Origin of the sequence: Yoonia sp., assembly GCF_017854565.1 — a bacterium.
Classification (GTDB): domain Bacteria; phylum Pseudomonadota; class Alphaproteobacteria; order Rhodobacterales; family Rhodobacteraceae; genus Yoonia.
In genome coordinates, this window is the sequence record NZ_JAFMHJ010000001.1 from 56,638 (window position 1) to 112,928 (window position 56,291).

The 56,291-nt window shown below is 60.0% G+C and carries 60 protein-coding genes and 1 pseudogene (2 of these 61 only partly in view); 21 read left to right on the forward strand and 40 right to left on the reverse strand.

Annotated elements, in window-relative coordinates; genetic code table 11:
- A protein-coding gene (locus tag QZ196_RS00295) for a transcriptional regulator (protein WP_296422671.1) crosses the window boundary here: on the forward strand, positions 1-93 show its 3' end. It extends 216 nt beyond the left edge of the window; only the last 93 of its 309 coding nucleotides appear in the window; the start codon falls outside the window, past its left edge; it ends in the stop codon at positions 91-93.
- Here QZ196_RS00295 and zapE read toward each other — a convergent pair.
- On the reverse strand, positions 90-1,145 hold the full coding sequence (zapE, locus tag QZ196_RS00300; protein WP_296422673.1) for a cell division protein ZapE: 1,056 nt from the start codon (positions 1,143-1,145) through the stop codon (positions 90-92). The genes QZ196_RS00295 and zapE overlap by 4 nt on opposite strands.
- A 93-nt stretch (positions 1,146-1,238) precedes the next feature.
- On the opposite strand from zapE, the gene QZ196_RS00305 reads away from it, so the two are divergent.
- Positions 1,239-2,477, forward strand: a complete 1,239-nt coding sequence (locus QZ196_RS00305; RefSeq protein ID WP_296422675.1) for an MFS transporter — start codon at positions 1,239-1,241, stop codon at positions 2,475-2,477.
- 169 nt (positions 2,478-2,646) lie between these two features.
- On the opposite strand, the gene QZ196_RS00310 is transcribed toward QZ196_RS00305, so the two are convergent.
- From QZ196_RS00310 to greA, 9 genes are read right to left on the reverse strand one after another with little or no spacing between them, the layout of a single operon-like run.
- Positions 2,647-3,573 carry an alpha/beta fold hydrolase gene (locus QZ196_RS00310; protein ID WP_296422677.1) on the reverse strand — a complete coding sequence of 309 codons (927 nt, stop codon included), beginning with the start codon at positions 3,571-3,573 and terminating at the stop codon, positions 2,647-2,649.
- Positions 3,574-3,627: 54 nt separating this feature from the next.
- Positions 3,628-4,539, reverse strand: a complete 912-nt coding sequence (locus tag QZ196_RS00315) for an ornithine cyclodeaminase (protein WP_296422680.1) — start codon at positions 4,537-4,539, stop codon at positions 3,628-3,630.
- A complete protein-coding gene (locus QZ196_RS00320; RefSeq protein ID WP_296422682.1) occupies positions 4,536-5,159 on the reverse strand; it encodes an HAD family phosphatase in 624 nt (207 codons plus the stop codon). Before QZ196_RS00320 ends, QZ196_RS00315 begins: the two co-directional genes overlap by 4 nt.
- 30 nt (positions 5,160-5,189) lie before the next feature.
- A complete protein-coding gene (locus QZ196_RS00325) occupies positions 5,190-6,152 on the reverse strand; it encodes a DMT family transporter (RefSeq protein ID WP_296422684.1) in 963 nt (320 codons plus the stop codon).
- Between the two features lie 33 nt (positions 6,153-6,185).
- Positions 6,186-6,638 (reverse strand): YaiI/YqxD family protein, encoded by a 453-nt coding sequence (locus QZ196_RS00330; protein ID WP_296422686.1) that lies wholly within the window; start codon positions 6,636-6,638, stop codon positions 6,186-6,188.
- The gene (gene fghA / locus QZ196_RS00335) at positions 6,635-7,465 is read right to left on the reverse strand and encodes an S-formylglutathione hydrolase (RefSeq protein ID WP_296422688.1); all 831 of its coding nucleotides are present in this window, start codon (positions 7,463-7,465) and stop codon (positions 6,635-6,637) included. Before fghA ends, QZ196_RS00330 begins: the two co-directional genes overlap by 4 nt.
- Positions 7,466-7,502: 37 nt before the next feature.
- Entirely contained in the window at positions 7,503-8,432 is a 930-nt protein-coding gene (locus QZ196_RS00340) for an AEC family transporter (protein WP_296422690.1), read from the reverse strand.
- Positions 8,433-8,435: 3 nt separating this feature from the next.
- On the reverse strand, positions 8,436-9,392 hold the full coding sequence (locus QZ196_RS00345) for a hypothetical protein (RefSeq protein WP_296422692.1): 957 nt from the start codon (positions 9,390-9,392) through the stop codon (positions 8,436-8,438).
- 14 nt (positions 9,393-9,406) lie between these two features.
- Positions 9,407-9,877 (reverse strand): transcription elongation factor GreA, encoded by a 471-nt coding sequence (gene greA / locus QZ196_RS00350; RefSeq protein ID WP_296422695.1) that lies wholly within the window; start codon positions 9,875-9,877, stop codon positions 9,407-9,409.
- Between the two features lie 203 nt (positions 9,878-10,080).
- Between greA and QZ196_RS00355 the strand changes: the two genes are divergently transcribed.
- The gene (locus tag QZ196_RS00355) at positions 10,081-11,730 is read left to right on the forward strand and encodes an electron transfer flavoprotein-ubiquinone oxidoreductase (RefSeq protein ID WP_296422697.1); all 1,650 of its coding nucleotides are present in this window, start codon (positions 10,081-10,083) and stop codon (positions 11,728-11,730) included.
- 58 nt (positions 11,731-11,788) lie between these two features.
- Here QZ196_RS00355 and QZ196_RS00360 read toward each other — a convergent pair whose 3' ends face one another.
- From QZ196_RS00360 to QZ196_RS00385, 6 genes and pseudogenes are all read right to left on the reverse strand, one after another.
- Positions 11,789-12,262, reverse strand: coding sequence for a hypothetical protein (locus tag QZ196_RS00360; protein WP_296422699.1), 474 nt, complete (start codon positions 12,260-12,262; stop codon positions 11,789-11,791).
- 110 nt (positions 12,263-12,372) lie between these two features.
- Positions 12,373-14,031 carry a DUF4139 domain-containing protein gene (locus tag QZ196_RS00365; protein WP_296422701.1) on the reverse strand — a complete coding sequence of 553 codons (1,659 nt, stop codon included), beginning with the start codon at positions 14,029-14,031 and terminating at the stop codon, positions 12,373-12,375.
- 476 nt (positions 14,032-14,507) lie between these two features.
- A pseudogene (locus QZ196_RS00370) lies at positions 14,508-16,041 on the reverse strand (IS66 family transposase); the annotation flags it as partial.
- A 64-nt stretch (positions 16,042-16,105) separates the two neighbouring features.
- A complete protein-coding gene (gene tnpB / locus QZ196_RS00375; RefSeq protein ID WP_296422703.1) occupies positions 16,106-16,411 on the reverse strand; it encodes an IS66 family insertion sequence element accessory protein TnpB in 306 nt (101 codons plus the stop codon).
- Positions 16,375-16,806 carry a transposase gene (locus QZ196_RS00380; protein ID WP_296422705.1) on the reverse strand — a complete coding sequence of 144 codons (432 nt, stop codon included), beginning with the start codon at positions 16,804-16,806 and terminating at the stop codon, positions 16,375-16,377. The genes tnpB and QZ196_RS00380 overlap by 37 nt, the downstream gene beginning before the upstream one ends.
- A 53-nt stretch (positions 16,807-16,859) precedes the next feature.
- Positions 16,860-17,882, reverse strand: coding sequence for an aspartate-semialdehyde dehydrogenase (locus QZ196_RS00385; RefSeq protein ID WP_296422707.1), 1,023 nt, complete (start codon positions 17,880-17,882; stop codon positions 16,860-16,862).
- A gap of 137 nt (positions 17,883-18,019) precedes the next feature.
- On the opposite strand from QZ196_RS00385, the gene QZ196_RS00390 reads away from it, so the two are divergent.
- A complete protein-coding gene (locus tag QZ196_RS00390; protein WP_296422709.1) occupies positions 18,020-19,243 on the forward strand; it encodes a Coenzyme F420 hydrogenase/dehydrogenase, beta subunit C-terminal domain in 1,224 nt (407 codons plus the stop codon).
- 42 nt (positions 19,244-19,285) lie between these two features.
- Here QZ196_RS00390 and QZ196_RS00395 read toward each other — a convergent pair whose 3' ends face one another.
- Positions 19,286-19,756, reverse strand: a complete 471-nt coding sequence (locus QZ196_RS00395; protein WP_296422711.1) for an Lrp/AsnC family transcriptional regulator — start codon at positions 19,754-19,756, stop codon at positions 19,286-19,288.
- A 142-nt stretch (positions 19,757-19,898) separates the two neighbouring features.
- Between QZ196_RS00395 and ald the strand changes: the two genes are divergently transcribed.
- A complete protein-coding gene (ald, locus tag QZ196_RS00400) occupies positions 19,899-21,017 on the forward strand; it encodes an alanine dehydrogenase (protein WP_296422713.1) in 1,119 nt (372 codons plus the stop codon).
- A gap of 51 nt (positions 21,018-21,068) precedes the next feature.
- Here ald and mscL read toward each other — a convergent pair whose 3' ends face one another.
- On the reverse strand, positions 21,069-21,440 hold the full coding sequence (mscL, locus tag QZ196_RS00405) for a large conductance mechanosensitive channel protein MscL (protein WP_296422715.1): 372 nt from the start codon (positions 21,438-21,440) through the stop codon (positions 21,069-21,071).
- Positions 21,441-21,598: 158 nt separating this feature from the next.
- On the opposite strand from mscL, the gene QZ196_RS00410 reads away from it, so the two are divergent.
- Positions 21,599-22,294, forward strand: coding sequence for a glutathione S-transferase N-terminal domain-containing protein (locus QZ196_RS00410; protein WP_296422717.1), 696 nt, complete (start codon positions 21,599-21,601; stop codon positions 22,292-22,294).
- Positions 22,295-22,302: 8 nt separating this feature from the next.
- Here QZ196_RS00410 and QZ196_RS00415 read toward each other — a convergent pair whose 3' ends face one another.
- The 9 genes from QZ196_RS00415 to pyk form a co-directional block, all read right to left on the reverse strand.
- Positions 22,303-22,758, reverse strand: a complete 456-nt coding sequence (locus tag QZ196_RS00415) for a YtoQ family protein (protein WP_296422718.1) — start codon at positions 22,756-22,758, stop codon at positions 22,303-22,305.
- 266 nt (positions 22,759-23,024) lie between these two features.
- On the reverse strand, positions 23,025-25,421 hold the full coding sequence (gene pheT, locus QZ196_RS00420; RefSeq protein ID WP_296422719.1) for a phenylalanine--tRNA ligase subunit beta: 2,397 nt from the start codon (positions 25,419-25,421) through the stop codon (positions 23,025-23,027).
- Between the two features lie 77 nt (positions 25,422-25,498).
- Complete coding sequence (locus QZ196_RS00425; RefSeq protein ID WP_296422720.1) at positions 25,499-25,927, reverse strand: ASCH domain-containing protein; 429 nt, start codon at positions 25,925-25,927, stop codon at positions 25,499-25,501.
- A 104-nt stretch (positions 25,928-26,031) separates the two neighbouring features.
- Positions 26,032-26,460: a hypothetical protein gene (locus QZ196_RS00430; RefSeq protein ID WP_296422722.1), complete on the reverse strand. Its 429-nt coding sequence runs from the start codon at positions 26,458-26,460 to the stop codon at positions 26,032-26,034.
- 23 nt (positions 26,461-26,483) lie between these two features.
- Positions 26,484-27,557: a phenylalanine--tRNA ligase subunit alpha gene (gene pheS, locus QZ196_RS00435; RefSeq protein ID WP_296422724.1), complete on the reverse strand. Its 1,074-nt coding sequence runs from the start codon at positions 27,555-27,557 to the stop codon at positions 26,484-26,486.
- A gap of 189 nt (positions 27,558-27,746) precedes the next feature.
- On the reverse strand, positions 27,747-28,106 hold the full coding sequence (gene rplT / locus QZ196_RS00440) for a 50S ribosomal protein L20 (protein ID WP_296422725.1): 360 nt from the start codon (positions 28,104-28,106) through the stop codon (positions 27,747-27,749).
- Positions 28,107-28,123: 17 nt separating this feature from the next.
- Positions 28,124-28,324 carry a 50S ribosomal protein L35 gene (gene rpmI, locus QZ196_RS00445; RefSeq protein ID WP_296422728.1) on the reverse strand — a complete coding sequence of 67 codons (201 nt, stop codon included), beginning with the start codon at positions 28,322-28,324 and terminating at the stop codon, positions 28,124-28,126.
- A 137-nt stretch (positions 28,325-28,461) separates the two neighbouring features.
- Positions 28,462-28,689: a hypothetical protein gene (locus tag QZ196_RS00450; protein ID WP_296422730.1), complete on the reverse strand. Its 228-nt coding sequence runs from the start codon at positions 28,687-28,689 to the stop codon at positions 28,462-28,464.
- A 28-nt stretch (positions 28,690-28,717) separates the two neighbouring features.
- Positions 28,718-30,163: a pyruvate kinase gene (pyk, locus tag QZ196_RS00455; protein ID WP_296422732.1), complete on the reverse strand. Its 1,446-nt coding sequence runs from the start codon at positions 30,161-30,163 to the stop codon at positions 28,718-28,720.
- Between the two features lie 121 nt (positions 30,164-30,284).
- Between pyk and QZ196_RS00460 the strand changes: the two genes are divergently transcribed.
- The 4 genes from QZ196_RS00460 to QZ196_RS00475 all read left to right on the forward strand — a co-directional run bounded on the left by QZ196_RS00460 (position 30,285) and on the right by QZ196_RS00475 (position 32,580).
- Positions 30,285-31,022 (forward strand): N-formylglutamate amidohydrolase, encoded by a 738-nt coding sequence (locus tag QZ196_RS00460; protein ID WP_296422734.1) that lies wholly within the window; start codon positions 30,285-30,287, stop codon positions 31,020-31,022.
- A gap of 12 nt (positions 31,023-31,034) precedes the next feature.
- Positions 31,035-31,328 (forward strand): DUF1244 domain-containing protein, encoded by a 294-nt coding sequence (locus QZ196_RS00465; protein ID WP_296422735.1) that lies wholly within the window; start codon positions 31,035-31,037, stop codon positions 31,326-31,328.
- Positions 31,329-31,332: 4 nt separating this feature from the next.
- Positions 31,333-32,241 (forward strand): dihydrodipicolinate synthase family protein, encoded by a 909-nt coding sequence (locus tag QZ196_RS00470; protein WP_296422737.1) that lies wholly within the window; start codon positions 31,333-31,335, stop codon positions 32,239-32,241.
- A gap of 171 nt (positions 32,242-32,412) precedes the next feature.
- On the forward strand, positions 32,413-32,580 hold the full coding sequence (locus QZ196_RS00475; RefSeq protein ID WP_296422739.1) for a hypothetical protein: 168 nt from the start codon (positions 32,413-32,415) through the stop codon (positions 32,578-32,580).
- Between the two features lie 5 nt (positions 32,581-32,585).
- Here the strand turns inward: QZ196_RS00475 and QZ196_RS00480 are convergent, their stop codons facing one another.
- The 4 genes from QZ196_RS00480 to QZ196_RS00495 form a co-directional block, all read right to left on the reverse strand.
- Positions 32,586-33,446 carry a D-amino-acid transaminase gene (locus QZ196_RS00480; RefSeq protein ID WP_296422742.1) on the reverse strand — a complete coding sequence of 287 codons (861 nt, stop codon included), beginning with the start codon at positions 33,444-33,446 and terminating at the stop codon, positions 32,586-32,588.
- Between the two features lie 2 nt (positions 33,447-33,448).
- Entirely contained in the window at positions 33,449-34,432 is a 984-nt protein-coding gene (gene dgcA, locus QZ196_RS00485; protein WP_296422744.1) for an N-acetyl-D-Glu racemase DgcA, read from the reverse strand.
- 213 nt (positions 34,433-34,645) lie between these two features.
- Positions 34,646-35,971, reverse strand: coding sequence for an ammonium transporter (locus QZ196_RS00490; protein ID WP_296422746.1), 1,326 nt, complete (start codon positions 35,969-35,971; stop codon positions 34,646-34,648).
- A gap of 25 nt (positions 35,972-35,996) precedes the next feature.
- Positions 35,997-36,335: a P-II family nitrogen regulator gene (locus QZ196_RS00495; RefSeq protein WP_296422747.1), complete on the reverse strand. Its 339-nt coding sequence runs from the start codon at positions 36,333-36,335 to the stop codon at positions 35,997-35,999.
- A 317-nt stretch (positions 36,336-36,652) separates the two neighbouring features.
- Between QZ196_RS00495 and QZ196_RS00500 the strand changes: the two genes are divergently transcribed.
- On the forward strand, positions 36,653-38,812 hold the full coding sequence (locus QZ196_RS00500) for a PBP1A family penicillin-binding protein (protein WP_296422749.1): 2,160 nt from the start codon (positions 36,653-36,655) through the stop codon (positions 38,810-38,812).
- 14 nt (positions 38,813-38,826) lie between these two features.
- Here the strand turns inward: QZ196_RS00500 and QZ196_RS00505 are convergent, their stop codons facing one another.
- The gene (locus QZ196_RS00505; protein WP_296422751.1) at positions 38,827-39,195 is read right to left on the reverse strand and encodes a hypothetical protein; all 369 of its coding nucleotides are present in this window, start codon (positions 39,193-39,195) and stop codon (positions 38,827-38,829) included.
- A gap of 145 nt (positions 39,196-39,340) precedes the next feature.
- Between QZ196_RS00505 and QZ196_RS00510 the strand changes: the two genes are divergently transcribed.
- The 7 genes from QZ196_RS00510 to QZ196_RS00540 are packed head-to-tail and all read left to right on the forward strand — an operon-like array spanning position 39,341 to position 45,993.
- The gene (locus QZ196_RS00510; protein WP_296422753.1) at positions 39,341-41,080 is read left to right on the forward strand and encodes a type I secretion system permease/ATPase; all 1,740 of its coding nucleotides are present in this window, start codon (positions 39,341-39,343) and stop codon (positions 41,078-41,080) included.
- Entirely contained in the window at positions 41,077-42,372 is a 1,296-nt protein-coding gene (locus tag QZ196_RS00515) for an HlyD family type I secretion periplasmic adaptor subunit (RefSeq protein ID WP_296422755.1), read from the forward strand. Before QZ196_RS00510 ends, QZ196_RS00515 begins: the two co-directional genes overlap by 4 nt.
- Positions 42,373-42,423: 51 nt before the next feature.
- Complete coding sequence (locus tag QZ196_RS00520; RefSeq protein WP_296422757.1) at positions 42,424-42,885, forward strand: RidA family protein; 462 nt, start codon at positions 42,424-42,426, stop codon at positions 42,883-42,885.
- Positions 42,882-43,634 carry a glycerophosphodiester phosphodiesterase family protein gene (locus QZ196_RS00525; RefSeq protein WP_296422760.1) on the forward strand — a complete coding sequence of 251 codons (753 nt, stop codon included), beginning with the start codon at positions 42,882-42,884 and terminating at the stop codon, positions 43,632-43,634. Before QZ196_RS00520 ends, QZ196_RS00525 begins: the two co-directional genes overlap by 4 nt.
- Positions 43,635-43,665: 31 nt before the next feature.
- The gene (locus QZ196_RS00530) at positions 43,666-44,850 is read left to right on the forward strand and encodes a GNAT family N-acetyltransferase (protein ID WP_296422764.1); all 1,185 of its coding nucleotides are present in this window, start codon (positions 43,666-43,668) and stop codon (positions 44,848-44,850) included.
- A complete protein-coding gene (locus QZ196_RS00535) occupies positions 44,847-45,146 on the forward strand; it encodes a 4a-hydroxytetrahydrobiopterin dehydratase (RefSeq protein ID WP_296422766.1) in 300 nt (99 codons plus the stop codon). The genes QZ196_RS00530 and QZ196_RS00535 overlap by 4 nt, the downstream gene beginning before the upstream one ends.
- A 1-nt stretch (position 45,147) precedes the next feature.
- Complete coding sequence (locus QZ196_RS00540) at positions 45,148-45,993, forward strand: mechanosensitive ion channel domain-containing protein (protein WP_296422768.1); 846 nt, start codon at positions 45,148-45,150, stop codon at positions 45,991-45,993.
- Positions 45,994-46,028: 35 nt separating this feature from the next.
- On the opposite strand, the gene QZ196_RS00545 is transcribed toward QZ196_RS00540, so the two are convergent.
- Positions 46,029-46,520, reverse strand: a complete 492-nt coding sequence (locus QZ196_RS00545) for a peroxiredoxin (protein WP_296422770.1) — start codon at positions 46,518-46,520, stop codon at positions 46,029-46,031.
- A 91-nt stretch (positions 46,521-46,611) separates the two neighbouring features.
- On the opposite strand from QZ196_RS00545, the gene QZ196_RS00550 reads away from it, so the two are divergent.
- Positions 46,612-47,826, forward strand: coding sequence for an FAD-dependent oxidoreductase (locus QZ196_RS00550; RefSeq protein WP_296422772.1), 1,215 nt, complete (start codon positions 46,612-46,614; stop codon positions 47,824-47,826).
- Positions 47,823-48,407, forward strand: coding sequence for a 16S rRNA (guanine(966)-N(2))-methyltransferase RsmD (rsmD, locus tag QZ196_RS00555; protein WP_296422773.1), 585 nt, complete (start codon positions 47,823-47,825; stop codon positions 48,405-48,407). Before QZ196_RS00550 ends, rsmD begins: the two co-directional genes overlap by 4 nt.
- Here rsmD and QZ196_RS00560 read toward each other — a convergent pair.
- The 6 genes from QZ196_RS00560 to ilvD are packed head-to-tail and all read right to left on the reverse strand — an operon-like array spanning position 48,404 to position 54,917.
- Positions 48,404-49,261, reverse strand: a complete 858-nt coding sequence (locus QZ196_RS00560) for a 4-(cytidine 5'-diphospho)-2-C-methyl-D-erythritol kinase (protein ID WP_296422775.1) — start codon at positions 49,259-49,261, stop codon at positions 48,404-48,406. The genes rsmD and QZ196_RS00560 overlap by 4 nt on opposite strands.
- Positions 49,248-51,332, reverse strand: coding sequence for a tetratricopeptide repeat protein (locus tag QZ196_RS00565; protein WP_296422776.1), 2,085 nt, complete (start codon positions 51,330-51,332; stop codon positions 49,248-49,250). The genes QZ196_RS00560 and QZ196_RS00565 overlap by 14 nt, the downstream gene beginning before the upstream one ends.
- A 22-nt stretch (positions 51,333-51,354) precedes the next feature.
- Entirely contained in the window at positions 51,355-51,726 is a 372-nt protein-coding gene (locus QZ196_RS00570; RefSeq protein ID WP_296422778.1) for a hypothetical protein, read from the reverse strand.
- A gap of 19 nt (positions 51,727-51,745) precedes the next feature.
- Entirely contained in the window at positions 51,746-52,519 is a 774-nt protein-coding gene (locus tag QZ196_RS00575; protein WP_296422779.1) for a DUF6478 family protein, read from the reverse strand.
- Positions 52,520-52,576: 57 nt separating this feature from the next.
- A complete protein-coding gene (locus QZ196_RS00580; RefSeq protein ID WP_296422781.1) occupies positions 52,577-53,179 on the reverse strand; it encodes a dihydroxy-acid dehydratase in 603 nt (200 codons plus the stop codon).
- 4 nt (positions 53,180-53,183) lie between these two features.
- A complete protein-coding gene (gene ilvD, locus QZ196_RS00585) occupies positions 53,184-54,917 on the reverse strand; it encodes a dihydroxy-acid dehydratase (protein ID WP_296422783.1) in 1,734 nt (577 codons plus the stop codon).
- 106 nt (positions 54,918-55,023) lie between these two features.
- Between ilvD and QZ196_RS00590 the strand changes: the two genes are divergently transcribed.
- On the forward strand, positions 55,024-55,938 hold the full coding sequence (locus QZ196_RS00590; protein ID WP_296422786.1) for a type II CAAX endopeptidase family protein: 915 nt from the start codon (positions 55,024-55,026) through the stop codon (positions 55,936-55,938).
- 26 nt (positions 55,939-55,964) lie between these two features.
- Here the strand turns inward: QZ196_RS00590 and QZ196_RS00595 are convergent, their stop codons facing one another.
- A protein-coding gene (locus QZ196_RS00595; protein ID WP_296422788.1) for a hypothetical protein crosses the window boundary here: on the reverse strand, positions 55,965-56,291 show its 3' portion. Its footprint extends 378 nt past the window's final position; only the last 327 of its 705 coding nucleotides appear in the window; the start codon falls outside the window, past its right edge; the stop codon is at positions 55,965-55,967.

Consider the following 56,291-nt stretch of genomic DNA (forward strand, 5'->3'; position numbering starts at 1 on the left):
GGTCTGTTGGATGCCGCATTTACGGTTGTCGAAAAACATATCGGCGTGGTCAGCATCAGCGATGCGCAGGTGTTGCGCGCCGAACGGTTCTAGCCACCCCAACCATCCGACTGCATCTCGCGCAAGCGGCTGGCCGTGCGTTCAAATTCAAACGTGCCTTCACCCTCAAGATACAACATTTCAGGTGTCGCAGCTGCCGTACAAATCAGTTGCACCCTGGCCTCGTACAGCGCGTCGATCAATGTAACGAACCGCTTGGCCTCGTTGAAATTGTTGCGCGACAGGGCCGGCACATCCTCGAGTATCAAAACACGCACAGCGTCGGCCAGCGCCAGATAGTCGGCAGCGCCCAACGGCATACCGCAAAGATCAAAGAATTTGGCGCGCGCCACACCATTATGATAGTCTGGCAGCGTAACCTGCCGCCCCTTCACATGCAAAATCAAAGGCGCCGAATGCCCACCGCTCAGGTCATGCCAGATTTGCGCAATCGCGGTGCGGGCTGCGGCATCAATTGGGGTAAAATAGGTCGGTGTGCCAGCCAGGCGGTCCTGGCGATAATCGGTGTCACTGGTCAGTTCATGCACGACCATATGGTGCTTGAGCAGTGCGATGAACGGCGTGAAAAGCTGGCGATTCAACCCATTCTTATACAGATCATCGGGCAGCCTGTTGGACGTGGTCACCACAACGACACCCGCCGCAAACAGCGCCTCGAACAACCGCCCCACGATCATCGCATCGGTGATATCGCTGATCTGCATCTCGTCAAAGGCCAGAAACCGCACCTCGCCCGCCAGCTTTGCAGCGACCGGCGCAATGGCATCATCGACACCGCGCTTGCGCGCCTGCGTCATCTCGGCATGGACCCACTGCATAAAGGCATGAAAATGGCGCCGTTGTTTGGGGGCATCGACATGTTCATAAAGCAAGTCCATCAGCATGGATTTGCCGCGCCCGACGCCGCCCCACATATATAGACCGGGAATCGGCGGCGGGGCCTTGCGAAACAGGCCCCCGCGCTTGACCGGCTCGGCCAGTGCGGCGCGCACACGCTCAAGCTCGGGCAGGACCGCAACCTGCGCCTCATCACGTGTCAGCGTGCCAGCCGCAAGCGCGGCGTTATAAGCATCTTGCATTGTCATCGCGATTGGATAGCGCGCGCGCGCCAGATTGAAAAGCAACGCATCGCGCTTTCGACAATTGACAATCCTCATGCGCAAAAGCCAAGTGCATGGATGAAAAGCCAAGCCCCCCTTATCACGCCGGTCCTGATTGCAGGCTGCATTATCATCATGACGGGCTTTGCGATCCGGGCGTCCTTTGGGGTTTTCCAAATCCCCATCGCAACGGAATTCGGCTGGTTGCGGTCCGATTTCAGTCTGGCGATTGCAATCCAGAATCTGGCTTGGGGCATCGGGCAACCGATCTTCGGCGCGATCGCCGAGAAAATTGGCGACCGCAAGGCGATCATCGCCGGTGCGCTTTTCTATGCCGCCGGGCTATTGCTTTCATCCGGTGCAACCACGCCGGAGGCACACCAATTCTACGAAATATTGGTGGGCTTTGGCATCGCAGGCACCGGGTTTGGCGTTATCCTCGCCGTTGTCGGGCGGGCCGCATCGCACGAAAACCGCTCTATGGCACTGGCGATTGCCACCGCCGCAGGGTCCGCAGGCCAAGTGTTTGGCGCACCGCTCGCGGCCTACCTGCTTAGCTTTATGACATGGCAAATGACGTTTGTGGCCTTTGCCGGCCTTATCCTGACGACACTTCTGGTCCTGCCCATGATGCGCAGCCCGGTCACCGCCTCAAAGGCAGCACTTGACGAAAGCATGCGTACGATCCTCGTGCGCGCTTTCAAAGACCCGTCCTACATGTTGATCTTTCTGGGCTTCTTCTCGTGCGGCTATCAGCTCGGCTTCATCACGGCGCATTTTCCGGCAATGGTGACCGAAATGTGCGGGCCAATCAGCCCGACCAGCGCGCTGTCAGGCATGGGAATAACGACCACCAGCGCGCTTGGGGCCGTTGCCATCTCTTTGATCGGGCTGGCGAACATCGGTGGCACGCTTCTCGCCGGATGGGCCGGAAAACATTACCCCAAGAAATACCTGCTGGCCGGGATCTACATGGGACGCACCATTGTGGCTGCTGCGTTCATCCTGACGCCGATGACACCCGCAACAGTTCTGCTGTTCTCTGTTGGCATGGGCAGTCTGTGGCTGGCGACTGTGCCGCTGACAACCGGTCTTGTCGCGCACCTTTATGGGCTGCGCTATATGGGCACGCTTTATGGCATCGTGTTCTTTTCCCATCAACTCGGGTCATTCATGGGCGTCTGGCTGGGCGGGCGGCTCTACGATATCTACGGCACCTATACCCATGTCTGGTGGGTTGGCGTCGGGGTCGGGGCGTTCAGCGCGATCGTACACCTGCCCATCCGCGAAAATCAGCGCCGTGCCGCGACGGCCTAGCAAAACAGTTCGCCGCTCATCGATCCGATGACCATTACCGTGGTCTTGGTCTACACGTACGGCCTGTTTTACCGGACAACGCGGTCGTGGGTTGCGTGTTTGGATTGGCCGCCCTTGGCGCCATGTCATCGCCCATCCCGGTGGCAGACGGCGACGCCGACCGGCCTGATCAATCCCGCAAAGCCGCGCGTATGGCCGCGATCAGCTCGGCACTGTGCGTATAGGGCAATGCATGGTCTGCACCGGGCACGACCTCTTGCCGGGCGGCGCGATTCCACTGGGCGAGCAACCCAAGCGATTCGATCGGGATAACCTGATCCCGCTCTGCCCAAATTGCAACGACAGGCACATCGTCGCGGCCCAACTTGCGGTGCTCGCTTTCTTGCCGCTCTGCCAGAATCCCCCGCCGACTGGACAGGACCGCAGGCAAAAACCCGCGCCTGTGCAATTCGTGGCGCTGTGCCATAAAAACCCTGCTGACCTCTGGTCGGCGTGCCCGCGCAGGGATCGTCTTAAGAATACGTCGACGGGCAAACAGACCGTGCACCCAATCCCCCAAGACAGGCGTGCGGCGGCAAAATCCGGAAAATCGGCTTTCTTGCATCACCACACCTGCACCGGCCAGCATGATCACACGTTTGATGCGGTGCGGGTTTTGTGCCGCAAACGCGGTCGCTATTGCAGCCCCCATCGAATAACCAACCAGCGTTATCTCTTCGATCAAGTTCTGGTGCGCCAGCAAATCGGACAGTTGGCGCAAAAAGAAGGCCCTGTCTTGCAACCCAAGCGGCGCATCCGACAGGCCACGCCCATAAAGATCATACACCAGCACGCGATACCCCAACGCGCCCAACCCCTCGGCCAGCTCGTCCATGCCGACAGACGGCGTGGTCAACCCGTGAATAACAACCGCCGCTGGCCCCCGCGCGGGACCAACCCAGCGATAATGGGTCAGCCCCTGCGATAGTTGGGCAAAGTCACCGTCCGCACCATGCCGCTGCGATGTGCCAATTGTGGGTCGCAGCCGCTCAATCAGAAACGGCGCCATCGCAACGATGCCGATCAACGCAATGGCAAGTATCCAAACATACCACATAAACGCAAAATTCCTTTTCCGGCCGGCATTCAATTGACAGTGCGAAACATCCGCCTAGCGCGCGTGCCACGCGGCAAGAATGTAGCGACTGGTCATCAGATCAAGGTGGGCACCACCACCATTCTTGAAAACTGTGATATCGTCATCACTGCAGCGCTTGAACGCATCTAGTTCATAATAGTCTGCAATAATGTCTTCTTCGCCAATCGCCCCAGCCGCAATCGGAATCTTCAGCTCGCCGATATGGCCGATTGTGGTGGCCCGGCTGTCCACGAATATACGGGATTTTTGCAATGCCGCATCATCGACCTCGCGCATGTCAGGCCGGTAGGCGCCGATCAGATCAATATGCTGGCCGGGTCGCAGCCACGCACCTTTCACCAACGGGGTAGTCGACATGGTCGCGCATGTGACGATATCGGCGGACCGCACCGCGGCCTCAAGATCATCGGCGATCGCCACATCGCGGTTGGCGTCCTGAAACGCGCGCGCGCCCTCAGGTGACCGGTTCCAAATCGTAAACCGCGCGTCTGGAAAAGCGGCGGCATAGGCGTCGCGCAACGACTGGCCCACGGTGCCGGCCCCCACGATCAAGATGTCGCGGCTATCTGGTCGCGCCAATCGGGTCGCGGCCAGCAGACTGTCGCCCGCCGTCTTCCACTTGGTCACAAGATGAAAGTCCAGAATTGCCTCCAGCGTTCCATCCTGACCCGAAAACAGATTGACCGCCCCACCAATGGCAGGCTTGCCCAGCGCCTTGTTTCCCGGAAAAATTGTCGCGCATTTCACCGCAAGCCCCATACCCGCAATCCAGGCAGAGCGGTTCAAAAGGGTATTCGCGCCTTCATATAAAAACACATCAGCCACATCAGCCTTGGGATACTTATGCCCCTCGGCCAACGCTTTGGTCAGCGCGAGCCAGTCAAGGTTCGCCTCGCCCTCGGCAAAGGGGATCGTCACAGTCATTCGGCCGCCTCCCTACTTAATACGCCAGCAGCAACCAGCCGATCAGCCCAGCCATGGGACCCGTCGAACAAATGCGTCTGCCAGCCCCGCGCAGCTGCTACGTTGATATTATCAACGCGGTCATCGGTGAACAACAATGTCGCGGGGTCCAACCCGCAATCCTGCTCGACCATTTCATATATCTGCGCTTCTGGCTTTATCACCCTCATGTGCCCCGAGATGTAGCGCCGGTCGAACTCGCCCAAGAACGGATAAACCGGTTCGGCGATTTCAAACGTCTGAATGCCAAAATTGGTCAGCGCAAAGACCGAGACATCCGCAGCCCGCAAGGCCCGCAGCAACCGGACGGAATGATCAATGGCCGGGGCTGCCATATCAATCCACCGGTCATGCCACATCAGCACCTCATCATGCCAATCGGGGTTCGCTTCGGCGGCGGCGCGGATCGTGTCGTGAAAATTGCCGCCACGGTCAACCACGTCATTGATGCCATGCAGATCAATCGCCGCAAACATCGCGCGGCGGCGGTCAGCGCCAATGACGCTGTCGTAAAACCGCTCTGGCTGCCATTCAATCAGCACATTGCCGATGTCAAAGATCACGGCGTTCACATTTGGCATCATCGCTCCCTACCGAGTGTCGCGCTCACATTAGCGGCGCAGCGGGCGCTGTAAACCGGGTGACCCGACTTGCGCCTCGCGCCAGACCGAAAACAGCCCCGCCCCAAGGATTAGCACCATCCCGGCATAGTCGGAAAACTGCGGGTATTCGCCAAAAATCATGACGCCCCACATCACCGCCATCGGCAGCGCGAGATATTCAAAAGGTGCGACGTATGATGCCTCGGTCACGCGGTAGGCCTGACTGATCAGAAAACCGCCAATGCCGATCCCTATGCCGATCAACACAAAAATCGGATAATCTGCCGGCAAAGGCCAGCTCCAGGCGCGCAGTAGAAACTCCATCGACGGATCCGCCTGATCACCAAAGCGCCCGTCCCCCACGACAAGCCCCATGGCCACGCAGACGATGATGAACGTGATCTGGATATAAAACGCCATCGTCGCGGCGGATTCCGTGGGGCCGATCCGGCGGGTAATAATATGAATTCCCGCATAGAAAAAAGCCGCCGCCAATGGGAACAGCGACGCCAACTGAAACGCCGCAGTGCCCGGCCGCATCATGACCAGCACGCCGACAAACCCTATCGCAATCGCCGACCAACGCCGCAGGCCGACAGTTTCACCCAGAAAAATCACCGAAAAGATCGTGATCACCAGCGGTGTAACAAAGAAAATCGCCACCGCATCGGCCAAGTCCATCGCCGCAAGCCCCAGAAAAAACGTCATGTTCGCGAAAACGACGCAAAGCCCCCGCAACATATGCATCCGCAACCGTTTGGTTCGGGCAATGGCCCAGCCGCTGGTCAACGGCGCAATCAGCCCAAGGATCACCACCAGCCCGATCACCGATCGGATCAGCACCACCTGATGCAGCGCATATCCACCGCTCAGAAATTTGATCGCCATGTCATTTGTCGAAAAGAAGATGACGGAAATCGCGGCGCATAGCGCGCCCAGCGTGGCCGGTGGCATATTGGCGATACGTATCATGTCGCCCTGCTTCGCAGCAGGTTGGCGATCTGTCTATCCCTTTTGCGACGCGGCTGCCCGCACCGCACGTTCCAAGCCATCCAGAAAACGGGCGCGGTCGGCCTTGCTAAACGGCTTACCCCCGCCTTGCCGGAACGGATCGGCGGCGCGCATATCCGCCATCAGATCACGGGTGGCCAGCACGTTCCCGATATTGGCTTGGGTCAGCGGCTCTCCATTGTGCTTCAGCACCAGCGCGCCGTTTTCGATACAGCGCGCCGCCAGCGGGATATCGCCCGTAATCACGACGTCGCCCACTGTCACGCGGTCCGCAATCCACATATCGGCCACGTCCGGCCCATCGGGAACGACAACCGTTTCGACCAACGGGTTTTGCGACGGACGAATCCCCCCGTTCGACACAACGAACATCCGCAATTTATGACGCGTGCCGACACGTTCTACCTCGGCCTTGACCGGGCACGCATCCGCATCGACGTATATCATGCGTAAAGCGCCTCTGCGTGGAAGGCGACGTGGTCTTCCATGAAGGTCGAGATAAAGAAATACGAATGATCATAGCCCTTTTGCAGGCGGACCGTGCCTTCTTGGCGGCGCACCGCAATCGCCCGTGCCATATGCTCCGTGCCCAGCAGATCGCCAAACTGATCAGCCGTGCCCGTGTCGATCAGCACCGGCCCATCAAACCCCTGCCCGTGCATCAGCAAGGTCGCATCATACGGCGCCCAGGTTATCTCATCCGCGCCAAGATAGGCCGTGAACTGCTTGCGGCCCCAATCGCTGTGGGTCGGATGGCAGATCGGCGCGAATGCCGAAACGGACGCAAACCGCCCCGGCAAGGACATCGCCAACGTCAGCGCGCCATGGCCGCCCATGGAATGGCCAGTGATCGCCTGCCGGGCCATATCAAGCGGGAAATGATCGCCCAGCAACGTCGGCAATTCCGTCGCAAGATAATCCCACATCTGGAAATGCGGCCGCCATGGGTCCTGCGTCGCGTTGACATAAAATCCGGCACCCTGACCCAAATCATATGCGTCGTCATTCGCCACACCGTCGCCGCGCGGCGATGTATCGGGGAACACCAGCGCAATCCCCTGTTCGGCAGCCCATGCCTGTGCGCCCGCCTTGTTCATGGCATTCTCATGGGTACAGGTCAGGCCCGACAGAAACCACAGCACGGGCACCGGGCCAAGGGCGGCCTCCTCTGGCAGGAAAACCGCGAATGTCATCTCACAGTTACAGCTGACCGACGTGTGGGAATAAACCCCTTGCGTGCCACCAAAACAACGGTTCTCAGATATGGTTTTCATGCTGGTCCCTTTCAATTGTCCTAGAGCTACCGCACCCTCACAGGGTTGTCACCCATGCGATAACCAATGATACCGTCACGATACTTGCCGCAGTCGACAGCAAAATCGCGGCCGACACACGGGCCGGAGCGACCGCATAATGTTGCGCAATCATGAACACGTTGCCCGCCACAGGAAGCGATGCTGCCGCAATCATGACACCCGCAGGATACGGATCGACGTTAAAGATCACCAAGGCAGCAACCGCGACGGCCATCGGATGCAGCACCAGCTTGCACAGGCTCAACCACCCGGCGACCCCCACTCTTTCGGCTGATTTCGTGGCCAGCGACGCACCAATTGCGAACAACGCTCCGGGTGTCGCGGCACCGCCCAACAGGGTCATGAATTCGTTGATCGGCACTGGCACGGGAATGTTGTTTGCGGACACCGCCAGCCCCAGAGCAATGGATACGATCATCGGGTTTTTGACCAAACCAAGCGCTACCGTAAATGGCACCTGCCAATTCATACCGCCGCCGCGCGACCCGGTGATCAAAATCACGATCAGACTGCCGAACACCATCAAATCGACGGCCAACACCATCATGACCGGGCCAATCGCGGCCTCTCCCAACAGCAACACCAACATCGGGATGCCCAAAAACCCGACGTTGCCGATCACGGCGCATTGCGCCTCGACTGCCGCCTCGGCCACCGATAACCGGCGGCGCATGGCAACCAAAGTCGCAAGGACATAGATCACGGACGTGCCGCTGACATAGGCCAGCACGAACGGCCAATCCAGAATATCACCCAAGCTCAGGTTCGCCGAAAACCGAAACAGCATCGCCGACAAGGCAAAGTAAAAGACGAACTTCGTCAAAAACGCCGTCGCCTCGGGCGTGAAGAACCGGGTCCGGCCAGCGCCGTAACCCAGCCCGATCAGCATGAAAAACGGCAGCGTTTTCAGAAAGATATCCAACATCGCCTAGTCAAACGTGCCAGTTGCGCGGGCCATCAGGACAAACGCGCGGGCCGTGCGCGTTTCTGCCATGGCCAAAAGATCAGTATCAGTTGCGTCCGCTTCGAACGACGCAACCATGCGGTCAAAGCAACGTAGAAAATGATGCACAACATCGCGGAAAATCGTGTCCTCACGCATTCTCGCACCTGCCAGCGCCAGTGCGGCACCATCGCGGATCAGACCCAGCCCCATCACGGCGTGCCCCCGCTCGCCCTTGGCAAAGCGGCGCCAGACATCCGCAGACACAGGGTCGGGGCGCAGGTCATCCATATAAATCCCGTCTTGTGACAGCAGCGTCAGCACATCCTGACTGGCTTGGACCAATTTGCGCGCATTGCGATCCTTCAGCGCGCGTCGCAACGCCGCGAAACCTTCGGCGTCGTTTTCATCTTCGGGAAAGTTTACGGCGCGGATCATATCGGCGCGCGACAGCGGCGGCGCGCTGTCTTGTGGTGCAGGGTCCAGCGCAAGCGTTGGCTGATCGCCTTGTGTTTGCGGTGCGGGCTGCGGCGTTATCAGCCTTGAAACCTCGCGACGCGATGCAAACCGCGTCGGCGCAGGCTCAGACGCTTGTTCGCCCGTCAACAAAGCTTCTGATTTGGGCGCACGATCAGCCAGATACATCCGGCGCATCGCATCAACGGCGGCCTGCATGCGTTGGGATTCCACACGCAGAATCCGCGCAGACCGGGCCGCCACAGCAGCCACACCGATCAATCCGACGGGCATAAAGATCGCCATCAGCATCACGACCAAACGCAGGCCGTCAAATGGCGCACCCGGCTCTGCCACCGGCGGCACCAGCCAAAAAAATGCGCCCAACCCCGCGACCCAGCTTAGCGCCAGCGCAACGGCAATCACGTCGATCCCGGTCAGACCTTCGGCTCCGCTCGTCTGCTCGCTACCATCTTGCCGCGCCATACCATGCGCACCTTCTACTTGAATGTAATTTTCAGAATCTCGTAGCTGCGCACACCACCCGGCGTGCGCACTTCAACACTGTCGCCTTCGTCCTTGCCAATCAGGGCACGCGAAAGCGGCGATTTCATGTTCAGCTTGCCGCGCTCGATATCGGCCTCGTATTCGCCGACAATCTGATAGGTCTTTTCGTCATCGGTATCTTCGTCGAGCAATTCCACAGTCGCGCCAAATTTGATCGTACCCGACAGCTTTTTAGGGTCGATCACGTCAGCCAATGAAATCACGCCTTCCAGCTCTTTCACACGGCCTTCGATGAACGACTGCTTTTCCTTGGCCGAATGATATTCCGCGTTCTCGGACAAATCGCCGTGCTCGCGCGCCTCTGAAATAGCGCGGATAATCGCCGGTCGTTCAACCGATTTCAGATGCTTCAGCTCTGCGTCAAGCTTGTCAAACCCGGCGCGGGTCAGTGGGATCTTATCCATCGTGCTTTCCCTCCGGGGACGAAATATATCAATCGAACGTTCATAGCCTATGTGGGCATGTCAAAGTCAAGTGCCCGCCGCGCTTCACTGTCGCGGCAGACCGATTTGACGTCGTGTCTTGATTGCCCCTTTATACGCCTTCAGCTAACCTTTGCTGCAACCGAATAAAAGGGCCGCCGCCCGCCCGACCAAAGGAATTATTGATGACACAGATTGAACGCGAAGCAATGGAATATGATGTCGTCATCGTGGGTGCCGGTCCAGCGGGTCTGTCGGCGGCGATCCGCCTGAAGCAGCTTGATTCAGATCTCAATGTCGTCGTTCTTGAAAAAGGGTCAGAAGTTGGTGCGCATATCCTGTCGGGCGCGGTGCTGGACCCGATCGGCCTGAACACGCTGATCCCCGATTGGAAACAGAAAGGCGCGCCAATTACCGTGCCCGTGAAACAAGACAATTTCTACATGTTGGGCGCGGCAGGCCAGATGCGCATCCCCAATTTCGTGATGCCCCCCCTGATGAGCAATCACGGCAACTATATCGTTTCGATGGGGAATGTCTGCCGCTGGATGGCCGGACAAGCCGAAGAAATGGGGGTCGAGATTTTCCCCGGCATGTCCTGTTCAGAACTGGTTTATGGCGAAGACGGAGCAGTCAAAGGCGTCGTTGCTGGCGAGTTTGGCAAGAACACCGACGGCACCCCCGGCCCGAACTACGAACCTGGAATGGAACTGCACGGCAAGTACGTTTTCCTATCCGAAGGCGTGCGCGGATCGTTGTCCAAACAGGTCATCGCCAAGTACGATCTGGGCGCCGGTCATGATGTTCAGAAATACGGTCTGGGCATGAAGGAAATCTGGGAAATCGACCCCGAAAAGCACAAGGAAGGCACCGTGACCCACACAATGGGCTGGCCGCTGGAAAGTAATGCAGGTGGCGGGTCTTTCATCTACCACCTAGATAATAATCAGGTTTACGTCGGCTTTGTGGTCCACCTGAACTATAAAAACCCCTACGTTTTTCCCTACATGGAATTCCAGCGGTTCAAGCATCACCCGATGGTTGCCGAACTTCTCAAGGGCGGCAAACGCGTCGCTTACGGGGCCCGCGCCATTTCCGAAGGCGGCCTGCAATCAATGCCACAGCTCGCGTTTCCCGGCGGCGCCTTGTTGGGCTGTTCGGCGGGTATGGTCAACGTACCCCGCATCAAGGGCAACCATAACGCAATGCTGTCGGGCATCGCCGCCGCCAACGCGGCGGTAGATGCCATAAAGGCGGGCCGCAGTGGCGATCTGCTTGATGGTTACGATGCGGCAGTGCGCAAGGGGCCAATCGGTGATGACCTGAAAAAAGTCCGCAATGTCAAACCCTTGTGGTCAAAGTATGGGCTGACAGCCTCACTGGCGATCGGTGGTTTGGACATGTGGATGAACACCTTTGGCATCGGCGTTCTGGGCACCCTCAGCCACGGCAAAACAGACGCGGCGGCGACGGAACCGGCGGACAAGCACCAAAAAATAGACTACCCCAAGCCGGACGGGACGCTGTCGTTTGATCGGTTGACGAATGTATCATTCAGCTTCACCAACCACGAAGAAAACCAGCCTGCGCATCTGCATCTGATTGATCCAGACGTACCGGTCAGCGTGAATTTGGCAAAATATGCCGGTCCTTCGGCGCGTTACTGCCCTGCAGGCGTATATGAGTTTGTCGAAGAGGCCGGCAAAGACACCCGCTTTGTCATCAACTTCCAAAACTGCGTGCATTGCAAAACCTGCGACATCAAGGACCCGAGCCAGAACATCAGATGGACGGTCCCACAGGGTGGCGATGGGCCGAACTATCCGAATATGTGATCTGCAGGCACGGCAGCCGCACGCCGTCAGGTGGGTTTCAACCTACCTTGTTGAAAAATCAGGCATATTGGCTACGCCAGTCGTTTATCCGGTCGACAAGGGCCTGTGCCTGTTCGTAGGTTGGCAGTTCGCCATGTTGCGTCAGCGGCAGTGCGAGCGGTTCAGAGGTATCGGTAAATGTCCATACCATGGCTCCGACCCCGCCATCTATATCAGAGGTGACAGCAATGTCAGAGAGACGGGACAAGGCATAGGTTTCTGTCTGTGCCGCACGCCAGCCCCGTCTGTGGATTTCGATCCGATCACTTTCTGCATTCAGACGAACAGTGACCCATTCGACGCAATAAACTAAGGCCGCACCCAGGATCAAAAATAGCGCGAAGGTCATAGCTGAAGCCAGCCACTCACCGATGGAAATCGCGTGTCCCGTCAAAGCCAGAAAGCCCAACGTCATACCGGCCAGAAAAATGATCGCAACGCGCGGGCGTGACTGAAGAACCAAGGAATCCGGGCTGCTGGATATGACCTTCATAGAATTCACCTTGCCGTTTTCCGCCTTTGCAGAGACTCTTGTGCAGTGTCCTGCGCGTTGCAATGATTGGTGCGCGTGTCGGCTGACAGACATACCCGACACGCACGCATCTACCGCAGCACATAACCGTTCGGCCACTTCAGGGTGTAGTCCAAACGAACCTCTTGCTTGGTCCCGGCAGGCACACGCAGGTCCCATTCAAGAATACCGCGCCGCCCGTCAGGATCGGTCCGGGTGACGGGTGGAACCGCAGCTACAGTGACTTGCAGATCATCCTGTTCGGAATACGGCACCGCGTCGCGCAACAGCACGTCCCAATCCTGCCCAGTCAGATTTTCTACCTCGATGATTGCGGCCTCTTTCAACTGGTTCGCGCTTGAAAACACGCCAACATCGCCTTCGGTCCGGTTCGGCACAACGCGGGTCAGACGCAGGCCATCCAGCGGGCCAAAGCCCATCTGCGTGTCCGCTCCGGCAGCCAACAACGGCAGCGCTGCAAATCCGATCATCGTGCCGTCGGTATAGATCAGCGCCTGACCCGGCAGCAGGATTTCCTGCGTCGTGTTGGTAAACTCTGCCACGCGATAGGCAATTGGATCACGGCTGGGCGCGGCCTCGGCCCACAGGCGCGCATCGAAATCCAATGTATCAAGCGGCAGCCGCAAATCATCCACGCCGTTGCGAATATCGACAGTACCGGGGTAGCTGTAGGTTACCGTCGCACCGCTGAAATCAGCCGTCACCTTGATCGCGGCACCCTCTGCCATCACCGCCGGCGCCTCCGTAACTGACCGCTGGAGAGTGCCGACCGCTTGGTCAAACACCTCCGCATCGCGCCGCTGCTCAAGGTCATCTTTGGAAATGATCCGCCGGGGATAGGCCACAACCTCGCTCGGCGCGATCTGCTCCTCCGGGCGGGCCGTCGACAGGATCAGGTTAACGTCCAGCCAGTCCTGCCCCGTCACCTGACTGACCACGACAGAGCGTTCCACCGCAAGCCTGGGCGCATCCCCCGTCGTCAACCGCACATCATAGACCGGCGTCCAAGTGGCAAAGCCTTCAATCGTGCTAACCGTGATGGTCACATCCTGCGCGGTCGCCGCATCAAGGGTAAAGGTCAGGACAGAACCATCACTTTCGGGCGCCAACAGCGCATCAAGCGCCTGCTGCGCATCCGCCAACGCATCCGCATCGTCCTGCCGCGCACGTTCGGCGGCAAGGGCGTCTTGTTCCGCAGCAAAGGCGTCTTGCCGGACGCGCAGGGTTTCACTGCCGACCATCTGGGCCAGTGCCTGAATATCGGCAATCGTGCTGCTGGTCAGGGTTTCGCCCGCGCTGGCCTGCGACAGGCTTTGCAAGAAAACAATCTGGTCATCGGCGGCCTGCACCCGCAACCGCATTTCGGCAATGGACACGTCGCGCTGGCGCAGAACCTCTTGCAGACGCTCGACTTCGGCCTTGGCCGCTTGAATGGCGGGCGATGTCTGATCAGGCGTGACGGGCAACCGGTCAAAGGCCAGATTGACGGCCCCAATCTGCACCCCACCCGGCGCAACAACACGCAACCCCTGCGGATCAAGGTGGCGCGGCAAACCCGGCACAACGATATCATGACGGCCCGCCGGGACGCGCAGCACGATATCACGGCTGACAGTCGCCTGACCGGGATAGATGGTTACAGTATCGACACGGGCCTGACCCGTGATCGTATCTGCAAGGGCGGGCGTGCCCAGCGCAATCAGGCTGGCGGTCAATATGGGACGGTACATATGGGCTCTCCTGCAAATGTCGCTCATCAAGTCATACACCTTTGACCCACGATGGACCATTGCTTTGCGGGCATGCATACTCTTTCGTGACCGTCCGCGATGGCCTGATCTGTTCCGCACGGATTGTGTCAGCCCGCCCAAGGATGCCAGCACCGCACCCCCAAACCCGTAACCTCAGCTTGTCCTGCCAGGCACATGGGATCGAATCTGCAACAAAGCCACAAAAAAAAGAGGGCCATCAAGGCCCAGCCCCTGACGCTAAATTTTGAAAAAACATTTCTGTTGGCCGCATTGTGGCAAACATTACCTTCGACACCTCGCTTAACCCTCAATTGAACGGAGGAAGAATTTGTCGTAAGCGGCGGCCGCGGCCCACTTATTTTTCAGTTGCGTTTGGTCGATCGCGTGAAGCTGAGGTCTATTGGTAGCCCGTCAGGGGCTACGAGACGATCCCCTGACGAGCCATCTGGCCGCTGGGCGTAGGCCCATGGCACCAACGCGTCGATGTCCTTGTCGAGATGGCCGTTGGCGAGCCTGATGAAGATATCGCGCAGATAGGCATAGGGCTCGACACCGTTCATCTTACAGGAGCCGATCAGACTGGCGAAGCGGGCCCAATTACGACGGCCCCCATCGTGTCCCGCAAAAAGTGCGTTTCGACGGTTCATGGCTGGGCTGCAGATGGCATTTTCGACCAAATTGGAACCGATGTCGACGCGGCCATTGTCAAGGAAGAGCCGGAAGCCTTCTTCCCGGCGCAACATATTCGCCATGGCCTCCCCGAGTTCTGACTTGCGTGAGACGCGCGCAGCCTGGGCTGCCAGCCAAGTCAAGAATGCATCGACCAAGGGGCGGGACGGGCTCTGGCGGGCGGCCCGGCGCTGATCAGGATCCGAACCACGGATTTCAGCTTCAATCTTGTAAAGTGCTGCGATGCGCAACAGCGCCTCGTCCACGATGGGCGAGCCCTTCTTGGGCTTGGCCTTGATCAGTTTGCGCCGCCCGTGTGCCCGGCAGAACGCCAGCCGCAATGGATCGCCGCCCGTGCGCTTTAGCGTGGCAAAATGAGTATAGGCGCCGTAAGCATCAACTTGGATCGTGCCGTTGAAGCCGTGCAATATTTCGGCGGCATATTCCCCTTTGCGCCCGGGATCCCGCACGGGGGCCGTGGTCTCATCAACATAAAGCCGTGTGCTGTCCGTCATCAGCCGTTTGGCCAGGTGGTCGACCACGGGGGCGATCAACGCGCCGGTCCGACCCATCCAGTCGGCCAGCACCGAGCGGTCGATCAGCACCCCGAGCCGGGCCATGACCACGGCTTGCCGGTTCAGCGGCATGTGTTCGGAATGTTTAGAGACGGCGATCTGCGCCAGAAGCGCCTCTGTCGGCCAGCTTGCCTCCAGCAGGTGCGCCGGTGCCTTCGCCTGCACCACCCCCCCCCCGCGCACCCCTTGGGGCAGGCGTATTTCGGGCGGACAGAGACGATCACTTGATAGCTTGCCGGGATGTAATCCAGCCGTTCGCTCCGGTCCTCGCCGATGCGGACCATGTCGCCACAGCCACAAGGGCAGGCAATGCGGTCTGGCTTAGTCACACGCTCAATGCGCGGCGGGCTTTGCGTGTCTTGCGCAGAGCCTTCTTCTCAGGATCGGTGGCGCTAGCTGCCAGTCTTTCTTCGACGGCCTCGATTTGGGCCTGCGTTTCGGCAATCGCAGTCTCCAGGTCCTCCAATGCCAACTCCAGTTGCGCGGGGTCCAGCCTCTCGGATTTCGGCCCGAACTTGGTGCGCCGACAATCCTGAACCTGGCCTTCCAGCTTCTCGATCAGCGCTTTCAGCTCGCTGATGAATGCCTCTTTCTCGGCGACCAAGGCCTGCTCGTGCTGGCGGGCTGCGCGCTCGACAGAGGCCTCAAATTTTGTATGCTCCAGCGCCTTCTGCTGCGCCGAGAAAGCTTGCACCACCTCGGGCGGCAGGTCTGGAAACTGGTTGAGAACGAAGGGCTGCGACATGAGCTTTCATACCAAATAGCAGCAGGAAGGCCCAATAAAACAACGCCAGAAACAACCAGGTCAGTTATCCTGCCGCAGTCGGCGTCAGCACCCGCTGCGCCATGACACGACGCCAATCCAGCCCCTCGAACAAAGCCTCAAACTGCGCCCGCGACAGCCGCATCGTTCCATCCTGAACCTTCGGCCAGGCAAAGCTACCCTGCTCCAGAACCTTACAAGTCAGCACCAGACCCGTTCCATCCCAAACCAGGATCTTCAGCCTGTCGCCACGCTTGGAACGGCACACAACTGTCACACCGGAATGCGGATCAAGCTTCAGTTCAGTCTGCACGATCAGCGCCAACGCATTGTGACCAGAACGGAAGTCCACCCGCTGCCCGGCAGCGCATGCTTGCATGCGCGAGAGGGGGCTTTGTCGCGGTGAGGATTGGCAGACGTTGTCCGGCAATAACCACGATGCACCCCGCAGTGCCAGCACCAGGGCGGCCGCGCTTTCATTCCCGATCCGTGCAGCGCGTCCATCAACTGCTCGGGCAGAGCCAGATGACCTTGCCGCGCATGACGGCGCCAATCCGACAAATGATGAGGCAGGATGTCGTAGCGCGCCGCGACGTCCACGACCCGGGCACCGGGCTGCAGGCTTTCAGCCACGATACGCGCATTCACATCATCCGGCCAATGCCGCTTGCCGCGCCGTCGAGGTTCCACGACCTCGCACCGCCCCACAAAACCCTCGCCAATGACTTTGGAGGGATTTGTCAACATTTAGTGTCAGGGGCTGGCCCACAGGCCCCCCCTTTTTCAGATAACCAATCGGGTCACCCTTTTTTCAGGCACTCGCGCCCCAGCGTTTCTGCGATCTGGACCGCATTCAGGGCCGCCCCTTTGCGCAGGTTGTCCGACACGCACCACAGGTTGATCCCATTGTCGATCGTGCTGTCCTGACGGATGCGGCTGATAAAGGTTGCATAGTCACCGACACATTCGACAGGCGTGACATAGCCGCCATCTTCGCGCTTATCTATCACCATGATACCCGGTGATTCACGCAGGATGTCGCGGGCCTCTGCTTCGTCCAGATGCTCTTCAAACTCAATATTGATCGCCTCGGCATGGCCGACAAAGACCGGCACACGCACACATGTGGCCGTCACCTTGATTTTAGAATCAAGAATCTTCTTGGTCTCGGCAACCATTTTCCATTCTTCTTTGGTGGTGCCGTCTTCCAGAAAGACATCAATGTGCGGGATCACGTTAAACGCAATCTGCTTGGTAAACTTGGTGGGCGGCTTGCTGTCGGTCGGATTGTAGATGCTTTTGGTCTGGTTCCACAACTCGTCCATGCCTTCCTTGCCGGCACCCGATACCGACTGGTAGGTGCTGACAACGACGCGCTTGATCCCGGCACGGTCATGCAGCGGCTTGAGCGCGACAACCATCTGCGCAGTCGAACAATTCGGGTTCGCGATGATGTTCTTCTTGGAATAGCCATGAATTGCACCCGCGTTCACTTCCGGCACAATCAACGGCACATCTGGATCATAGCGATACAGCGAAGAGTTATCGATCACGACACAGCCCGCCTTGGCCGCTAGCGGCGCATATTTCTTGGTGGCATCAGAGCCGACCGCGAACAGGGCCATGTCCCAACCCGTAAAATCAAAGGTATCAAGGTCCTTGGTCTTCAGGGTTCTATCGCCAAAGCTGACCTCGGTTCCCAGCGATTTACGGCTGGCAAGTACGGCCAGTTCATCGACCGGAAAAGTCCGCTCGTGAAGGATATTCAGCATTTCACGACCCACGTTGCCCGTGGCACCGACAACGACGATTCTGTAGCCCATTGGTTGGCTCCTTGATTGCAACAGGGGCCTATTACAGTGCTGCGGCAGCAAGGGAAAGGGGGTGGTGCAGCAACACCCGCAACCGACCACCTGTAAATCCCGCTAGACACTTTGCACCGCCGCGATAGGGTGACTGCATGACATCAATATCTCCGCCTCTTCGCGATCCTGCCCCACGCGGACTTTGCACCGATTGCGGCGTGTCACGGATGGCCGATGCATCCGCTTGCGGAAAGGCTTGCCAGTTTATCAAACCCGATTATCCGCAGCTCGAAACACAGGTACACGGTCGGACGGCGACCACCGATGGCGACGAGGCATTCTTTGGCGTGACAGGTGCGATGTACCGCGCGGCGCTCACGCCCGCCCGCCAAGGCGCGCAATGGACCGGGCTTACGACCCGGCTGGCGGAAAGGTTGCTAGAAACCGGCCAGATAGACGCCGTTCTGGCGGTGGTCCCAGATGACGCCGACCGCTGGCGCCCGCAACCGGCCCTGATCACGGACCCCGCCGATATGGCCAAGGCCCGAGGCATGCGGATGGGCTATGCCCCATTGCTGGCGCTGCTTGAACCGGCACGGGCTGCGGGCCATCGCCGGATCGCCGTCATCGGCATTCCCTGCCAGATTTATGCCCTGCGCGCGCTCGAACGGAAACTCGATTTTGATCGCATCTACGTGATCGGCACGCCGTGTTCCGACAACACGACGACGGAAAATTTTCACGGATTTCTGGCGCGGCTGACCGATGCGCCCGACACGGTCACCTATCTGGAATTCCGGGCTGATTATCACGTCGAACTGCGGTTCCAGAACGGCACGACCCGATTAATCCCCTTTCTCAAGCTGCCCATCTCTGATCTGCCACCCGATTTCTTTCCGGTGACCTGCCGGACATGTGTGGATTACACCAACCGCCTCGCCGATATTACCGTGGGCTACATGGCCGGAGAGGGGGATCAGTGGCTGATCGTGCGCAACGCGCGGGGTCAGGAAATGCTGGACGGGCTTGGCGCTGAAGTGCGGCTGAATACCCCCGCGTCCCATGGCAAACGGGCCGGCCCGGTGAAAGGCTTCATCGCCAACACCCGGCTTGCCGCCGGGGGTCTGCCGCTGCGCCGCATGCCGGATTTCATGCGTGGGATCATGGGCTGGCTGATGCCCAGAATTGGGCCGCGTGGCTTGGAATTTGCCCGTGCCCGGGTCGAGATGAAAGCAGCGGAAACCATCCTGCATCTGCGGCGCGAAGCGCCCGCCAAGATCAAGAACATGGTGCCCGATCACGTGTGGAATCTTGCCGCACCCTACGGTCTGGAACCCGAAGGCGACGAACGCCACCGTGCGGACGGCCAAAATAACTAAAAATTTTGGCCCGCAGAACTATTTTCTGGAAAATCCTTCACCCTACCACCGCGTCGAAACCGGCAGGGCGGTGGTTTGCAGAACCGTCCGCAGCGCAAACGATGATTGCATCTGCGCCACACCCGGCAGCGTCGCTAGATAGCGCCGGTGGATACGCGCAAAATCCTCGGTATCGCCGGCAACGACCTTGAGTAGGTAATCTGCCGTGCCCGCCATCAAATGACACTCCAACACATCAGGCACACGGGCCACCGCACGCTCGAACGCATCCAGAACCTCATCGGCCTGACCGCTGAGCGTGATCTCGACGAAAACTGTCGTAGGAAGCCCAACCTTGCGCGGATCCACCAGGGCGACATAATCCCGAATATAGCCGTCTTTTTCCAACCGCTGCACCCGGCGATGACAAGCCGAAGCAGACAGGTTGGCCACTTCGGACAACTCCGCGTTGGACATGCGCCCTTTGCGTTGCAGAACCTCAAGGATTCGCTGATCAATACTGTCGATTTCCACGTGACGCAAAATCCTTCGAACATTTGTGACTTGTGCGCACGATATTACCAAACTTATAGCAAACAGCCAATGAAAACTCCATGCAATTGCGTGATCATGGGCAGACGTTGCACCTAGGAATAAAAAAGGGGAGGCAACTCACATGCACATCGGATGTCCGAAAGAGATCAAACCGCAGGAATTTCGCGTCGGCCTGACACCAAATGCCGTCCACGAGGCCACGAACCATGGTCACAAAGTGACGATTGAGACCAATGCGGGCATTGGCGCGGGCTTCACGGACGAAGATTACATTGCCGCCGGGGCCGCCATTGCCGAAACCGCAGCAGAGATATTTGCAGCAGCTGATATGATCGTAAAAGTGAAAGAACCACAGCCAATCGAGCGAAAAATGCTGCGGGAAGGTCAGATTTTGTTCACCTACCTGCACCTCGCTCCCGATCCTGCACAGACCAAAGACCTGATGGAATCCGGTGCAACCTGCATCGCCTATGAAACAGTGACCGATGATCGCGGCGGTCTGCCACTGCTGGCCCCAATGTCCGAAGTGGCAGGTCGGCTTGCCCCACAGGTTGGCGCATGGACCCTGCAAAAGGCCAATGGCGGGCGCGGTGTTCTGATGGGCGGCGTACCCGGCGTCGGTCCCGCCAAGGTGTTGGTGATTGGCGGCGGTGTCGTCGGCACCCACGCCGCCAAAATCGCGGCAGGTATGGGCGCTGATGTGACCGTCCTTGATCGCTCACTGCCGCGCCTGCGGTATCTCGATGATGTCTTTGGCGGCACCTTCAAGAACAGCTATGCCTCTGCCGGCAACACCATTGATCTGGCCCGTCAGGCTGACATGATCATCGGCGCGGTTCTGATCCCCGGCGCCGCAGCACCCAAGCTGATCAGCCGCGCGCAGCTGTCCGAACTCAAGCCCGGCGCGGCACTGGTTGACGTGGCGATTGACCAGGGCGGTTGCTTTGAGACCTCCAAGGCAACCACCCATCAGGACCCGATCTATGACATCGACGGGATCATGCACTACTGCGTGGCCAACATGCCCGGTGCCGTCGCCCGGACATCAACCATCGCACTGGGCAATGCGACGATGCCGTTCATGCTGGCCCTCGCGACCAAGGGCTGGAAAACAGCCTGCGCAGACGACCCGCATCTGCTGAACGGCCTGAACGTCCATGCCGGAAAGCTGACGTATGCGGCCGTCGGCAAGGCGCTTGGGATCAGCGTGATCAGCCCCCTCGACGCTCTGACCATCTGACAAAATAAAGGCTCGCCAAACTGGCGAGCCTTTACCCGGCCAAGCGGCAAATTACTTCTTCATCGCATCGCGGATCTCGGCCAAAAGCTCTTCCACTGATGGCCCCTTGGGTGCCACGAGCGCTGGTGCCACTTCTGGACCCTTCAGCTTGTTCACCGCTTTGACCAGCACAAACACAACAAACGCAATGATCAAAAAGTTGATCGCGGCTGTGATGAAGTTGCCGATCATGAACTGGGCATCGCCGATGCCAAAGCTGACACCGCCAAAGTCGACGCCGCCGACGATCAAACCAATCAACGGCTGAATAAGGTCATTTACCAGGCTGGTCACAATGGCCGTAAAGGCCGCGCCGATGATGATACCAACGGCCAAGTCCATTACGTTGCCCTTGGCGATAAAGTCTTTGAATTCTTTGATCATGTGTACGTCCCCATTCATGTGTTTTCAGGCGCGCAGATCTGATGCCTGCTGCGCAACTGCGCACATCCATACCGAAATTCACCAACATAACCATGACTTTTATTCGCGCCCAAACGCGTTACTTGTCTTCCAATACATTTCATAAAGGACCGTCCCCCATGCCCGACCTCTCCTCATTTGCGATCACACAGCGCTGGCCCGCTACAGACACGTCGGTCATTCAACTGTATTCATACCCCACGCCAAACGGTGTGAAGGTGTCCATCGCCCTCGAGGAAATGGGGCTACCCTACGAGCCGCATCTGGTGACCCTGAAAGATGAGGATGTAAAAAGCGACGCGTTCCTGTCGCTGAACCCCAACAACAAAATTCCCGCGATCATTGACCCCAACGGACCAGACGGGCCGCTGGGCATCTTTGAAAGTGGCGCAATCCTGCTATATTTGGCCGAAAAGACCGGAAAGTTCATTGGCACAACGGCCAGCGACAAGGCCGGAATCACCCAATGGCTGATGTTTCAGATGGGCGGGCTTGGGCCTATGTTGGGGCAAATGGGGTTCTTTTACAAATTCGCGGGCAAAGACATCGCCGATGAACGGCCCCGCGAACGCTACCGCGACGAAGCGATCCGCCTGCTGACCGTCGTGGATAACCACCTTGAAGGCCGTGACTGGATCGTTGGCGACTATTCCATCGCAGATATGGCAATCGCGCCATGGATCAATGCGTTGGAATTCTATGGCACCAAAGATGTTGTCGGCTATCACGACTTTAAAAATGTGCCCGCATATGTTGATCGGTTCTTTACCCGGCCCGCCGTGGAAAAGGCGCGGCACATCCCCGACCCATCGTAAGTTGGGATTTACCCCGAAACGGGTAACACGCCATCCAGCACATATCGCAGGATTTCAACCACCTGTCCCGGCTCTTGCACAACAGCAAGGGCCGCGGCGTCCACCTCTTTCAGCGCGTGCTGATGATCGGTGCCATGCATCACGATCAGGGACTTGCCAAGGGCGGCGGCATAGCCCGCATCGAAGGCAGCGTTCCACTGCTTGTATTTCTCACCGAACCGGACAACGACCACATCGGCATTTTCAATCCCATGACGGGTCCTGATCGCGTTGAGCCGGGCGCCTTTGTTGTCATGCCAAAACTTATCCGGCTCCGCCCCCATGATCGCGACACCGCAATCGTCCGATGCCGCATGGTCCGTCACGGGGCCCGTGAACGCAACATCCATGCCTGTCGCCTCGGCGATAATCTGGTCACGCCAATCGGTATGAATTTCACCGGAAAGATAGATGTTAAGGGTCATTGGCCTTGATCCTTTCACGTCGCCGCTATTGCGTCGAAACATAGTCGCTTTCCGCCCGGTGACCAGCCAATTCCAAAGACGGTAGCCGCACGTCCGGCAGTTCGCTTGCGCGCCACGACATAGCGAAATCGCTGGATGATCGCCCGTTCCAGTATCTCATCCGTAAATCGCCGCCCCTTTTGTCCCAGCACATTTGACAACAATCGGATGCAGCCCCTTGGACGACCTGAAAGAAATCGTGCTTTCCCCAGCACGATGCACGGCTCTTAGCCGCGCAAAATGCCGCCCGTCGCTTTCGTTACCTTTTCGACGATCCTGGCGCTGACCGCCTCGATGTCGGCATCTTTCAGCGTCGCCTCGGTCGGTTGCAACCGCACGGTCACAGCAAGCGACTTTTTGCCCTCGCCCAGCGACCCGCCGATGAATTCATCAAAGACCCGCACATCGGTGATCAGCGCCTTGTCCGCCCCGGCAGCGGCGTTGACCAGCGTCAGCGCCTCGACCTGTGAATCTACGACAAACGCAAAGTCACGCTCGACCGCTTGCAGATCAGTGGCAATCAGCGGCCCACGCGTGGTCGTCTTGTTTTTGGGCAAAGGCAACTCATCCGGCCAGATCGTAAATCCAACTGCAGGCCCCTTGATATCCATTTCGCGCAGGACCTTGGGGTGCAACTCACCAAAGACCGCCAACACCTTTTTCGGGCCAAGGCAGATTTTGCCGTGCCGCCCGGGGTGCCACCAATCGGCAGCGCCGCGCAGAATTTGCACCTTTGCAGGCGCACCCATCGCAGCCAGAACCGCCTCGACATCGGCCTTTGCATCATAGACATCAACAGGTCGCGACGTGCCATGGACATCTTTTGGACCCGTGCGCCCGATCAACACACCCGAGATCAGCGCATGCTGCTCGCCCGGCTCACCGCCATGGAAACCGGCACCAACCTCGAACAGCGCCATGTCCATGAACCCCCGCGCCTGATTGCGCGCGGCAGCACGCAACAGGCCCGGCAACAGGTTTGGACGCATATGGGACATTTCCGTTGAAATCGGGTTTTCCAACATCGTCGCGTCGTCACCGCCGCCAAACAGCGTCGCCGCCTCGCGATCGACAAAGCTGTAGGTCACACATTCGTTGTACCCCAGCACCGCAGCCGTCCGCTTCCCCGCTTGTTGGCGCACCTGGCCCATGGTCAGGATCGGCTTGGGCACACCTGCGGTCATGCGCGGCAACGGCTTGCCCTGCAATTTGGTCAACGATGCAATCCGCGCGACTTCCTCCACCAGATCGGCCTCGCCCTGCACATCGGGCCGCCAGGACGGCACATTGGCCATATCCCCCTCAAGCCGGAAACCCAGCGCAGTCAGCGTTTGACGCTGCGTGCTTTCGGGTATCTCCATGCCGACCAGCGAAATCACCCGCTTTGCATCCAGTTTATACGCACGCGCGGTATCCGGCACCCGCCCGGCTTGGATCAGCTTGGATGCCTCGCCGCCAGCATGATCCACGATCATCCGCACGGCATGTTCCAACCCGTCGGGCGTAAAGGCCGGATCAATCCCGCGCTCGAACCGATACCGCGCATCTGAATTAACCTTCAGCGCGCGACCCGCATAGGCGATCTGCACCGGGTCCCAATAGGCGCTTTCCACGAACACATTCACCGTGTCCAGAGTGCAGCCCGTATCGGCACCGCCCATGATCCCGGCGATGCTTTCGGGGCCATTGTCATCGGAAATCACCATCTGACCGGTCTGCAGCGTGTATACTTTGTCATCCAGCGCGGTCATCACCTCGCCTCCGGCGGCACGATGGACCCGCAGGTTGCCCGCAACCTTATCAGCGTCAAAGACATGCAGCGGACGGTTCAGATCGTAAGTGAACCAATTCGTCACATCGACCAGAAAACTGATCGGGCGCAACCCAATCGCACGCAGCTGCGTTTGCAGCCACGCGGGGCTTGGGCCATTCCGAACCCCCCGGATCAAACGACCACAGAAAATTGGGCATCCATCCAGCGTATCATCATCAATGGACACTTTCATATCTGCGGTGAATTCCGCTGGCACGACATCCACGTCACACGGCTTCAACGTGCCCAGCCCACGCGCTGCCAGATCACGGGCCACGCCGCGCACACCCAATGCATCAGGGCGGTTCGGTGTAATCGCGATCTCGATCACGGGATCAACGCGCGCCGGATCGTGGATCGACAGCCAATCGGAAAAGCTCTGACCCACCTCACCCTCGGGCAGTTCGATAATGCCGTCGTGTTCTTCCGACAGCTCCATCTCGCGCTCTGAACACATCATGCCAAAGCTTTCGATGCCACGAATCTTGCCCACGCCGATCGTCGTATCAATGCCGGGCACATAGGTGCCGGGGCTGGCAATCACGACAGTGATCCCCGCGCGCGCGTTGGGCGCACCACAGATGATCTGGGTCGGGCCGTCCTTTGTAGTGACCTGACACACCTGCAACTTATCCGCATCCGGATGCTTTTCTGCCGACTGCACATAGCCAATCGTGAAATCCGCCAACCGTTCAGCCGGATTTTCAATACCTTCGACCTCAAGCCCAAGATCGGTCAGGGCCTCGGCGATCTGGGCAACAGTGGCGTCAGTCTCAAGGTGGCGTTTCAGCCAGGAAAGCGTGAATTTCATCGGATCGTCCAGCGTAAGTTGTGTTGCAATCGCATTACCGGATTACGCGGGCATGCGAAAGGCCGTAGGGCCAGCGCCTAGAGTTCGCGCCCGGCCAAATCCTCGACCAGTTCAAAGTGTTCGAACACCAGCAGCATCTCCGGGTCGTAGTCCCCATTGCGCTTGAAATAGGCTTTGTGCGATTTGCGCCATGCCAGCAGGCTGTCGTCCTCGCCCTCGGCCAGCGCCATTTCTTCGGTCACGTCGCAAAACCGCACCTCTTCGACATGCGTGGTCCGAATAACCAGCGCCGGGGTGCCATCCCAATTGGCCGCGATATCGCAGCGGCCAACCAGCGGCATCGCCTCCGGCTCGCCCTCAAACTCCGCAAGCGCCGCACAGGTCGCGGTCTTCCTGCCTTGCCGGACAAGCGCAATCAACTGCTGGCAAAGCGCCGCACTATCCCCAAACTTAAACGTCCCCGCGCCGGGGTAAGTATCTTGCAGGTCTTCGATCTCGTCGTTCATGTGGTTTTCCTATTCAAACAGAGGGCAGCCCCCGAGCCTGGGTGGGGGTGAAGCCCCCTCCCGGGGGGTGGGTCGGGGGCTGCCCGGCGATGCCGGGCGGGACATTAGGGTTCGTAGTGGCCTTCTGGCTCGGCTGTCAGCGGAGTTGGCCGCCCAATCGGAACGACATACTCAAGTTCAGAAATGACAAGCTTTGAACCATTGAAACAGTCTTTCCTCATCTCCAAGATTAAATCAGTCACAGCAGCGTGGACGTCGCCAGGTCCCGTTGCGTCCATATCCATCGTTGCCATTTCCTGCACCAAAACCAGTCTCTTCAAGACCGGGTCCGGCGCAACAAGCAAAAGAGCTATTTTACTGTAATCGTATGCTTTCCGAGACTCTTCGGTTCGCTGCTCCGCATGCTCAAACAGCGCATCCAAGAAGGCGCGATACGCCTGCTTTTTCTCTGCTCGAAAATCTTCGTTTCGATCAAACCGCTTCTGCACAGCATATACGATTGTTCCTCCTAGGACGCCGATGACGGCGAGCACAATGGGCAACCAATTGCCGACGCTCACCTCGACAACCCACCATGCAAGGTCGGCACATCCAGCGCAGCAAACCCATAATGCCGCAGCCAGCGCAAATCTGAATCAAAGAACGCCCGCAAATCTGGGATGCCGTATTTCAGCATCGCGATCCGGTCGATGCCCATGCCAAAGGCAAAGCCCTGCCACTGCGTCGGGTCAACGCCCGCCGCTTGCAGCACCTTGGGATGCACCATCCCCGATCCCAGAATCTCAAGCCAATCGTCGCCCTCGCCGACTTTCAGCGTGCCGCCTTCCCATGAACAGCGGATATCGACCTCGGCGGACGGTTCCGTAAACGGAAAATGCGACGCGCGGAAACGGATGTCGACGGTATCGACCTCGAAATACGCCTTTACGAATTCTTCCAGCACCCATTTCAGGTTGGCCATGCTGATGTCTTTATCTATCGCCAGCCCTTCGACCTGATGGAACATCGGCGTGTGCGTCTGGTCGTAATCGGCACGGTACACCCGACCGGGGCAGATGATGCGGGTGGGCGCGCCATTGGCCTCCAGACTGCGGATCTGGACGGGCGACGTATGTGTGCGCAACACATGCGGCGGGCGGTTATCGCCGGGCGCACGATGCGTGTAAAACGTGTCCATTTCCGCCCGCGCGGGGTGGTGGCCGGGGATGTTCAGCGCATCAAAATTATACCAATCCGATTCAATCTGCGGCCCTTCGGCCACGGCGAACCCCATATCGGCGAAAATCGCGGTGACTTCTTCGGTCACCTGACTGATCGGGTGGATCGTGCCCTGACGGCGGTCGCGCGCGGGCAGCGTCACGTCCAGCCATTCGGTCCGCAACCGCGCATCCAGCGCCGCATCGGCAAGGCCCGCCTTTTTAGCCAGCAGCGCGCTGTTGATCTCATCCTTCAGCGCGTTCAACGCAGGGCCCGCCACTTGCCGTTCTTCGGGCGTCATGCGGCCCAGCTCGCGCATAGCTAGGCTGATCTCGCCTTTTTTGCCCAGCGACTGCACGCGCAGCTGCTCCAGACCAGCTTCATCGGCGGTATCGGCGATCAGGCCTAGGTACTTTTGCTTCAGATCATCCATGTCCAACCCCTGTTGATTGCTCGGCGGTGCTAGCGTGCTGGGGCGCGCCTTGCAAGTCTGACGATACACATGAGGCACGCCGCCTGACCGATCGCCTCACTAGGCCAAGCTGACGGGGGGACAGGGCGCGCAATAAAAAAGGGCTGCCAGTAGCAGCCCCATTTCAATCGCTTGTCCGACCTATATGGCTTACGCCATCGCCGCCTTGGCTTTTCCGACGATCGTCGCAAATGCATCGGGCTCGTTCACGGCCAGATCAGCAAGAACCTTGCGGTCCACTTCAATCCCGGCCAGCATCAGACCATTGATGAACTTGGAATAGTTCAGTGTTTCATCAATCGAACGCACACCTGCGTTGATCCGCTGAATCCACAAAGCGCGGAAGCTGCGCTTGCGATTGTGACGGTCGCGGGTTGCATATTGATTGGCTTTATCGACGGCCTGCTTGGCGACCTTGAAGGTCTTGGAGCGGCGATCATAATAACCTTTTGCAGCGTCGAGCACTTTTTTGTGACGACGGTGCGTGACGGTACCACCTTTAACGCGCATATCTCAAATCCCCTATATTAACGTGCGTAAGGCATCATCGGTTTGATGATACCTTCGTCAGCTTTACACAGCACAACAGTGCCACGTGCGTTGCGTAGGAATTTGTTCGAGCGCTTGATCATGCCGTGACGTTTGCCCGCTTGGGCAGCCACAACACGGCCAGATGCCGTCATTTTGAACCGCTTTTTGCAGCTCGATTTCGTTTTCATCTTCGGCATTTCCGTCTCCTCTTTGGGTTCGGTCGAACGCGCGACTCGGCATGCCATAATGGCCGGACGCGCGAATTAAGAACCGCCGTATATGACGCATCCCCCATGGACGCAAGGGGACAATACGACACCACCGGCGCGCGGCGTTAATTCAGGTAACGCCCGACAACGCTCACAAAAACCTCGTCGAGCTTGTCAAGTTCGTATGGCTCGGGTCGTTGCTGCACCGCATAGCCGATCATCCCGGCGCTGATCAACATGATCAGCACCGACATTTTAGGCGCCCGGCGGTCTGCAAACGCACTGACAAGCGCAGGGATGGAAAAGGCCCCGGCGATCAGGCCCAGCACAAAGATCAGGTCAATATCCAACATCCGCCCCCATGGTTTTTCTCTGGGCAGCCTACTCTGGATCGGCCGCGTAAATCAAACGCTCTGCGCATGGCGCCACACGCAGGATGTTGGTCGACCCCGGCGTGTTGAACGGCACGCCTGCGGTGACGACGATCATGTCGGTCTCGGTTGCCAGCTCCTGGGCAAGTGCGGCCCGAACCGCCTCGATCACTGCGTCCTTAAACCGGTCTACATGACCCGTCACGACACAGTTCGTACCCCATGACAGACACAGGCGGCGCGCTGTTTCGGCATAATTGGTCAGCGCGATGATCGGCACCCGTGGCCGTTCGCGCGACACCAGCAGCGCCGTTGTGCCAGATTGGGTAAAGCAGCAGATTGCCTTCACATCCGTCGTTTCGGCAATTTCACGCGCCGCCGCAACGATACCATCGGCAACCGTGGTGCGCACGGCCCGGCGCGACGCCTCGATGATCTCGGTGTAGGTCGGATCAGATTCGACCTCGCCCGCGACGTTCGACATCGTCGTGACCGCTTCGATCGGATACGATCCCGCAGCAGATTCCGCGGACAGCATGATCGCATCCGCGCCTTCATAGATGGCGGTCGCAACGTCAGACACCTCGGCGCGCGTCGGCATCGGCGAATCGATCATCGATTCCAACATCTGCGTGGCCACAATCACCGGCTTGGCTGCCGCCCGGCACTTGCGCACCAGTTGCTTTTGGATCGGCGGGACATTCTGCACAGGCAGTTCAACACCCAAATCGCCGCGGGCAACCATGATGCCATCACTCACCGCGAGAATCTCATCGAACATTTTCACGGCGTTGGGCTTTTCGATCTTCGACATAATCGCGGCACGGCCTTTGGCCAGCGCGCGCGCCTCATCGACATCGGCCGGGCGCTGCACAAACGACAGGGCAAGCCAATCGACACCCAACGCGCAGACAAATTCCAGATCCCTGCGATCTTTCGCCGACAGCGCGGCAAGCGGCAGCACCACATCAGGCACGTTCACACCCTTGCGGTTGGAAATCATGCCGCCCACGATGACCTCGCAATCAGCGAAATTCGCGCCGCATTCCTTGACCCGCAGCTTGATCTTGCCATCGTTGACCAGCAAATGCGCGCCCGGCTCAAGCGCATCGAAAATCTCCTTGTGGGGCAGCTTCACGCGGTTCACGTCGCCTTCGGCATCATCCAGATCAAGACGGAACGCAGCACCCGGCACCAGTTCCTCTTCGCCATTGGCAAAGACGCCGACGCGCAGCTTTGGCCCCTGAAGATCGGCCAAAATGGCAATCGGGCTGTTCAGATCCTTTTCCACTTGGCGAATAATCTCGTGGCGGGCTTTGATTTCGGCGTGATCGCCGTGCGACATGTTCAGACGAAACACATCCGCGCCCGCCTCGTGTAGCGCACGGATCATTGCATAATCATTCGAGGCAGGGCCAAGTGTGGCGACGATCTTAACATTACGGTGGCGTCTCATGGGTCATCCTTCGCGCATTTTATGGGCTGTTAGCGGTAACAATTTCTGTTGCGCTCTTATTGCGCAATTCCATTCGCGCTACAACTAGCCTAAATGCGGTGACAAAGGAATGACACCTCGCATGACTGACATACCCTATCAGATCGAAGGCGCAGATCGCCCTGGCCGCTGGCTGATCAGCTGTGATCACGCCTCTAACTTTGTGCCGCCGTGGGTCAACAATGGCGACCTTGGCCTGCCCGACGCCGACATGGAACGCCACATCGCCTATGATATCGGCGCGGCGGGCGTGACCCGCGCCTTGGCCACGGCACTGGACAGCCCGGCGATTCTGTCGCGTTTTTCGCGATTGGTGATTGACCCAAATCGCGGCGAAGACGATCCGACCGTACTGATGAAACTTTACGACGGTACGATCATCCCCGGCAACCGGCACGCCGATGATGCCGCCAAAGAGGCGCGGATGCAGCGCCTTTATCGCCCATATCACACAGCTTACGGCAACCTTGCGCGCCGCATGCATGCCCCCGTGATCTGCGCCGTGCACAGCTTTACCCCCCGCCTGCGCGGTCGCCACCCGCGCCCATGGGAGGTTGGCGTGCTATACGCGGGCGACACCCGCCTTGCCGTCCCGCTGATGGCTGCCCTGCGCGCCCAGGGCTGGTGCGTCGGCGATAACGAACCCTACGCGGGCCACCTGCCCGGCGACGCGGTTGACCGGCACGCCCTGCAACACGGGCGCCCCAACGTCTTGCTGGAACTGCGGCAGGACCTGATTGCCGATACCGCAGGCCAAACCCTTTGGGCACAGCGCCTTGCCCCCATATTAACCGATGTCTTGGCCCAAAGTGGCCTGTAAAGGAAAAACAAAATGGATGACCAAACCCAAATCGAACTTGAAGCAGCCGCCTTTCGCCGCCTTCAAAAGCACCTGATGGAAGATCGGCCAGACGCGCAAAACATCGACATGATGAACCTCGCTGGCTTTTGCCGGAACTGCCTGTCGCGCTGGTATCAGGAAGCCGCAAACGAACGCGGAATCCCCATGACCAAAGACGAAGGCCGCGCCGCGTTCTACGGCATGCCATTCGACGAATGGAAAGCCAAACACCAGACGGACGCCAGCCCCGAGGCCAAAGAGGCCTTTAAGACTTCGCACAGCTAACCCCATGACGGTGTTCCACGGGCTATCCGCATTTCCGATCACCCCGACCGACCCGCAGGGGCGCGTCGCGACCGACGAGCTTGGTCTTTTGCTGGAACGGCTGGCAGCGGCCCGCGTCGATTCCGTCGGACTGCTCGGCAGCACCGGCGGCTATGCTTATCTGACGCGGGCCGAACGGCAGCGCGCGATCACGGTGGCCCGTGCCGTACTGGGCGGGCAGGTCCCCGTGATCATCGGCATCAGCGCGCTGCGCACCGACGACGCGCAGACTCTCGCCCGCGACGCCCAGATCGCGGGTGCCGATGGGCTATTGCTGGCGCCCATGTCCTACACGCCCCTTACCCAAGAAGAGGTGTTCCAACACTACGTCGCGGTAGCCCGTGCGACCGACCTGCCGCTGTGCATCTACAACAACCCCGGCACGACCCACTTCACCTTCGACCAAACGCTTTTGGAACGTCTCGGACAGGTGGAAAACGTTGCCGCCGTCAAAATGCCCCTGCCACAGGCTGCGGCGTTCAAGGCCGAATTGGCCCAACTGCGTGCCGCGCTGCCGGATGGCTTTGCCATTGGGTATAGCGGCGATTGGGGCTGCGCTGCGGGCCTGCTTGCCGGTGCAGACGCATGGTACAGCGTGATTGGCGGCCTGTTCCCGGCCCAAACCATGCAACTGGCCCGGGCCGCACAGGCGGGCAATGCGGCGCAGACGGAACATATCGAAAGTTTCTTTCAACCCCTGTGGACCTTGTTCAAGGCGCTCGGCAGCCTGCGGGTCGTCTATGCCGCCGCCGCACAGCTATCATTGACACAGGCCGTCCCGCCGCGTCCGATCCTGCCCCTTGATCCGGCAGACCGGCAACGTGTTGCTGCCGCGATTGAAACACTCGGCCAGTTGGACACGACGGCAAATTAGCCGGGCGTTCGCCGCGAACGTCGGCACAGACGCCCGGGGTACGGAATTCCTCCATTTCGTGACGCTACGTCACTGTCGGCCTTGCAGCCGATACGCGATCACGCTAATTGCCCCGATATTCAAAACCACCGCCAGATATTCAAATATTGATTTTACCAGAAAGCCACGCCGATGACGCCCTATTTCCAAGACACATTCTTCAGCACCCCTGCCCAGCCCGGCGACGCCGCCATCTTGATGGCCCCACTGACCCCGCGCGCCCTTACGCTGCGCCGTGCCCAGCGCTATGGGATGCTCTTGATGGCCATCGTGCTGGGCTACGGCGCGCTTGCGGCCTGATAAACTCAGACCGCTACCTTGCGGCTTTCCTCGAGATAGATCTCGCGCAAGCGCCGCGCAAGCGCCCCCGGCACCCCTGCACCCACCGCAACACCGTCCACCTCCACGACCGGCATCACGAATGTGCTGGCTGAAGTGATAAACGCCTCATCCGCGCCCTGCGCTTCGGCAATCGAGAAGCTGCGTTCTTCCACCTGCATCTGTGCTTCGCGGGCAAACCGCAGGACCGCAGCGCGGGTAATCCCGTGCAAAATTTCAGACCCCAAGTGCCGCGTGATGATCGTATTGCCCTTGACGATATAAGCGTTGTTCGATGTCCCTTCGGTCACCATACCGTCCTCGACCATCCATGCATCATCGACACCGGCGGCCTTGGCCATCATCTTGCCCATCGACGGGTACAATAGCTGGACAGTCTTGATATCCCGCCGTGCCCACCGCTGATCTGCAATGGAAATCACCCTGATCCCCTTTTGCGCCGCAGGGCTGGCCGCAAGGCCGGGCTTGTTCTGGGTGAACAGCACCACCGTCGGCGTGGTCGTTTCAGGGTCCGGAAACGCGAAATCACGGTCGCCGGGCGCACCACGGGTGATCTGCAGATAAATCATGCCCTCTTCGATCCCATTCATCCGCACCAATGCGCGATGAATATCAATCAGCTCGGGCATCACGGTCGGATGCGGCATGTCCAATGCGTCCAACGACCGCGCGAGCCGTGCCGCGTGACCCGCGAAATCAATCAGCTTGCCATCCAGAACGGACGTCACTTCGTAAACCCCGTCAGCCATCAGGAACCCACGGTCAAAGATAGATATTTTCGCTTCATTTTCCGGCAGGTATTCGCCGTTAACATAGACAGTGCGCATGCTTATCCCCATAGTGCGGCGGCCGGTGGATGCACGCCTTGCTGATCAAATTGCAGTCGTTCCGACCGGTCTTCGGCCAATAACAGCGGCCCGTCAAGGTCGGTGAACGCCACCCCCTGCGCCAACAGGGTCGCCGGCGCCATGGCCAGTGACGACCCCACCATGCAACCGACCATCACACCATACCCCTGCGCCATGGCCGCCACCTTCAGGGCCAGTGCCTCGGTCAACCCGCCGGTCTTGTCGAGCTTGATATTGACCATATCATACTTGCCGACCAGCGCCGGCAGGCTGGCGCGATCATGGCAGGATTCGTCGGCACAGACCGGCAAAGGCCGCGCGATCTCGCCCAGCATGTCATCCGCCCCGGCGGGCAACGGCTGTTCGACCATCTGCACGCCCAGACGGATCAGATGCGGCGCAAGATCAGCATAGATTTCCGCCGTCCAGCCTTCATTCGCATCGACAATCAGACGGGCATCCGGGGCGCCGCGCCGCACCGCCTCAAGACGGGCCATATCATCCGGTGTGCCTAGCTTTATCTTCAAAAGCGGACGGGCTGCGTGCCGTGCGGCCTGCACCTGCATCGCGGCGGGTGTGTCCAGCGACAGGGTAAAGGCGGTCACCGCCGGCAGCGGCGAAGGCAGATCCAGCAGATCCCAAATGCGGCAACCAGCCCGCTTGGCCGCCAGATCCCAGAATGCGCAATCGACCGCATTGCGGGCCGCCCCGGCGGGCAGCAGATCTGGCAGGCGGGCATGGGTGACGTCAACAGGCAGCCCGGCAATCTGCGCCCTCACACTGTCCAGCGTCTCGCCATAGCGAGCATAGGGCACGCATTCGCCGCGCCCGACCCCGCCACCATGCAGGGTGACGGTCAACACATCTGCCTGACGGCGCGCACCGCGGCTGATGGTAAACACCTGCGCCAGCGAAAACATGTCATGCGTGACTTCGATCTGCACGATATCACTTCTTCCGAGCATAAATATCCCCGCGCGGCGCGCATCAAATTTCTGGAAATTTGATCATAAACCAAAGCACCGGCTGTGACCGGACGCACTGCAACTTGCCGTTACCCTCGAACAACCGTCAAGGGGAACATTACCCCCGTAGGGTGGATCAAGATCCACCTTACGCCGTCAAAAAAGCCCGGGCGCGAACGCCCGGGCCACCTGAAAAACCGATAGCAAGGGCAATCAGCCCTTCGCGAATTCGGGATAGGCCTCCATGCCCAGCTCGGACATGTCCAAACCGTTGATCTCGGATTCCTCGGACACACGAATGCCCATGACCCCCTTGAGGATGATCCACACCACCAAGCTGACAAAGAAGACGAACGCGCCGATGGCGGCAAAACCAATGAACTGCGTCACAAAGCTGGTGTCGGCCGTATAGACAGGCACCACCATCGTCCCCCAGAAACCGGCCAGCAGGTGAACCGGAATAGCACCGACCACGTCATCAATCTTCAGCTTGTCCAGCATCGGCACGGCAAAGACGACGATCACACCGCCGACGGCACCGATCCAAAGCGCACCAAACAATGTCGGATCAAGCGGACCTGCCGTGATGGATACAAGACCCGCCAGCGCGCCGTTCAGAACCATCGTCAGATCGACCTTTTTGTACAGAATCTGCGTCAGAACCAAGGCCGCAACCGCACCGGCAGAGGCCGCCATATTGGTGTTCGCAAAAATCCGGCCCACGTCCGTGATATCGCCCACGGTGCCCGCAGCCAGCTGCGAACCGCCGTTAAAGCCGAACCAACCCAGCCACAGGATGAATGTACCCAATGTGGCAAGCGCAAGGTTGGAACCGGGCATCGGAATGACTCGGCCCTCCTTGTTATACTTGCCAATCCGCGGGCCCAGGATCACCACACCGGCCAGCGCTGCAAAACCACCGGCAGCATGCACAAGTGTCGAACCGGCAAAATCGCTGAAACCGATTTCAGACAGCCAGCCGCCGCCCCACTGCCAGGACGCTTCGATTGGGTAGATCAGGCCAGTCAGGACGACCACAAAGATCAAGAACGGCCACAGCTTTATACGTTCGGCCAAGGTGCCCGAAACGATCGACGCCGTCGTCGCACAGAACATCAGCTGAAAGAAGAAGTCAGACGCAACAGAGGCATAGTCAAGCGTTGCATCCGCGGCGGCAAGGCCGACCGGTTCCAGAGAGGTGGCACTGAAGCCGCCCATCCAACCTGCGATGATCCAGCCGTCGCCGGGGTACATCAAATTGTAACCAACCAGCCAGTACATGATCGACGCAATCGCAAACAGCGCGATGTTCTTGGTCAACTGGGTCGTGACGTTCTTGGACCGGACCAGACCGGCCTCCAGCATGGCAAAACCTGCCGCCATCCAGAACACCAGAAAGCCGCCCACAAGGAACAGCAGCGTGGTCATGATATAGGGGCCGACTTCGTCGAATGTCGGTGCCGGCGCATCCTGCGCCAGTGCCAGCGTCGGAAGCAACGCAAGCCCCGCGCCGACGCTAAGTGATTTCAGTAATTGCATCATAATATCCCTCATTCCGCCGCGATCACAGCGCGTCATCATTGGTTTCACCGGTCCGCACGCGCACTGCGCTTTCCACGTCGAGCACGAAAATCTTGCCATCGCCGATTTTTTCGGTTTTGGCGGTCTTGGCGATGGTGGCGACCACCTCGTCGGCCATGCCATCAGGCACGACAATTTCCAGCTTCACTTTCGGCACGAAATTCACCGCGTATTCTGCGCCGCGGTAAATTTCCGTATGCCCGGACTGCGAGCCGAAGCCCTTGATTTCTGACACCATCATGCCGCGCACGCCGACAGAGGTCAGCGCCTCGCGGACCTCCTCAAGCTTGAACGGTTTGATTGTTGCAATGATGAGTTTCACGATCTTCCCCTTGCAAATTATCTTGCAGGCCCGATTGAAACGGGGCTGCTTGCACAAGGACAAAAAGCGCGTCCTCGTGGGGTGGGCAAGGTTCACACGCAACAGCCACCCCCCTAAAACGCACGCTGTTGCACAATTTTTGCACAATCACCCAGACACGCACATTATTTAGGCGCACGCGAAAGCCGCACTTTGCCGCGCGACACGAATCCACCGCCATCGCCAAACCACCCGGGGCCCGGCAAACGCGCTGGTCGCGCCGCCCAATGCCCGCTATGATGCCGCAAAATACATAAAAACGGTTGGTCGAGCGGAACATGAGTGGAAACGGCAATAAACGGCCCCCTTTGGTGGCTGACCGGCGCTACGCGGCAAATCCTGCGGCGAAAAAGCCTGCCGGCAAAAAGACGCTAACCAAGGCCAAGACAAGCCGCCGAACGCGTGCCCCCGCCAAGAAAAAGCGGGGCCTGATCGGCTGGATTCTTGCACCATTCGCCTATGTGCTGCGCTTGATCTGGGCCGTCAGCTGGCGCCTTGGTGCCGCAACCGCCCTGATTATCGGCGTCGCCGTCTATTATTTCGCGACACAAATGCCGCCCATGACCACGCTCGTCGATGCGCGCACCCGTGGATCGGTCACGTTGCAGGACTACAAAGGCGATGTCTTTGCCTGGCGCGGCGATCAGTTCGGCGGCATGGTTACCGCGACCTCCGTGTCACCCCACCTGCACAACGCCGTCCTCGCCACCGAGGACAAGCGGTTCTACCGCCACTTCGGCATTTCACCGCGCGGCATCGCGTCGGCTGTGCGGATCAACCTGCGCGCCGGGCGTGGGCCATTATCAGGCAACGGCGGCTCGACCATCACCCAGCAGACCGCAAAACTGCTGTGCCTTGGCGTGCCCTTCGACCCCGATACATGGGACACCGAAGCCGCCTATGAAAACGACTGTCGGCAATCGTCAATCTGGCGCAAGGCAAAAGAGGCGATTTTCGCCATGGCCATGGAGGTCGCCTACACCAAGGAAGAAGTCCTGACGATCTACCTCAACCGGGCCTACCTCGGCGCGGGCAGTCGCGGATTCGAGGCCGCCGCACAGCGCTATTTCGGGATCTCTGCCGCGCAGGTGAACCCGGCACAGGCCGCCATGCTGGCCGGGCTTCTCAAGGCGCCGTCGACCTATGCGCCCACCACCAACATCGAACGCGCCCGCGACCGGGCGTCGGTAGTGATCGGGCTGATGCAGGATCAGGGCTATCTCAGCGCCGCACAGGCCAGCACAGCCCGCGCCAATCCCGCAACCCTCTCCGAGGCGGCAGCCGCCCGCGCGGGCGGATTCTTTGCCGACTGGGTCATGGAAAGCGGGCCAGAATTCTTTACCAATGACACCACGGAAGACGTGATCATCCGCACGACGCTGGACCAGGACATCCAGAACGCCGCCGAAAACGCGCTGATTTCGGTCTTTGAAAATCAGGTCCGCGACGGGTCCGAGGCACAGGCCGCCATCGTCGTGATGTCAGCAGACGGTGCCGTCCGCGCCATGGTCGGTGGCCGCAACATCCGGGCGACAGGAGCGTTTAACCGCGCAACGCAGGCCCTGCGGCAAACCGGGTCATCGTTCAAACCCTTCATCTATGCGGCAGCACTCGAATCCGGTTTCTCGCCCAATGACATGGTCGACGACAGCCCGATCTGCTGGCGCATTCCCGGCTCCGCCGACTGGTGCCCCAAAAACTATGACCGCGCATTCAAAGGGCCGATCACCCTCACCCAGGCCCTCGCCGAAAGCCGCAACGTCCCCGCCGTGATCCTGTCAGAAAAAGTCGGCCGCGAGGCGGTGCGCACCGTCGCCACCCAATTCGGCATCGACAGCGATCTGGCCGCAGGTCCCGCACTGGCCCTTGGCGTGTCCGAAAGCACCCTGATCGAAATGACCGGCGCCTATGCCGGTATCCTCAACGGCGGCTCGTCCGTGACCCCCTACGGGCTGATCGAACTGCGCATTCAGGGCGATGACACCGCACTGATGGATTCATCCGGCAGCGGCATCGGCGAACGCGTGATCCGCGAAAGCGCAGCGCGGCAACTGACGTGGATGATGTCCAAAGTCGTCGCCGAAGGCACAGGCAGCCGCGCCCAGATCGACGGCTGGCAAATCGCAGGCAAATCAGGCACCACCCAAGCGTCGCGCGATGCATGGTTCATCGCCTTTACCGGGGACTATGTGACAGGCGTCTGGATGGGCTATGACAACAACAGACCGCTGACTGGCGTCACCGGCGGCGGCCTCCCAGCCGAGATTTGGCGCGAAACCATGGCGCCCGTACTGGCCGGGCGCACGCCGACACCACTGCCGATGCAAGCCCCGGCTACGGCCTTGAACGCTGGCGTTCTGGCTGGCGAAGGCGGCACGCTGTTTGACCGTGATATCCTGAATGTGCTCGATATCATCCTGCGCGATCAGCTGAATTGACCCGGCGGGCGGGCCTAATGCTCGCCCGCTTCGCAGCGATCATACCGGAACGCATAGCCGTTCCAGATCATATAGATGCCAGCGCTATCCGCATCGGTCATCAAAATGGCCCGTTCCGTCCAGGTTTGCCCCTCGCCCGAACAAATCATCGTATAAATCGTGGCATCCATGTCGTTGACGTCGACAGGCCGCGTCATCCGACACGTCACATCAACCCCAAAAAACGTGCCTTCCGCGATCCGAAGCGAGCCGCCATCGGTGCCCACCAGCGAACACTCCGCGTTGGCCGTCTGCTTGTAGATACCGTCGTATGGCCCCGCAGCGGCAAGCGCGGGCAACCCAAGGGCTAGGGCAACGGTCAAATATATCTGATGCTGTGTCATAGCGGATGATTCTGATCCATATTCGCCGTCAAATCAATAGGATCGGCCCGTCCGGGCTGCGATTGAATATTAGACGTTAACTCCGTTGTGGTTTTCTGTAGGTTGCGGCGCAGGACGACATGAAACGAAAAGGCAAACCAACGTCATGGCTGATGCACTGACACAGACCGGCTCTGAGGAATTGATCGCGGCACGCCGCGAAAGCCGGACCCTGTATTGGCTCGTGGCGATTTTCAGCTTTTTCGTAAACGTCCTGATGCTGACCGGCCCGCTTTATATGCTCAATGTCTATGACCGCGTGCTCAGTTCGCGGTCGCTTGAAACGCTGATCGCACTGTCGGTGCTGGTCGGCTTTCTGTACGGTATGATGGGTGTTCTGGATTTCGTGCGTGGCCGCGTGATGGGCCGGGTCGGCGCCCGGTTTCAGGCCCGCCTTGACCGGCGCGTCTTTGGCGCCGTGCTGCGGGCCACGACGCTCAACCGCGCCCCGCGCGAGGCGGCAACCGGCCTGCGCGATCTGGAATCCGTGCAGCGGCTTATCACATCACCTGCACTGATGGCCGTATTCGATCTGCCTTGGGTCCCGCTCTTTATCTGGGGCATCTTCATCTTTCACCCGTTTATGGGCATTTTGGCGCTGGCTGGCGGGGCGGTTCTCGTCGCCATGGCGCTGCTCAACCAATTCAGTGCGCGCAAACCACTCGAAGCCGCCAATGCCGCCACTTTCGCTTCCGAACAGCTCGGCGCGCAAATTCGCAGCGAAAGCGAACTGGTGCATGCCTTGGGCATGCGCGCCGCCGCTTTCGATCGCTGGCAGGTGGCGCGCGGGCAGTCGCTGGATGCGACGATCGGTGCCGCCGATACGTCAGGCACCTATACCGCACTGACCAAAGCATTCCGCATGTTCCTGCAATCGGCGATGCTGGGCCTTGGCGCGTATCTGGTGCTGATCAACGAACTGTCGCCGGGTGCGATGATTGCCGGGTCAATCCTGCTGGGCCGTGCCCTGGCCCCCATCGAAATGATCGTCGGACAGTGGCCCGTGTTCCAAAAAGGGCGCGAAGGCTGGCGGCGGCTTTGCATCCTTCTTGGCCATGTGCCTGCGGAAACCACCCGCACCCAGCTGCCCAAACCCCGCGCCCGCCTGCTGGCCGACCAGGTCACCGTCGTGCCGCCGGGCGAAAAACAGGCAGCCCTGCGCATGATCAGCTTTGACGTCAAACCGGGGCAAGCCGTCGGCGTCATCGGCATCTCTGGCGCGGGCAAATCTACGCTGGCCCGCGTGCTGACCGGCGTATGGCAGCCAGCGGGCGGCAAAATTCGGCTCGATGGGGCGGCGCTGGATCAATACGATCCTGACGTGCTGGGCCAGCACATCGGGTATCTGCCGCAACGGGTGCAACTGTTTGACGGCACGATCAAGGAAAACATCGCCCGCATGTCAATGCAGCCCGACGATGCGCTGGTCGTCCGTGCCGCGCAAAAGGCCGCCGCCCACGACATGATCCTGAAACTGCCCGATGGCTACGATACCCGCGTCACCGGCACGGGCGGGCGGCTGTCGGGCGGGCAGATCCAGCGCATCGGGCTGGCCCGCGCAATGTACGGCGACCCGGTTGTGCTGGTGCTGGACGAACCGAACTCCAACCTCGACAACGACGGATCGACCGCCCTGAACCACGCGATCAAGACCTTTAAATCCGAAGGCAAAATCGTCTTTATCATGGCCCACCGCCCCGCCGCCATTCAGGAATGCGACCTGCTGCTGGTGATCGACAACGGCGCCCGCCGCGCCTTTGGCCCCAAGGAAGACGTGCTACGCGACATGGTTAAGAATCACGACCAGATCACCCGCAACGCGGGCCTGTCGGGGGGCGTATCATGACCCGTCAACGCTGGTCCGCCCGTGGCTATATCATCACCGGCCTAGTGACGCTTTTGGTACTTGTCGGCGGTTTTGGCACTTGGACCGTCACGGCCCAGATCACCGGCGCCGTGATTGCCACCGGCCAGATCGAAGTGGACCGCAACCGGCAGGTCGTCCAGCACCCTGACGGCGGCGTAGTGCAGGAAATTCTGGTCAAAGAAGGCGACAGCGTCGCAGCTGGCGACCTGCTGATCCGGCTTGACGCCAACGCGCTGCAATCCGAACTGGCCGTCGTCGAAGGGCAGCTTTTCGAAATCCTCGCCCGCCGTGGCCGCCTCGAGGCGGAACGCGACGACCTGCCGACGCCCGCCTTTGACCCCGTGCTGACGCAAAACACCGTCGCCGACGCCCGCGACCTGATTGCCGGTCAGTTGCGCCTGTTCGACGCGCGCCGCGAATCGTCGGCCAGCGCCGTTGAACAACTGACCCAACAACGCGCCCAGATCGCCAGCCAGCTTGGCGGGATTGCCGCGCAGCAAACCGCCCTGACCACCCAGCGCGGCCTGATCGCCCAGGAACTGACCGATCAACAAAGCCTGCTGGACCGTGGCCTTGCTCAGGCCAGCCGCGTTCTCGCCCTGCAACGCGAAGAAGCAAGCCTGCTTGGCCGCGCCGGCGAACTGACCGCCCAGGCGGCCCAAGCCGCCGAACGTATGACCGAAATTGAAATCCAGATCATCGGCCTCTCCTCGACCCGCCGCGAAGAGGCGATCACCAGACTGCGTGACCTGCAATATAACGAACTGGAACTCTCTGAACGGCGCCGGACCCTGACCCGGCAACTCGATCGGCTGGACATCCGCGCGCCGGTATCGGGCATCGTCTATGGCATGCAGGTCTTTGCACCGCAGTCGGTGATCCGGCCCGCCGACCCCGTGCTGTTCCTGATCCCCCAAGACCGCCCGTTGGTCATCGCCACACAGGTCCAACTGACCGATATCGACCAAATCCATCTGGGTCAGGAGGTCACGCTGCGCTTTTCCGCCTTCGATCAACGCCGCACGCCGGAACTCAAGGGTAAGGTCACGCTCATCTCAGCCGATGCGTTTCAGGACGAAGGGTCGCGCCTGTCCTACTACCGTGCAGAGGTGCAGTTGGACCCCGGCGAAATTGACCGCCTACCCCCCGATATGACCCTGATCCCCGGCATGCCGGTCGAAGCATTCGTACGCACCGCCGACCGCAGCCCGATGGATTACCTGCTGAAACCGCTGGCCGATTATTTTGCCAAGGCTTTCCGCGAAGCGTGATTGCACCCCGCCGCATTGCCCGCTAGCGTCCCCGCAAACAAGGAGAACGCAATGAGCGCGATTGAAACAAAGCTGGCCACACTTGGCGTCACCCTGCCCGATGCGCCTGCACCGGCTGCAAACTATGTCCCCTTCGTCGTGATCGGCGATATGGTCTATGTTTCGGGCCAGATTTCCGCCAATGCCGATGGCATGATCAAAGGAAAGCTGGGCGCCGACATGGCCGCCGACGTCGGGGCCGAAGCCGCCAAAGCCTGCGCGATCAGCCTGCTGGCCCAGTTGAAAGCGGCCTGCGGTGGTGACATCGACCGGCTGGTGCGGGTGGTGAAACTGACCGGTTTCGTCAATTCGACCCCGGACTTCCCCGATCAGCCCAAGGTGATCAACGGGGCCTCCGACTTCATGGTCGCGGCCTTGGGCGACAAAGGCCGCCATGCCCGTTCCGCCGTCAGCGCCGCAAGCCTGCCGTTTGGCGTCGCCGTCGAAATCGAAGCGATTTTCCAAATCGCATGACCCTCCCTGCGTCTTTCCTAAAGCGCCCGATCACCCACCGCGCCTTGCATGATCGCAAGGCGGGGCGGGTCGAAAACAGCATCAAATCAATCAAGGCCGCGATTGATGCAGGCTACGGAATTGAGATCGACGTACAGTTGACCCGCGACGGGCACGCGGTGGTCTTTCACGATGATATGCTGGACCGGCTGACCGATGCGGTGGGACCCGTCCGCGCCAAAACTCGCGCCGAACTGCACGCGATCCCACTCAAGGACGACGGCGGCACGATTGCATCGCTGAACGACGTTTTGGCAGTGGTCGCCGGCCGCGTCCCCCTGCTCATCGAAATCAAAGACCAGGATGGCGCCATGGGTCCAAATATCGGCCCGCTCGAGACCGCAACAGCCAAGGCATTGGAACATTACACCGGCGATGTCGCATTGATGTCCTTCAACCCGCACGCTGTAGCCGCACTGGCCGACCTTGCCCCGAATATCCCGCGCGGGTTGACCACATCCAGCTATCAGGCGCAATTCTGGCCAGAGGTCCCGGATCAGGTCCGGGACGTGCTGCGCGACATTCCCGACTATGACCGCACGGGGGCCAGTTTTATAAGCCACGAAGCCACCGATCTGACCCGGCCCCGCGTCGCTGACCTCAAATCCCGGGGCGCCGCCATCCTGTGCTGGACAATCCGCAGCCCCGAGGCCGAAACCGCAGCGCGCCGCAGCGCGGATAATGTGACCTTTGAAGGGTATCTGGCTTGACGGCGGCCCCCCGCCCCCCAAGTTGCACCCTATGACCGACGCACCGATTGAAATCGCCGCCCACCCCAGCCTGTCCGGGATCAGCCCCGCCGACTGGGATGCCTGCGCCTGCCCCGAAGATACCACCGGGCGCTCCAATGACCCCTTCACCACCTATCGGTTTCTCAAGGCATTGGAAGACAGCGGATCAGTCGGGCCGGGCACCGGCTGGCAACCGCGCTACTTGACTGCGCAGCAGGACGGGCTGACGATTGCCTGCGCTCCCCTGTACGCCAAGGGCCATTCACAGGGCGAATACATCTTCGATCACAACTGGGCCCAAGCTTATGAAAACGTCGGCGGGCGGTACTATCCCAAACTGCAAATCGCCGTCCCCTTCACACCGGCCACCGGGCGCCGCTTCCTGACCCGTCCGGGATTCGAGGCGGTCGGCATGTCCGCCCTGATCCAGGGAGCCATCCAAATCGCAGCCGACAACGACCTGTCGTCACTGCACGCCACCTTCTGCACCGAAGCCGAGGCGATCACGGGTGCCGAAATGGGCCTGTTGCCCCGGATTGGCCAACAATTCCACTGGGTCAACGACAGCTATGCCGATTTCGACGGCTTCCTTGCGTCGCTCTCCAGCCGCAAACGCAAGAACATCCGCAAGGAACGCAGCACGGCACAGGATTTCGGCGGGGAAATTCTCAGCCTGACGGGCGACCAGATTCAGCCCGAACATTGGGATGCATTTTGGCGGTTCTACCAAGACACCGGCAACCGCAAATGGGGCACCCCCTATCTGACACGGCAATTCTTTGACTGCGCCCAAGAGACCCTGCGCGATGACATGCTGCTGGTGCTGGCCATGCGCGATGGGCGGGCCGTTGCAGGCGCGCTGAACTTTATCGGGCGCGATACGCTCTACGGGCGCTACTGGGGCTGCACCGAACACCACGCCTGCCTACACTTCGAACTGTGCTATTATCAGGCCATCGACTTTGCCATCGCCCATCGTCTGGGCCGCGTCGAGGCCGGTGCCCAAGGTGAACATAAACTCGCGCGCGGCTACCTGCCCGTGGCAACCCATTCACTGCATTGGTTCGGTGACGCCGGTTTCAGGGATGCCGTCGCCCACTATCTCAAGGCGGAACGCAACGCCATCGACCACGAAATCGAAGTCCTGACCAGCTACGGCCCATTCCGCAAATCCCAAAGAGAGGAACAGCAATGACCGACAAATTGACCCAAACAGAACGTGCCGCACAGATCACCCCGCTGCTGGCGAATGGCTGGTCCATGGTTGATGGGCGCGACGCGATCCACAAAACCTACGTGTTCAAGAACTTCATCGCGGCGTTCGGCTTTATGACCCGCGCCGCGTTCTGGGCGGAAAAGCTGAACCACCACCCCGAATGGTCTAATGTCTACAAAACCGTGGACGTCACGTTGACAACCCACGATGCAGACGGCCTAAGCGCATTGGACGCCAAACTGGGCGCCAAACTGGACGTGCTGGCAGGAGAATAACGTGCAAGACATGATGAACACCGCGATCTGGGATGGAAAAACCATCACGGATCTGCTGACAATTCAATTTATGGCATCAATCTTTGGCAGCGTCATCGCCGCAGCATTGATCCTGTTTTTGGGGTTCATCATCGGTGGCTGGCTACGCAGGCGGCTGATCCGGCTGGGCGAAAACAACCGCCATCTGGATATCACCCTGTTCAACTTTCTGGGCAACATGGGGCGCTATGTCGCTATCGGCTTTGCGTTCCTGTTCGTGCTCAATACCTTCGGAATCCAGACGACATCGTTCGTGGCTGTCATCGGTGCGGCCGGTCTGGCAATCGGTCTCGCCCTGCAAGGCACCCTGTCCAATGTGGCCGCAGGTGTGATGATCGTCTTCTTCCGCCCCATCAGAATCGGTGATTTCGTCGAGGTCAGCGGCCAAATGGGCACCGTCAAGGAAATCACGCTGAACTTCACCGAACTGGCCGCGCCCAGCAACGTGCAGGTGATCATTCCAAACGCACGGGTTTGGGGCAATACGATCCTGAACTATTCAATCTACGAGACGCGCAGGGCAGAATGGATCTTTGGCGTGGGCTATGGCACAAACCTCAAAGACGCCGAGGACGTGATCCGCAATACCATCATGGCCGACCCCCGGTCAAAAACGGACCCCGCGCCATTCATTCAGGTCGATAACCTGAACAGCAGTTCTGTGGATTTTCTGGTCCGCGTCTGGTGCAACAGCGGCGATTATTTCCAGTATCAGGCCGATATGAAACGGCTGGTAAAAGAGGCGCTGGATAACGCCGGGATCAATATTCCGTTCCCGACCCAGACAATCATTCAGGCCAGCGCCTGAGCAAAGGGGCGGCGTCAGGCGCCGCCCCTTTATCGTTACCCCAACGCTTCCAGCAGCGTCTCGCCTGCGGAAATTTCGCAAACGCCGGCGCGCTCTTCGGCGTTCAGAATGGTTACAACACCGTCTTCAATCAACATCGCATACCGCTTGGACCGGTTGACGAAACCGGCAGGTGCTGCGCTAAAGTCCATGCCGATCGCGGTTGTAAATGCGCTTTCTGCATCGGCGAGCATTGTGATCCCCGCGTCGGTGGCGCCCGTCACATCGCCCCACGCCTTCATCACGAACGGATCATTGACCGATACGCAAATAATCTCGTCCACGCCTTTTGCCTTGAATTCGTCATGGGTGATCATGAAACTGGGCACATGCGCGGTCGAACACGTCCCGGTAAAGGCACCGGGCAGACCAAAGATGACAACCTTGCGTTTCTCCAGTTTGTCGGCCAGCACCACTTGCTGTGGTCCATCGTCGGTCATATGCAACAGCGTTGCTTGCGGCACCCGGTCGCCGATCTTAATTGTCATGAATATAGCCCCTGTTCGGAATTGTGCCTGCTTACAACCTCCATATAGTGTCCCGTTCAGCAATGGACCAGCAATCAAAGGTGAAAATCACGTGACCCATATTATCGTTGTCGGTGCCGGTCAGGCTGGTGCATCCTTGACCGCCAAGTTGCGCAGCGCCGGGTTTGATGGCGACATCACCCTGATCGGTGCCGAAACGGTGCCGCCCTACCAGCGCCCGCCACTGTCAAAGGCCTATCTGCTGGGCGAAATGGCTCAGGAACGGCTATATTTGCGCCCTGCGGATTTCTATGTCGATCAACGCATTACCCTGCGGTTGGACACCCGCGTCGTGGCGATTGACCCTGCCGCCAAGACCGTGACCCTGACCGGCGATGAGGTCCTGCCCTATGATGAACTCGCGCTGACCACCGGCGCGCATCCGCGTACACTGCCCCGGTCCATCGGCGGAAATCTGGGCGGCGTTTTCACCGTCCGCGACCTCAGCGACGCGGACGCGATGGCCCCGGCGTTTGTCGCCGGCAAACGCGTGCTGATCATCGGCGGCGGCTACATCGGTCTCGAGGCGGCAGCGGTCGCGTCAAAACTGGGTCTGCAAGTCACGCTGGTGGAAATGGCCGACCGGATATTGCAGCGCGTCGCGGCGCCCGAAACGTCGGATTATTTCCGGGCCCTGCACAGGTCGTACGGCGTCGATATCCGCGAAGGCGTGGGGCTGGACCGGCTGTTGGGCGACGATCACGTCACCGGCGCACTGCTGACTGACGGGACCACGCTGGATCTGGACTTTGCCGTCGTCGGCGTCGGCATCACCCCCGCCACAATCCTGGCCGATAGCGCGGGACTGGCGATTGAAAACGGCATCAAGACCGATGCACAGGGCCGCACCTCTGATCCGCATATCTGGGCTGCGGGCGACTGCGCATCATGCCTTTTCCACGGCAACCGCATCCGCATCGAAAGCGTCGGCAACGCCATTGATCAGGCCGAAGCGGTCGCGCTGAACATGCTGGGCCACGATGAACCCTATACGCCAAAGCCATGGTTTTGGTCGGATCAATACGACTGCAAACTGCAGATTGCCGGGCTGAACACCGGCTACACCGACGTCTATGTCCGCCACGGCGATGCGCCGGGGGTGCAGTCCAACTGGTACTTCCGAGGCGATACCCTGCTGGCGGTGGACGCGATGAACGATCCGCGCAACTATATGATCGGCAAACGCCTGATCGACGCAGGGCGCAGCCCCAAGCCCGCACAAATCACCGATCCCGCAACCGATATGAAGGCCCTGCTGCGCCCATGAGGATCATCGGCGGCACCCATCGCGGCACCGCACTGGCCGCCGTCGGCACCGGCGATGCGGCCGCGCATCTGCGGCCCACGACAGACCGGGTGCGCGAAAGCCTGTTCAATGTCCTGCAGGGTGGGCGCTTTGGCGATCCGATCCGTGGCGCGATCGTGCTCGACCTGTTCGCAGGCACCGGTGCGCTCGGGCTCGAAGCCCTGTCGCGCGGCGCCGCCCACGTCACCTTCGTCGACAGCGGGCGGGTGGCCCAAAAGTTGATCCGCGACAATGTCGGCAAACTGCGCAGGCAGACCGACACGACCCTGATCGGCACCGACATCGGCAAACTGCCCGCAGGCCCGCCCTGCGACCTGATCTTCCTTGATCCCCCCTACGGCCAAGGTTTGGGCGGCAAAGCCCTGACCGCTGCCACTGCGGGCGGCTGGGTTTCCCCGGGTGCCTTGATCATATGGGAAGAAAACACCCCGCAAATCGCCCCTCCCGGCTTTGCCGCACTGGATCAGCGCCGCTATGGCGATACGTGGATCACGTTCATGCGCCGCAATCAAACAACCGATGCGCCCAGCGGCGGCAGCTAAAGCAGTTCAGCGGGGGCGACCCACCAGCTCATCTGCGACACCTGCAAGACGCGGGCCACCTGCCGCGCGGCGGCCATATCCTTGACCAATCCATAACAGGTCGCACCCGACCCCGACATGCCCGCCACGGCGACGTTCGGCTGCGCATCCAACTTGGCAATGGCTGCGGTGATTTCCGGGGCGATCATGCTGGCCGACGGCAGCAGGTCATTGCGCTGCCGGGCCAGCCAACCGGCAAAATCGTCGAAATCCAGCCCCGCCTGCAACGGCTCCATGGCGGTGCCGTTCTTATCGGCCAGCCCCTTGAACACATCCATCGTTGGCACAGCGACAGGCGGACGCACCAGCACCAGCGCGCACCCCGGCAACGCTGCTACCGGCGATAGCACATCACCAATCCCCGACATCCGCGTCGGGTTCGGCGCCTGCAGGCAAACCGGGACATCCGCGCCCAGCGCCAGCACCTCTTGGGCATGCGCCGGCAGCGGCGGCACCCCCCATAGCGCCGCCAGCATGGTCAGCGTGATCGCAGCATCCGACGATCCGCTGCCGATACCGGCAGCATGCGGCAGATGTTTTTCCAGCGTCAGCGCGGCGCCCTTGGTCACACCGCGCACCTGACGCAGCGCCTCGGCGGCACGGATCATCAGGTTGCTGGCGTCCGTGGGCACACCAAATGCAAATGGCCCCGTCACGCTGATCCGCAGATCAGGGGCAACCGTGGCACCCAGTTGATCCGCGACACCCGCGAACACCACCAGACTGTCCAGCAGATGATACCCGTCATCGCGTTGCCCCGTTACGTGCAGGGTCAAATTGACTTTGGCCGGTGCGGTGCCTCTAATTGTCGCCACGGGCAACCCTGATAGGGTCAAGACCCTCGTCGCGCCGTACCAGATCCAGCCCGCGGGCCAGCTTGTCACGGATACGGCCTGCGTCAGCGGCGTCAGGGTCGAACGACAGCGCGCGCTGCCACTGGAATTGCGCCTCGTTTTCGCGGCCCACAGCCCAATAGACATCGCCCAAATGATCGTTGATCACCGGATCGACCGGCTCAAGCGACGCGGCAAGCTCCATATGACCGACGGCCTCGTCGTAATGTCCCAACTGGAACATGACCCAGCCAAGGCTATCCATGATCGCACCATTATCGGGGCGTGCGGCGGCGGCGGCCTCGATCATGCCCAATGCCTCATCAAGCTTTTCACCACGCTCGACCAGCGAATACCCCAAATAGTTCAATACCTGCGGCTGCCCCGGACGCAGCACCAGCGCGGCACGAAAATCCAGCTCTGCCGCTGGCCAGTTTTCCAGCAGATGATTGCTGATCGCTCGGGTGTAATACACAAACCACTTGGCTGCGCTGTCGTCACTATACAGCGCCAGCGCGCGGCTATACGCTACCGCCGCCTCTTCATAGCGTTTGACCTGTCGCAGGGTATCACCCCGTGCGGCATGGACCTGCGGCAAATCGGGATGGCTGCGCGCCAAGGCGTCCAGCACCTCGATCGCGGCGTCGTCACGCCCCGCCGCGCGCAAGACTTCGGCGCGGCCCAACTCGGCGGCATCGAACGCGGGATCGTCACGCGAAACGCTTGTATAGGTGGTATTGGCCAAATCGTACTGGCCCAAATCGTCCAGCAACCGCGCCGTCATCAAAACGGCCTGCGTATTGCCCGGTGCCAGATAGGTCGCAGCCCGCGCATAAAGCAGGGTATACGCATCGGGCGCATCACCTTGGACCGCACCGGCGATGACATGGTAAATATCGGCGATCCCTTCGGTCGGGCTCGCCACGGCGTCATAGGCCACGGCAGTCCCCGCAATCAGCGCAGCGCGCAGCGCGGCAACGCCGGCATCCAACTGCGTGCCAAAGACCCCCTCAATAATCGCGACCGCATCATCGTTACGGTCCAACTGGCTCAGAATTTGGGCGTGAGCCATCGCACTGCGGCGACTATACCGCAGTCCACCCGTGGCCGATTCGGCAAACACGGCCTCAGCCGCTTCGAAATCCCCGACGGTGGCAAGGGCATAGGCCTTGTGCGTCAGCCCGTATATTTTCATCTCATCGGCTTCGATCACCTGATCAAAACTGGCCAAAGCCTTGACCATCTCGCCCTCGCCCATATGCGCCCAGGCCTGCGCCAGTCCGTCAACCAACGGGCCAATACTGCGCCCTTCCTCCAAAGCAGAGAAAATATAGTCCCAGTCACCCGATTTCACGGCGGACAGGCTCAGCACGATGTTGGCGATCTGACTTTGGTAACCAAGGTCGACAATCACCTGCGCAATCGGAATCGCACGGTCCACCTGCCCCAGCGCGACATAGGACGTCAGCGCGTTCTCAAGCAGGGCGGCATTGCCGGGGTCCGCGATCAGCCCCTTGGTGAAATAACGGGCGCCGCGGGCAAAATCATTCGTCAAACCGGCCTGCCGCGCGGCCAGATAGGCGCCGGAATCAGGGTCCGCCAACGCGGCTGTTGCAGGACAAAGCAGGCAGGCCAATACTGCGGCGGAAATGGAACGTCTGAACACAGTCACGAAACCCTCTTGATGCATGTCAGGCCAGACTAGAGCCACAAAGCGCGGCTTGCAAATGCGACATCGCGCAGGTGGCAAATTGTTGCGGACCGCACGGCAGGCACGGTCGCCGCAACCCAAACGACAGGACCAATGCGCTTGGTTTGGCAGCAGCGCCGTGTCGATCACCTGGATCACGCCATTCGCCGCGATGATATCCGCCGTCGCGACGTCCTGACGCCGATCGACCAACTGGTCCGGTGTCACAGCCCCCGGCACGACATTGCAGGTCAGGATCGCGACCAGCGTATCCTTGCTTTCAGGCAACAGCAGGCTTTCCACGGTGCCCGCAGGCAGCGCAGCAAAGGCGGCATCTGTCGGTGCAAAAACCGTTGCCCCCACGTAAGGTAGGTTTTAACCCACCCTAACCTTGCGTGTCCCTGCAATGCCGCCGGAACGCACCCTTCAGCAGGTCCAGCTCACTGCGCAACAACTCCACCTCTGCGCGGATATCCTCGGCCAAGGCCTCACCGGACAATAACGCGAAACTGGCAAGCGCATGCCCCTTGCCGTCAGCGATCACAAACGTCTGCACACCATCCCTGATCATATCCACAGGCACCGGCACCGTGACACGCCAAACGTCATGCGCCGTATCATGCTCCAGCCGCAGCCCATCGACGACCGCCCCCAAATGGGTCACCGTCAACTGCGGTTCATCCGCGCCCGCACCGATGAGCTCGCCTTCCCACAGGCCCGCAAAAAGCCGCGTCTTGGTCAATGTCCACTGTGTCATCAGCAAGGCCTTTCGCCGTTCAAAGCGCCGCACGCGGGTAGCGGCAAAAGGTAAGATCGCGGATCGAAATCTGATTCATCTGCGGGTTTTCAAACATCAAATCAACCCAAATCCGTGCGACCCGGCTTTCGTTCATCTGACTGTAGGCCAGATCGAATTCAACCATCACATCATCGTCCTGTTGCGGCAGTGTCAACAGCACCTGCTCGGTATTCGGGCCATGCTTCACATTCAGCCGGGCGAATACATTGATCGGACGCTCTGCATCAATCACGGCGGCCAAACGGATCAAATGCCGCTTTTGCAGGCCCACACAGGCCACGGCGGGCAGATCAATCACCAGTGACAGAAAATTCCCGTCAAACTGAAACACCTCAAGCGCAAGCCCGAACGGGGCCAGATCACGATCCTGCTGATTGCGCGTCTGCCGCAGCGCGATTTCGGTCGCGGCGCAGTCGTGGAAAATCGTGACCTCACCGCCAAGCGACATCTTGTTGCGCGCAGGTGCCAGTCCGCGTTTCGCCAGCGCGGCGCGCCATGCCTGTGGCCGCCACGCCCAATCGGTGCCCGCAGGCCGCGCAAATGCATTGGACCCGATGCGCGGCAATGCAAGGCGGCTGTCGGCGATATGGGTCAACTCCTGCAACGGGCCGCGCAATTGCCGGGCCCGCTGACGCTGCGCACGCAAAATCGACAGTTCTGCATCGGGCGCCGCCCGCGCGGCAGCAGTCCAGCGCGTCAATGCGCGCCTGTGCAGCAGCCGATCGACCAGTCCACTCAGGTATTTCGCCATATAGTCCCTATCCCGGATCGGCCCATTGCATGCCCCCGTCACCGCTTGCCCGGCGCCCTAGATCTGCGTGTCGCCGCCCGCCGCCGATACCCCTTTGACCACACGGTCAAGCAGCCACGACGCCATGCCATCTTGCAGCGGCGCACCCGCCAGACCGCGCACCGCAATTGTCACCAAACGCCCGTTCATATCCAAAAACGCGCGCCACTCTTCGCGTTGCAGGCCCGCTATCGGCGGTGGCGCGCTATCGGTGAAATGCACGGTGACATTGTTTTCAGATACCTGTGACCCCAAAACGGCAATGGTATCGGCGCTGCCGGTCGTGCTCAGCAGAACCGCCCCGGCGTCGGACACCAGCAGATCACGCAACGCAGGCTCGGCACCGGCAACGGCACCGCTGCCCGCGGGGCCAACCTGCACCGTCGCCACACCGACTGCGGCAGGTACCGCACCGCCGCCGCCCAATGTCACACAAGGTGCCATCACCGCGAACCCATCGCGCGGATCGCTCGCCCCCGGATCAAAGCAATAGCCGGCCGGGGTCGTCGCCATGATGTCCCCCCCAGCCAAGGCCAGCACGTTGACGGGCGCCGCAGGGGTACACCCTCCAACAGCCATCAACGCCGACACGATCAGGCCGATCACACAGCCAGGCCGCATACCGTCAAAGGTCCATATAGATGTGCTTTTCCATCTTCGCACCCGGATGCGTCACCGCACCCAACCGCGTGGACCCAACAAGCTGCGCGTATTTCCAAAGCGCACCTGACGCATAGATCGTGTCGCGCGGGCCTTTCCAATCGGCCTTGCGCGCGGCCAGCTCTGCCTCGGTCAGATCGACCTTCAGCTCACCCGTGATCGCGTTGATCGTGATGACATCACCGTTCTGCAGCAATGCAATCGGACCGCCATGCGCGGCCTCTGGACCCACATGACCGACACAGAAACCCCGGGTGGCACCCGAAAAACGACCATCCGTGATCAGCGCGACCTTCTTGCCCATGCCCTGCCCCGACAGCGCCGCCGTGGTCGATAACATCTCGCGCATACCCGGACCGCCTGCGGGGCCTTCATTGCGGATGACCAGCACTTCGCCTTCTTCATACCCACGGACTTTGACAGCCTCGAACGCATCTTCTTCACACTCGAACACGCGCGCAGGCCCGGTAAAGCTTTGCTCGGCCACAGACATCCCGGCGACTTTGACGATCGCACCTTCGGGCGCCAGATTGCCCTTCAGGCCCACAACACCGCCGGTCTGGGTGATTGGGTTTTCAACCGAATAAATGACCTTGTTGTCAGCTTCGCCTTTGATCATGTCCAGCTCTTCGCCGATCGAACGGCCCGAGGCAGTCATGCAATCTTCGTGGATCAACCCGGCCTTGCGCAATTCCTTCAGCACAACAGGCACGCCGCCTGCCTCGTACAGGTCCTTTGCCACATACTGACCACCCGGTTTCAGATCGACGAAATACGGCGTGTCGCGGAAAATTTCGCAGACGTCGAACAGATCAAAATCAATCCCCGCCTCGTGGGCAATCGCCGGCAAATGCAGACCGGCATTGGTCGAACCACCCGTACATGCCACCACACGGGCCGCATTTTCCAGCGACTTGCGGGTCACGACATCGCGGGCCCGAATGTTCTTTTCGATCAAATGCATGACCGCCTGACCCGACGCCTCGCCGTATTGATCGCGGGACTCGTAGGGGGCAGGCGCACCGGATGAATTCAGCAACGCCAGACCGATCGCCTCGGACACGCAAGCCATCGTGTTGGCGGTAAACTGACCACCACATGCGCCCGCCGATGGGCACGCCACACGCTCCAGAATTTCCAACTCTGCGTCGGTCATGTTGCCCGCCTGATGCTGGCCGACGGCCTCGAACACATCCTGCACGGTCACGTCTTTGCCGTTCAGCCGACCCGGCAGGATCGACCCGCCATAGATAAATACCGACGGCACATTCAGCCGCACCATCGCCATCATCATGCCGGGCAGAGATTTATCGCACCCCGCCAGACCAACCAGCGCGTCATAGCAATGCCCGCGCATCGTCAGCTCAACCGTGTCCGCAATCGCTTCGCGCGAGGCAAGCGAACTGCGCATGCCCTCGTGGCCCATCGCAATCCCGTCAGTGACCGTGATCGTCGTGAATTCGCGCGGCGTGCCATGCGCGGCCTTCACGCCCATTTTTACGGCCTGCGCCTGCCGGTTCAGCGAAATATTGCACGGCGCGGCCTCGTTCCAGCAGGTAGCAACGCCGACAAACGGCTTTGCGATGTCTTCTTCATCCAGACCCATTGCGTAGTAATACGACCGGTGCGGCGCGCGGCTTGGCCCTTCGGTCACATGGCGGCTTGGTAGGTTGGTCTTGTCGGCTTTGCCCTTAAGCATTGGTTGTTCTCCCGGAAACTATACAGAACGGTCTAAATAACCGACCGTCACGACACAAGACGGAACTGGTGTTGCGGCGCAATGGCGCTGCGGCCTAGTGTCGGACATGTCAGGTCATATTGATCCATACCGCGCACATCGCGCCTTTGCCCGCGCCGCAGCCCCCCGGACCCAGCGGTGGCGGCTTGCCGTCATGATACTGGGGTTCGAAGCCGCCTTCATCTGCGCGCCCCTCATTGTCGCATTTATACTGCCCGGCCCCGCCAAGACCGCCTACATCGAAGGCGTCAGCGCCTTTGGCACGCTGGCGCAATTTAGCACCTTCGCGGTGGCTGGCTATCTCTTTCTGCGCTTGCTCCGGCGGGTCCACGGGCGCGGGTTCTGGTCACTGATCGGACCGGCGGATCGCGCGGGTGCCGACCTTAAACGCACGGCAATGGCCGTCGGCCTGCTGCTGCTGGCGATTGAACTCCTGCCGCCTTGGGTCGTCTTGTCCGATCTGGCCGAAGTGCGCGGGCTGCTTCGCTGGGTCGCGCTGATGCCTTTGGCCTTTGCGGCCATCTTGCTGCAAGTCGGCACAGAAGAGCTGTATTTCCGCGGCTACCTGCAACAACAACTCGCCTGCCTGTCACCCTCTCCTGTGGTCTGGATGGGTATCCCGTCATTGTTCTTCGGGCTGTCACACTACTTCAACGGGATCGGCCCGGCGGATTCCATTCTCTATGTGGTCTGGGCCACCCTGCTGGGTCTGGCCTGCGCCGACCTGACCGCCCGCACCGGAACGCTGGGTGCGGCCATCGGGCTGCATCTGGCCAACAACGCCTTCGCGCTCCTGCTCGTCGGGATCCAGGGCAGACCCTCCAGCGGCCTCGCGCTTTTTCTCTACCCCGACTTCGATTCCACGGAATACGACTACAGCCTGCAGGCCCTGCTCGCACCCGGCGGCATCCTGCAACTGCTGACCAGCATCGCCATGGTTCTGGTCATGTGGCTCGCCGCCCGGATCGCAATAAGGCGCTGAAAATCATGCGCCTGCAATCGCACCGGCTATTTGTCTTGTGACTCTGGACCGCAGTGAAACACCTCGCGGGCAACGGCGTTTCGTGTCAGCGCGCCAGAGGTGACACTGACGACACCCGTCACATCATAAACGATGTCGCATGCCATAAAGATGTGCGTTTTATTGTTCCCAAATGACCCCAGACTGATCGTGTACTGGCCGGGTTCCCCATTGTCGGTGTTGTGCGCCTGAATATAGGCACGCAGCTGATTGTGGGACGTAATGCCATAGGCGGCCCCCCAGCCATCGCCATAATGCGTCGTCAGTCGCTTCTGTGCGTCCTTGAACGTCCAGGCATCGCTGTTCGCTTGCAA

What these genes read in the sequence shown, in the direction of transcription:
- QZ196_RS00480 (WP_296422742.1), bottom strand. Translation starts at nt 33,446, where the DNA reads ATGCGCACTGTCTATGTTAACGGCGAATACCTGCCGGAAAATGAAGCG.
- QZ196_RS00365 (WP_296422701.1), bottom strand. Translation starts at nt 14,031, where the DNA reads ATGTACCGTCCCATATTGACCGCCAGCCTGATTGCGCTGGGCACGCCC.
- QZ196_RS00385 (WP_296422707.1), bottom strand. Translation starts at nt 17,882, where the DNA reads ATGGGCTACAGAATCGTCGTTGTCGGTGCCACGGGCAACGTGGGTCGT.
- QZ196_RS00500 (WP_296422749.1), top strand. Translation starts at nt 36,653, where the DNA reads ATGAGTGGAAACGGCAATAAACGGCCCCCTTTGGTGGCTGACCGGCGC.
- QZ196_RS00510 (WP_296422753.1), top strand. Translation starts at nt 39,341, where the DNA reads ATGGCTGATGCACTGACACAGACCGGCTCTGAGGAATTGATCGCGGCA.
- QZ196_RS00390 (WP_296422709.1), top strand. Translation starts at nt 18,020, where the DNA reads ATGACATCAATATCTCCGCCTCTTCGCGATCCTGCCCCACGCGGACTT.
- QZ196_RS00425 (WP_296422720.1), bottom strand. Translation starts at nt 25,927, where the DNA reads ATGAACGACGAGATCGAAGACCTGCAAGATACTTACCCCGGCGCGGGG.
- pyk (WP_296422732.1), bottom strand. Translation starts at nt 30,163, where the DNA reads ATGAGACGCCACCGTAATGTTAAGATCGTCGCCACACTTGGCCCTGCC.
- QZ196_RS00340 (WP_296422690.1), bottom strand. Translation starts at nt 8,432, where the DNA reads ATGTTGGATATCTTTCTGAAAACGCTGCCGTTTTTCATGCTGATCGGG.
- QZ196_RS00410 (WP_296422717.1), top strand. Translation starts at nt 21,599, where the DNA reads ATGCCCGACCTCTCCTCATTTGCGATCACACAGCGCTGGCCCGCTACA.
- QZ196_RS00320 (WP_296422682.1), bottom strand. Translation starts at nt 5,159, where the DNA reads ATGCCAAATGTGAACGCCGTGATCTTTGACATCGGCAATGTGCTGATT.
- QZ196_RS00470 (WP_296422737.1), top strand. Translation starts at nt 31,333, where the DNA reads ATGACGGTGTTCCACGGGCTATCCGCATTTCCGATCACCCCGACCGAC.
- QZ196_RS00465 (WP_296422735.1), top strand. Translation starts at nt 31,035, where the DNA reads ATGGATGACCAAACCCAAATCGAACTTGAAGCAGCCGCCTTTCGCCGC.
- QZ196_RS00590 (WP_296422786.1), top strand. Translation starts at nt 55,024, where the DNA reads ATGTCAGGTCATATTGATCCATACCGCGCACATCGCGCCTTTGCCCGC.
- QZ196_RS00415 (WP_296422718.1), bottom strand. Translation starts at nt 22,758, where the DNA reads ATGACCCTTAACATCTATCTTTCCGGTGAAATTCATACCGATTGGCGT.
- QZ196_RS00315 (WP_296422680.1), bottom strand. Translation starts at nt 4,539, where the DNA reads ATGACTGTGACGATCCCCTTTGCCGAGGGCGAGGCGAACCTTGACTGG.
- QZ196_RS00310 (WP_296422677.1), bottom strand. Translation starts at nt 3,573, where the DNA reads ATGTGGTATGTTTGGATACTTGCCATTGCGTTGATCGGCATCGTTGCG.
- pheT (WP_296422719.1), bottom strand. Translation starts at nt 25,421, where the DNA reads ATGAAATTCACGCTTTCCTGGCTGAAACGCCACCTTGAGACTGACGCC.
- QZ196_RS00515 (WP_296422755.1), top strand. Translation starts at nt 41,077, where the DNA reads ATGACCCGTCAACGCTGGTCCGCCCGTGGCTATATCATCACCGGCCTA.
- QZ196_RS00355 (WP_296422697.1), top strand. Translation starts at nt 10,081, where the DNA reads ATGACACAGATTGAACGCGAAGCAATGGAATATGATGTCGTCATCGTG.
- rplT (WP_296422725.1), bottom strand. Translation starts at nt 28,106, where the DNA reads ATGCGCGTTAAAGGTGGTACCGTCACGCACCGTCGTCACAAAAAAGTG.
- QZ196_RS00360 (WP_296422699.1), bottom strand. Translation starts at nt 12,262, where the DNA reads ATGAAGGTCATATCCAGCAGCCCGGATTCCTTGGTTCTTCAGTCACGC.
- QZ196_RS00330 (WP_296422686.1), bottom strand. Translation starts at nt 6,638, where the DNA reads ATGATATACGTCGATGCGGATGCGTGCCCGGTCAAGGCCGAGGTAGAA.
- QZ196_RS00460 (WP_296422734.1), top strand. Translation starts at nt 30,285, where the DNA reads ATGACTGACATACCCTATCAGATCGAAGGCGCAGATCGCCCTGGCCGC.
- QZ196_RS00475 (WP_296422739.1), top strand. Translation starts at nt 32,413, where the DNA reads ATGACGCCCTATTTCCAAGACACATTCTTCAGCACCCCTGCCCAGCCC.
- QZ196_RS00450 (WP_296422730.1), bottom strand. Translation starts at nt 28,689, where the DNA reads ATGTTGGATATTGACCTGATCTTTGTGCTGGGCCTGATCGCCGGGGCC.
- QZ196_RS00575 (WP_296422779.1), bottom strand. Translation starts at nt 52,519, where the DNA reads ATGGCGAAATACCTGAGTGGACTGGTCGATCGGCTGCTGCACAGGCGC.
- greA (WP_296422695.1), bottom strand. Translation starts at nt 9,877, where the DNA reads ATGGATAAGATCCCACTGACCCGCGCCGGGTTTGACAAGCTTGACGCA.
- rsmD (WP_296422773.1), top strand. Translation starts at nt 47,823, where the DNA reads ATGAGGATCATCGGCGGCACCCATCGCGGCACCGCACTGGCCGCCGTC.
- QZ196_RS00305 (WP_296422675.1), top strand. Translation starts at nt 1,239, where the DNA reads ATGAAAAGCCAAGCCCCCCTTATCACGCCGGTCCTGATTGCAGGCTGC.
- QZ196_RS00530 (WP_296422764.1), top strand. Translation starts at nt 43,666, where the DNA reads ATGACCGACGCACCGATTGAAATCGCCGCCCACCCCAGCCTGTCCGGG.
- QZ196_RS00570 (WP_296422778.1), bottom strand. Translation starts at nt 51,726, where the DNA reads ATGACACAGTGGACATTGACCAAGACGCGGCTTTTTGCGGGCCTGTGG.
- QZ196_RS00345 (WP_296422692.1), bottom strand. Translation starts at nt 9,392, where the DNA reads ATGGCGCGGCAAGATGGTAGCGAGCAGACGAGCGGAGCCGAAGGTCTG.
- dgcA (WP_296422744.1), bottom strand. Translation starts at nt 34,432, where the DNA reads ATGCTCGGAAGAAGTGATATCGTGCAGATCGAAGTCACGCATGACATG.
- ilvD (WP_296422783.1), bottom strand. Translation starts at nt 54,917, where the DNA reads ATGCTTAAGGGCAAAGCCGACAAGACCAACCTACCAAGCCGCCATGTG.
- mscL (WP_296422715.1), bottom strand. Translation starts at nt 21,440, where the DNA reads ATGATCAAAGAATTCAAAGACTTTATCGCCAAGGGCAACGTAATGGAC.
- fghA (WP_296422688.1), bottom strand. Translation starts at nt 7,465, where the DNA reads ATGAAAACCATATCTGAGAACCGTTGTTTTGGTGGCACGCAAGGGGTT.
- QZ196_RS00545 (WP_296422770.1), bottom strand. Translation starts at nt 46,520, where the DNA reads ATGACAATTAAGATCGGCGACCGGGTGCCGCAAGCAACGCTGTTGCAT.
- QZ196_RS00490 (WP_296422746.1), bottom strand. Translation starts at nt 35,971, where the DNA reads ATGCAATTACTGAAATCACTTAGCGTCGGCGCGGGGCTTGCGTTGCTT.
- pheS (WP_296422724.1), bottom strand. Translation starts at nt 27,557, where the DNA reads ATGGATGATCTGAAGCAAAAGTACCTAGGCCTGATCGCCGATACCGCC.
- QZ196_RS00580 (WP_296422781.1), bottom strand. Translation starts at nt 53,179, where the DNA reads ATGCGGCCTGGCTGTGTGATCGGCCTGATCGTGTCGGCGTTGATGGCT.
- QZ196_RS00505 (WP_296422751.1), bottom strand. Translation starts at nt 39,195, where the DNA reads ATGACACAGCATCAGATATATTTGACCGTTGCCCTAGCCCTTGGGTTG.
- QZ196_RS00520 (WP_296422757.1), top strand. Translation starts at nt 42,424, where the DNA reads ATGAGCGCGATTGAAACAAAGCTGGCCACACTTGGCGTCACCCTGCCC.
- QZ196_RS00535 (WP_296422766.1), top strand. Translation starts at nt 44,847, where the DNA reads ATGACCGACAAATTGACCCAAACAGAACGTGCCGCACAGATCACCCCG.
- QZ196_RS00325 (WP_296422684.1), bottom strand. Translation starts at nt 6,152, where the DNA reads ATGATACGTATCGCCAATATGCCACCGGCCACGCTGGGCGCGCTATGC.
- ald (WP_296422713.1), top strand. Translation starts at nt 19,899, where the DNA reads ATGCACATCGGATGTCCGAAAGAGATCAAACCGCAGGAATTTCGCGTC.
- zapE (WP_296422673.1), bottom strand. Translation starts at nt 1,145, where the DNA reads ATGACAATGCAAGATGCTTATAACGCCGCGCTTGCGGCTGGCACGCTG.
- QZ196_RS00525 (WP_296422760.1), top strand. Translation starts at nt 42,882, where the DNA reads ATGACCCTCCCTGCGTCTTTCCTAAAGCGCCCGATCACCCACCGCGCC.
- rpmI (WP_296422728.1), bottom strand. Translation starts at nt 28,324, where the DNA reads ATGCCGAAGATGAAAACGAAATCGAGCTGCAAAAAGCGGTTCAAAATG.
- QZ196_RS00380 (WP_296422705.1), bottom strand. Translation starts at nt 16,806, where the DNA reads ATGTTGACAAATCCCTCCAAAGTCATTGGCGAGGGTTTTGTGGGGCGG.